General features: G+C 56.2%; 49 protein-coding genes (1 of these 49 running past the window's edge). 37 read left to right on the top strand and 12 right to left on the bottom strand.

What is annotated here, in order from left to right; translation table 11 throughout:
- Positions 1 to 626 precede the first annotated feature (626 nt).
- Both KJ970_18195 and KJ970_18200 read left to right on the top strand, forming a co-directional pair.
- Complete coding sequence (locus tag KJ970_18195; GenBank protein MBU2692854.1) at positions 627 to 4130, top strand: tetratricopeptide repeat protein; 3504 nt, start codon at positions 627 to 629, stop codon at positions 4128 to 4130.
- A gap of 252 nt (positions 4131 to 4382) precedes the next feature.
- Positions 4383 to 4763 (top strand): sulfite exporter TauE/SafE family protein, encoded by a 381-nt coding sequence (locus KJ970_18200; GenBank protein ID MBU2692855.1) that lies wholly within the window; start codon positions 4383 to 4385, stop codon positions 4761 to 4763.
- A 131-nt stretch (positions 4764 to 4894) separates the two neighbouring features.
- Here KJ970_18200 and KJ970_18205 read toward each other — a convergent pair whose 3' ends face one another.
- Complete coding sequence (locus KJ970_18205) at positions 4895 to 7483, bottom strand: carbohydrate binding family 9 domain-containing protein (protein ID MBU2692856.1); 2589 nt, start codon at positions 7481 to 7483, stop codon at positions 4895 to 4897.
- A gap of 248 nt (positions 7484 to 7731) precedes the next feature.
- Between KJ970_18205 and KJ970_18210 the strand changes: the two genes are divergently transcribed.
- Positions 7732 to 8067 (top strand): cupin domain-containing protein, encoded by a 336-nt coding sequence (locus tag KJ970_18210; protein ID MBU2692857.1) that lies wholly within the window; start codon positions 7732 to 7734, stop codon positions 8065 to 8067.
- Between the two features lie 81 nt (positions 8068 to 8148).
- On the opposite strand, the gene KJ970_18215 is transcribed toward KJ970_18210, so the two are convergent.
- From KJ970_18215 to KJ970_18225, 3 genes are read right to left on the bottom strand one after another with little or no spacing between them, the layout of a single operon-like run.
- Positions 8149 to 9843 (bottom strand): methylmalonyl-CoA mutase family protein, encoded by a 1695-nt coding sequence (locus KJ970_18215; protein ID MBU2692858.1) that lies wholly within the window; start codon positions 9841 to 9843, stop codon positions 8149 to 8151.
- 26 nt (positions 9844 to 9869) lie between these two features.
- Positions 9870 to 10334, bottom strand: coding sequence for an ACT domain-containing protein (locus KJ970_18220; GenBank protein ID MBU2692859.1), 465 nt, complete (start codon positions 10332 to 10334; stop codon positions 9870 to 9872).
- Positions 10335 to 10338: 4 nt separating this feature from the next.
- Complete coding sequence (locus KJ970_18225) at positions 10339 to 10692, bottom strand: peptide chain release factor-like protein (protein ID MBU2692860.1); 354 nt, start codon at positions 10690 to 10692, stop codon at positions 10339 to 10341.
- Between the two features lie 177 nt (positions 10693 to 10869).
- Here KJ970_18225 and KJ970_18230 point away from each other — a divergent pair, with 177 nt between their 5' ends.
- Genes KJ970_18230 through pdxT form a run of 3 tightly spaced genes read left to right on the top strand, consistent with a single transcriptional unit; the run spans position 10870 to position 13966 of the window.
- The gene (locus KJ970_18230; GenBank protein ID MBU2692861.1) at positions 10870 to 12405 is read left to right on the top strand and encodes a PLP-dependent aminotransferase family protein; all 1536 of its coding nucleotides are present in this window, start codon (positions 10870 to 10872) and stop codon (positions 12403 to 12405) included.
- 20 nt (positions 12406 to 12425) lie between these two features.
- Positions 12426 to 13307: a pyridoxal 5'-phosphate synthase lyase subunit PdxS gene (gene pdxS, locus KJ970_18235; protein MBU2692862.1), complete on the top strand. Its 882-nt coding sequence runs from the start codon at positions 12426 to 12428 to the stop codon at positions 13305 to 13307.
- Positions 13308 to 13330: 23 nt separating this feature from the next.
- On the top strand, positions 13331 to 13966 hold the full coding sequence (gene pdxT / locus KJ970_18240; GenBank protein ID MBU2692863.1) for a pyridoxal 5'-phosphate synthase glutaminase subunit PdxT: 636 nt from the start codon (positions 13331 to 13333) through the stop codon (positions 13964 to 13966).
- Here the strand turns inward: pdxT and mutY are convergent.
- Positions 13935 to 14939: an A/G-specific adenine glycosylase gene (gene mutY, locus KJ970_18245; GenBank protein MBU2692864.1), complete on the bottom strand. Its 1005-nt coding sequence runs from the start codon at positions 14937 to 14939 to the stop codon at positions 13935 to 13937. The two genes, pdxT and mutY, sit on opposite strands and share 32 nt — an antisense overlap.
- A gap of 76 nt (positions 14940 to 15015) precedes the next feature.
- Here mutY and KJ970_18250 point away from each other — a divergent pair, with 76 nt between their 5' ends.
- Together KJ970_18250 and KJ970_18255 are read left to right on the top strand one after the other, a co-directional pair.
- Positions 15016 to 15738: a hypothetical protein gene (locus KJ970_18250; GenBank protein ID MBU2692865.1), complete on the top strand. Its 723-nt coding sequence runs from the start codon at positions 15016 to 15018 to the stop codon at positions 15736 to 15738.
- Between the two features lie 143 nt (positions 15739 to 15881).
- Entirely contained in the window at positions 15882 to 16487 is a 606-nt protein-coding gene (locus KJ970_18255; protein ID MBU2692866.1) for a hypothetical protein, read from the top strand.
- 1 nt (position 16488) lies between these two features.
- Here KJ970_18255 and KJ970_18260 read toward each other — a convergent pair whose 3' ends face one another.
- From KJ970_18260 to KJ970_18270, 3 genes are read right to left on the bottom strand one after another with little or no spacing between them, the layout of a single operon-like run.
- Entirely contained in the window at positions 16489 to 18114 is a 1626-nt protein-coding gene (locus KJ970_18260) for an amidohydrolase (GenBank protein ID MBU2692867.1), read from the bottom strand.
- Positions 18115 to 18174: 60 nt separating this feature from the next.
- On the bottom strand, positions 18175 to 18375 hold the full coding sequence (locus tag KJ970_18265) for a hypothetical protein (protein ID MBU2692868.1): 201 nt from the start codon (positions 18373 to 18375) through the stop codon (positions 18175 to 18177).
- A 2-nt stretch (positions 18376 to 18377) separates the two neighbouring features.
- Positions 18378 to 19607: a 4-hydroxy-3-methylbut-2-enyl diphosphate reductase gene (locus tag KJ970_18270; protein MBU2692869.1), complete on the bottom strand. Its 1230-nt coding sequence runs from the start codon at positions 19605 to 19607 to the stop codon at positions 18378 to 18380.
- A gap of 112 nt (positions 19608 to 19719) precedes the next feature.
- Between KJ970_18270 and KJ970_18275 the strand changes: the two genes are divergently transcribed.
- From KJ970_18275 to KJ970_18285, 3 genes are read left to right on the top strand one after another with little or no spacing between them, the layout of a single operon-like run.
- Positions 19720 to 20370 (top strand): hypothetical protein, encoded by a 651-nt coding sequence (locus KJ970_18275; GenBank protein MBU2692870.1) that lies wholly within the window; start codon positions 19720 to 19722, stop codon positions 20368 to 20370.
- Positions 20371 to 20383: 13 nt separating this feature from the next.
- Positions 20384 to 21268, top strand: coding sequence for a GTPase Era (gene era / locus KJ970_18280; protein MBU2692871.1), 885 nt, complete (start codon positions 20384 to 20386; stop codon positions 21266 to 21268).
- Between the two features lie 26 nt (positions 21269 to 21294).
- Positions 21295 to 22272, top strand: coding sequence for a PD-(D/E)XK nuclease family protein (locus KJ970_18285; protein ID MBU2692872.1), 978 nt, complete (start codon positions 21295 to 21297; stop codon positions 22270 to 22272).
- Between the two features lie 14 nt (positions 22273 to 22286).
- Here the strand turns inward: KJ970_18285 and KJ970_18290 are convergent, their stop codons facing one another.
- Positions 22287 to 24008, bottom strand: a complete 1722-nt coding sequence (locus KJ970_18290) for a VCBS repeat-containing protein (GenBank protein MBU2692873.1) — start codon at positions 24006 to 24008, stop codon at positions 22287 to 22289.
- 60 nt (positions 24009 to 24068) lie between these two features.
- Positions 24069 to 25220: a Gfo/Idh/MocA family oxidoreductase gene (locus tag KJ970_18295; GenBank protein ID MBU2692874.1), complete on the bottom strand. Its 1152-nt coding sequence runs from the start codon at positions 25218 to 25220 to the stop codon at positions 24069 to 24071.
- 141 nt (positions 25221 to 25361) lie between these two features.
- Between KJ970_18295 and KJ970_18300 the strand changes: the two genes are divergently transcribed.
- Genes KJ970_18300 through ybgF form a run of 5 tightly spaced genes read left to right on the top strand, consistent with a single transcriptional unit; the run spans position 25362 to position 30527 of the window.
- Positions 25362 to 27092 (top strand): ABC-ATPase domain-containing protein, encoded by a 1731-nt coding sequence (locus tag KJ970_18300; protein ID MBU2692875.1) that lies wholly within the window; start codon positions 25362 to 25364, stop codon positions 27090 to 27092.
- A gap of 10 nt (positions 27093 to 27102) precedes the next feature.
- Positions 27103 to 27789: a TonB family protein gene (locus tag KJ970_18305; protein MBU2692876.1), complete on the top strand. Its 687-nt coding sequence runs from the start codon at positions 27103 to 27105 to the stop codon at positions 27787 to 27789.
- Complete coding sequence (locus KJ970_18310; GenBank protein ID MBU2692877.1) at positions 27782 to 29134, top strand: hypothetical protein; 1353 nt, start codon at positions 27782 to 27784, stop codon at positions 29132 to 29134. Before KJ970_18305 ends, KJ970_18310 begins: the two co-directional genes overlap by 8 nt.
- A 16-nt stretch (positions 29135 to 29150) precedes the next feature.
- A complete protein-coding gene (gene pal, locus KJ970_18315; protein MBU2692878.1) occupies positions 29151 to 29672 on the top strand; it encodes a peptidoglycan-associated lipoprotein Pal in 522 nt (173 codons plus the stop codon).
- 24 nt (positions 29673 to 29696) lie between these two features.
- The gene (gene ybgF / locus KJ970_18320; GenBank protein MBU2692879.1) at positions 29697 to 30527 is read left to right on the top strand and encodes a tol-pal system protein YbgF; all 831 of its coding nucleotides are present in this window, start codon (positions 29697 to 29699) and stop codon (positions 30525 to 30527) included.
- A gap of 44 nt (positions 30528 to 30571) precedes the next feature.
- On the opposite strand, the gene KJ970_18325 is transcribed toward ybgF, so the two are convergent.
- Positions 30572 to 31270, bottom strand: a complete 699-nt coding sequence (locus tag KJ970_18325) for a site-2 protease family protein (GenBank protein MBU2692880.1) — start codon at positions 31268 to 31270, stop codon at positions 30572 to 30574.
- Between the two features lie 248 nt (positions 31271 to 31518).
- Here KJ970_18325 and KJ970_18330 point away from each other — a divergent pair, with 248 nt between their 5' ends.
- The 21 genes from KJ970_18330 to KJ970_18430 all read left to right on the top strand — a co-directional run bounded on the left by KJ970_18330 (position 31519) and on the right by KJ970_18430 (position 55188).
- Positions 31519 to 32616, top strand: a complete 1098-nt coding sequence (locus KJ970_18330; GenBank protein ID MBU2692881.1) for a hypothetical protein — start codon at positions 31519 to 31521, stop codon at positions 32614 to 32616.
- A 113-nt stretch (positions 32617 to 32729) separates the two neighbouring features.
- A complete protein-coding gene (locus tag KJ970_18335) occupies positions 32730 to 34319 on the top strand; it encodes a hypothetical protein (protein MBU2692882.1) in 1590 nt (529 codons plus the stop codon).
- Positions 34320 to 34487: 168 nt separating this feature from the next.
- Positions 34488 to 34841, top strand: coding sequence for an NADH-quinone oxidoreductase subunit A (locus tag KJ970_18340; protein ID MBU2692883.1), 354 nt, complete (start codon positions 34488 to 34490; stop codon positions 34839 to 34841).
- Positions 34838 to 35404, top strand: a complete 567-nt coding sequence (locus KJ970_18345; GenBank protein MBU2692884.1) for an NADH-quinone oxidoreductase subunit B — start codon at positions 34838 to 34840, stop codon at positions 35402 to 35404. Before KJ970_18340 ends, KJ970_18345 begins: the two co-directional genes overlap by 4 nt.
- 51 nt (positions 35405 to 35455) lie before the next feature.
- On the top strand, positions 35456 to 37201 hold the full coding sequence (locus KJ970_18350) for an NADH-quinone oxidoreductase subunit D (protein MBU2692885.1): 1746 nt from the start codon (positions 35456 to 35458) through the stop codon (positions 37199 to 37201).
- A 15-nt stretch (positions 37202 to 37216) separates the two neighbouring features.
- On the top strand, positions 37217 to 37840 hold the full coding sequence (nuoE, locus tag KJ970_18355) for an NADH-quinone oxidoreductase subunit NuoE (protein MBU2692886.1): 624 nt from the start codon (positions 37217 to 37219) through the stop codon (positions 37838 to 37840).
- A 30-nt stretch (positions 37841 to 37870) separates the two neighbouring features.
- Complete coding sequence (gene nuoF / locus KJ970_18360) at positions 37871 to 39172, top strand: NADH-quinone oxidoreductase subunit NuoF (GenBank protein MBU2692887.1); 1302 nt, start codon at positions 37871 to 37873, stop codon at positions 39170 to 39172.
- Between the two features lie 8 nt (positions 39173 to 39180).
- Entirely contained in the window at positions 39181 to 40758 is a 1578-nt protein-coding gene (locus tag KJ970_18365; GenBank protein MBU2692888.1) for a (2Fe-2S)-binding protein, read from the top strand.
- 6 nt (positions 40759 to 40764) lie between these two features.
- The gene (locus KJ970_18370) at positions 40765 to 42039 is read left to right on the top strand and encodes an NADH-quinone oxidoreductase subunit H (protein MBU2692889.1); all 1275 of its coding nucleotides are present in this window, start codon (positions 40765 to 40767) and stop codon (positions 42037 to 42039) included.
- A gap of 42 nt (positions 42040 to 42081) precedes the next feature.
- Positions 42082 to 42627, top strand: a complete 546-nt coding sequence (locus tag KJ970_18375) for an NADH-quinone oxidoreductase subunit I (protein MBU2692890.1) — start codon at positions 42082 to 42084, stop codon at positions 42625 to 42627.
- 4 nt (positions 42628 to 42631) lie between these two features.
- Positions 42632 to 43129: an NADH-quinone oxidoreductase subunit J gene (locus tag KJ970_18380; protein ID MBU2692891.1), complete on the top strand. Its 498-nt coding sequence runs from the start codon at positions 42632 to 42634 to the stop codon at positions 43127 to 43129.
- Between the two features lie 9 nt (positions 43130 to 43138).
- Positions 43139 to 43438, top strand: a complete 300-nt coding sequence (gene nuoK, locus KJ970_18385) for an NADH-quinone oxidoreductase subunit NuoK (protein MBU2692892.1) — start codon at positions 43139 to 43141, stop codon at positions 43436 to 43438.
- 73 nt (positions 43439 to 43511) lie between these two features.
- A complete protein-coding gene (gene nuoL, locus KJ970_18390; GenBank protein ID MBU2692893.1) occupies positions 43512 to 45479 on the top strand; it encodes an NADH-quinone oxidoreductase subunit L in 1968 nt (655 codons plus the stop codon).
- Positions 45480 to 45490: 11 nt separating this feature from the next.
- On the top strand, positions 45491 to 47158 hold the full coding sequence (locus KJ970_18395; protein MBU2692894.1) for an NADH-quinone oxidoreductase subunit M: 1668 nt from the start codon (positions 45491 to 45493) through the stop codon (positions 47156 to 47158).
- The gene (locus KJ970_18400) at positions 47155 to 48636 is read left to right on the top strand and encodes an NADH-quinone oxidoreductase subunit N (protein ID MBU2692895.1); all 1482 of its coding nucleotides are present in this window, start codon (positions 47155 to 47157) and stop codon (positions 48634 to 48636) included. The genes KJ970_18395 and KJ970_18400 overlap by 4 nt, the downstream gene beginning before the upstream one ends.
- A gap of 78 nt (positions 48637 to 48714) precedes the next feature.
- A complete protein-coding gene (locus KJ970_18405; protein MBU2692896.1) occupies positions 48715 to 49479 on the top strand; it encodes an HAD family hydrolase in 765 nt (254 codons plus the stop codon).
- 91 nt (positions 49480 to 49570) lie between these two features.
- Entirely contained in the window at positions 49571 to 49987 is a 417-nt protein-coding gene (locus tag KJ970_18410) for a cupin domain-containing protein (GenBank protein ID MBU2692897.1), read from the top strand.
- 252 nt (positions 49988 to 50239) lie between these two features.
- Complete coding sequence (locus tag KJ970_18415; GenBank protein MBU2692898.1) at positions 50240 to 51367, top strand: fibronectin type III domain-containing protein; 1128 nt, start codon at positions 50240 to 50242, stop codon at positions 51365 to 51367.
- Positions 51368 to 51485: 118 nt separating this feature from the next.
- The gene (locus KJ970_18420; GenBank protein ID MBU2692899.1) at positions 51486 to 53285 is read left to right on the top strand and encodes a hypothetical protein; all 1800 of its coding nucleotides are present in this window, start codon (positions 51486 to 51488) and stop codon (positions 53283 to 53285) included.
- Positions 53286 to 53319: 34 nt separating this feature from the next.
- Complete coding sequence (locus KJ970_18425) at positions 53320 to 54441, top strand: hypothetical protein (GenBank protein MBU2692900.1); 1122 nt, start codon at positions 53320 to 53322, stop codon at positions 54439 to 54441.
- Between the two features lie 12 nt (positions 54442 to 54453).
- A complete protein-coding gene (locus KJ970_18430) occupies positions 54454 to 55188 on the top strand; it encodes a rhomboid family intramembrane serine protease (protein ID MBU2692901.1) in 735 nt (244 codons plus the stop codon).
- Between the two features lie 73 nt (positions 55189 to 55261).
- On the opposite strand, the gene KJ970_18435 is transcribed toward KJ970_18430, so the two are convergent.
- A protein-coding gene (locus KJ970_18435) for a M36 family metallopeptidase (protein MBU2692902.1) crosses the window boundary here: on the bottom strand, positions 55262 to 57671 show its 3' portion. It continues 140 nt past the right edge of the window; the window shows 2410 of its 2550 coding nt (coding positions 141-2550); the start codon falls outside the window, past its right edge; its stop codon occupies positions 55262 to 55264.

Here is a 57671-nt window from a genome sequence, read left to right on the forward strand (position 1 = left end):
ACCCCTGGTACCGACTCGCACGGGGTGGGATTCCATATTCTATTTTTCAGACTTCTGTGAGTGCCATGGAGATGGGCAGGTCGACTATAATTGGCCGAATGGTGTTGGGCTTCCAGCATGATCCTTCCACGACCCGATATGAGCGGCTGATTTTTATTCCCCACCTGCGACTCGCACGAATCTGCGTGTGGTTTGTAAGACAGGTATTCGTTTTCTTCCCAGATCGGTCAATTTTTATTCCCCACTTGCGACTCGCACGAGAGTCCGTGTAGTTTGTAAGTAGGGAATTCGGTTTATCAAAACAGTAGGTCACAGCCTTATGGATTATTATGAAGAGGCCGATCTCTTTTCTCTAATAAAATACAAGAAAAGTCTGGAAATATCGACTTAATTCGCCATCAGATCAATTGCGCAACAGAAACTTACTAATAGGAGGAACAACAGGCCGGATTTGGTCATGATGTGCATCGGTGGGACGGTGACGCGAGCCCGCTGTATCAATAATCGGTCGGGTTTTACATCTTTTATGGGTTACCAGCAATAGTAATCGGACTATTTGAAAGGAATTTGGAGTGGCATCCGACGCCCGAGTTATTAGGGTCTTCATCTCCTCAACCTTCCGCGACATGATGCAGGAACGCGATCTGTTAGTTAAACAGGTCTTCCCCGAACTACGCCGCATCTGCGAAAGACGCTTCGTCACATTCACCGAGGTGGACATGCGCTGGGGTATCACGGAGGAACAAGCCGCAGAAGGCAAGGTCCTACCACTGTGTCTCACTGAAATTCATCATTGCCGTCCCTATTTTATTGGGCTGCTGGGAGAGCGTTATGGTTGGATTCCCGACACCATCCCCGCTGATGTGATCAAGAGCGAACCCTGGCTGAAGGAGCATCTGAACGCCCGAACCTCAGTTACCGAGCTTGAGATCTTGCATGGGGTTTTAAACAATCCGGCAATGCAAACTCATGCATTCTTCTATTTCCGCGACCCGAAGTGGATCGAATCCCTGACCGATGCCGAACGTCGGGAAATGATCGAACGGGATATCCCGATCGATGTCGAATATTACGGGATAAAAGAGGCCTCGCGCCGGACTCAAGAGCGTAAAGATAAACTGGTAGCTCTAAAGGATCGCATTCATCAAAGTGGTCTGCCTGTGATCGAAGATTATGCCAGTCCCGAAGCCTTGGCCAAGATCATCCGTGAACAATTCAAAGAATTAATTGACCGGCTCTTCCCAGAGGAGGATGTGCCTGATGATCTGGATCGGGAGCGGCTGACTCACGAAGCACATGCGAAAAGTAAACTGTTTGCCTGTATTAAACGGCCCAGCCATCTTGCGGCGTTGCACAAATTCGCTGACTCCGAACATGGCGGCAAAGGTCTTGTGGTCACAGGTGATAGTGGCAGTGGCAAAACAGTGTTATTGGCGGATTGGGCGCGCGAGCGAGCCAATAGCCATCCGGATGGATTTCTTTTCCAACACTATTTTGGCTCCACCCCGGATAGTGCTTCAGTTCGTAATTTTCTGAGACGGCTCCTGGCTGAAATCAAACGCCGGTTTGATATTGAAGAAGACATTCCAACCGAACCGGAGAAGCTGAGGGAGGCACTCCCATTGTGGCTGGCCCAAACGACGGGAAGAGGACAGATCGTCCTTGTCATGGATGGACTGAACCAGGTTCAGGGAGATGAACCTGACCGTCGGCTATTTTGGCTACCGCGCTTCTTTCAACCGCATGTGATCGTCATTGCTTCGTCTCTGCCGGGCCTGGCGCTTGATGCCATTCACGAGCGCGACTGGCATGAACATGATCTTCCCCTTGCTGATGAGAACGAGATCGAGGACATAGTTGAAGCCTATCTGGATGAGTATCGAAAAACTTTGGATCCTGAATTAAGGCGAGATTTAGTCAAGGCGCCGGGCTCAATGAATCCCCTCTTTCTGCGCACGGTGCTTGATGAGCTTCGCCAATTTGGCAGTTTCGAAAAACTACCCGCTCGCGTCGCTCACTATTTGGAGGCTGATAATCCGGGTGATTTATTCCGACGCGTTATTTGCCGCTGGCAGGAGGACTTTGACAATGAACAGGATCTTGTCCGTTGCGCTCTAACCTATCTCTGGGGGGCGCGAATGGGCCTTTCCGAATCGGAATGGCTGGATCTACTTGGAGAAGATATGGGGTCCTTGCCTCGCGCCATTTGGACGCCCCTGTTCCTTGCCATGGAACCACACCTAACCCGGCGTACCGGTTTGCTAGCTTTCGGCCACGACTTCCTGCGCCAGGCCGTTGCCGCGGAGTTTTTGCAGGCAGACAGTGACCGACACTCTGCTCACCTGGAGTTGGCTGCCTACTTTGCCGCGCAGCCGGAGATGACACCCCGCAAATCAGATGAATGGCCCTGGCAACTCCAGGAGGCTGAGGAGTGGGATTGCCTGCAACAGGCCCTCACCGATCGAGAACTTTTTCTGGCGCTGTACAAACAGCAGACGGATGTGGAATTGGGACGATATTGGGTTCGTTTGCGGGAGAACAGGCCCGAAATCAGGATGGGGAAGCTTTATCATGAAGCTTTCGCATCGTGGGAAGTTGGGAATGAACCTTCTCAAAACGGAGTTTTGGCGGGACAACTTTGGATGTATCTTCATGACAATGCATGCTTCAAAGAATCTGAGCCTCTAGCGCACCGAGCGTTGGAGATAAACGAGAAAATCTGCGGACCGAACCATCCAAAGGTTGCCACGGACCTCAACAACCTCGCTCAAGTGCTTTGTTCCACTAACCGTCACTCGGAAGCCGAGCCATTGCTGCGTAGAGCATCGGAAATAGACGAGAAGTTCTACGGACAAGACCATCCTGATGTGGCTATCCGTCTCGGAAACCTGGCGGTGTTACTAAAGCGTACAAAACGTCTTTCCGAGGCTGAGCCCCTGCAGCGCCGTGCGCTGGAGATATTTGAAAAGGTCTTGGGGAAGAACCATCCGAAGTCGGCCATGATGCTAAATAACCTAGCGACGTTACTTCAGGATACGAACCGTCACTCGGAAGCCGAGATTGCGATGCGCCGTGCGCTGGAGATCTTTAAAAAAGCCTTGGGGGAAGACCATCCAAATGTGGCCTTGGTCCAAAATAATCTCGCTCAATTGCTTGGTGACACGAACCGTCACTCGGAAGCCGAACCGCTGCTGCGCCGATCCCTGAAGATTCTTGAGAAAGCCTTGGGCGAAAACCATCCATACGTGGCTGGGTCCTTAAACAATCTTGGGCTCTCTCTTGTGAACACTCATCGGTTTTCGGATGCCGAGCCACTATATCAACGAGCACTCAAGATCAATGAGCAGTCGTATGGTCCGAATGATCCTAGAGTGGCCATCTGTCTCAATAATCTTGCTCAATCGCTTCGGGCCACGAATCACCATTCGGAAGCCGAGCCGTTCATGCGCCGGGCGCTAAAGATCAAAGAGCAGTCGCATGGTCCGAACGATCCTGAGGTGGCCGTCTGCCTCAGCAATCTTGCTCAATCGCTTCAGGCCACGAATCGCCACTCGGAAGCTGAACCGCTCATACGGAAGGCCATCACGATCAACCAGCAATTGTACGGTCCGAACGATCCCAAAGTGGCCATCTGTCTCAATAATCTTGCTCAATTGCTCCAAGTCACGAATCGTTTATCCGAAGCTGAACCCTTGCTGCGCCGATCGCTGGAGATTCTTGAAAATGCTCTGGGGGCGGACCATCCTAATGTGGCTTCGGTCCTAAATAACCTTGCTCAATTGCTCTGTGGCACAAACCGTCGCACGGAGGCCGAACCGCTGCTGCGCCGATCGCTGGAGATTCTAGAAAAGGCCTTGGGGGAAAACGATCCAGAGATCGCAAGTCCTCTCAGCTACCTTGGTCTAATACTTCAAGCCAGGAATTGCCATTCCGAAGCTGAGCCGCTGCTGCGCCGGGCGCTGCAGATTCTCATCCAACACACCCGTGTCACCGGCTACCCACATCCGCATCTTAAGACGGCTGGGAATAACTATGCCCGCCTGCTGCAAGCGATGGGGAGGAGTTTGAAAGATATCCTTGCCGATCTGCAGGCTATAGCCCCTGAAATATTTGATTCAAATTCATCCTAATCCCAAGCGTTATCGGTTGTCCGAGTTCGAGAAATCGTGCGTTAAGTGAACATCATGGGCGGATTTAGTTTGACTTGATGCTGAATGCCACCCGACGGTTGCATTGACCCTGCGGTCCGGTCCGTCGCGGGTTATGAGAACGTTGAATCTGTTCGGTTCCTTTTTACAAACTCGTTGGGCGGAGCGCGGTGCAGTCCATCGGAGCGTGCGTAGTTCCCATGGACCAGGCGCCTTGCGAGGTGGAGGCCAGGAATGTCGTGGTTGATATTTGTCGTGATAGGGATCATTGGTGGTATCGCAGCGGGCCTATTCGGGGTGGGTGGAGGAATCGTCATCGTTCCGGCCCTCGTCTACTGGGCGGGTTTCTCACAGCACAGGGCAACCGGCACCAGCCTCGCGGTACTCCTTCCGCCAATCGGTTTAGCTGCCGTGCTGGAGTACTATCGCACCGGCAACATTGATGTGCGTGCCGCGGTTCTTCTGGCCGTCAGCATGTTCGGCGGGGCCTGGGGCGGGGCGGTTCTTGCCAACCATATGAAGGGGCCGCACCTGCGTCTCGCGTTCGGCGTGTTCGTCTGTGCGATGGGAGTCTACCTTATCCATGGCGCATGCAGGCGGCTTGGCTGGCTATAGGAGGAAGGAACCGATCTGGTAACCACTCTATTTCACGCAGAAAGGGGAGGCGGTGGGTGCGCCTCCCCTCCATAATGTCTACGAATGACGGTCCCTCATCATCCGCAGCCATCGCCCAACCCGGTCTTACTCTACATTGCGAACCAATATGTCAGCTTCGCCAGGAAGACATTTTCAGGTTCGTTGTTGAAAAGGTTTCCCGCGTCAAGATCGTTTGAGAAGGAATGGGGATTGGAGGATTCGCCTCTTTCAAAATAGCCGGATCGGCTGTGCGTCCATACGAGAAAGAGTGTGCTGCCGGGGCGGTACTCCCAGCGATAGACGGCATTCAGATTCACCGCTGTGTAACTGAAGTCGAAGTCGTTGACATCGTATCCCTCTTCCTCGTAGGGCGTGAGATCATAGGTGTCAGCCTTCGCTAACTCTCTAACACGGCGGTAATCGCCGACGGTGATATAGGGCTGAACATAGAGTTCCAGCGATTGATTTCGAGCGAAGAGGAGATTCGTCCGGAGGGTCAGGCTCAGGGTCTGCTGGAGAAGATCACCAAAGACATAGCTGCGACCACCAATACCGACACCGCCGGGCCGTTCGGATATATCGACCGTTTCGATATACTGGGTATCGTCGATGCGGTCATTATATCTGAGATCCAGGTGATGATTAATCGCGCTGGATTGATTCCAATTGAGGGCGCTGTTGAATGTGTAACTTCTGTTGCCGGCCGTATCGTCGAAATAGTTCAGCTCGGCGTAGCAATTCAGATCCTTGCGGGTGTCGGTTTGAACTCCGCCCCAGCCGCCCCAGGTGGTTGGTTCTGAAATTAGGGGGCCGCCGCGGGTCATGTAGCGCTGCGTGCCTTCGAAATTGTAGCTCAAGCCCCACCAGGCTTCGCGGTAATTCCGGAATTGCATCCAGCCGTTAATATTAGAAGTGGTGAATCCCGGATGCCCCTGGCCGTAGGTCCAAGCTATCTCATCGGTGCCGGCGCGATAGCCGGTACGGGACTCATAGAGCCAATTACTGTTAAGGTTAAAGTTGAAATTGGCGCGATTGAAGAGATTGCTTTCCCCATCGGGGTTGTAATTGTAGCCGAGCCACATTCCGCTGGAAATCTCATCGGGCGCACTCAAGAAACCCATATCATTCAGGTTCAGATCCCCTGTTTCCACGCGGCCGTAGGCCGAACCGCGGAGCTTGCCGCCGCCGCGGAAAACGCCAATGGTCGCACCCGATCCGTAATCCTGGCGGCTATTGATATCGGGATCATCGGCGATACCCTCATGATCGACAATGGATCCGACATAAGAGCCTGAGACATTCCAATCGCGATTGTGGAAGTTGAGATCGAAGTCAAACCCGGTGGTATAGGCTTCGCGTGTGGCATAGTCGTCGTCGCCGAGCGGTGCCGCCGTCTTGTTCACCGCGGTCTGCATCAGATTGAACCGGAAGTTACCATTGTTATACTCTTTGCCCAATCTTGCGACGGCATAATGGTTCGTCTCGCGGCCATTCTTGAAGATGTTGTGTGATTTTCCGGCGTCTGTGATATCGGTCGTCGCATAGAGCGCGGCGACGGAGATGTCCCCCGCGGTTTTCCCCGTCATCTTCCCGGCGAATCTGATTCTCGAATTTTCATTCCCTGTCCCGATACGGCGGGAGTAAAACATATTGAATTCAGGATGCGCAAAGAAACGGTTGCCCTCGATGAAGAAGGGCCGCTTTTCTTGGAAGTAAGTCTCATAGGGCGACAAGTTGAGCGTCGCCGGATCGGCTTCCACCTGGCCGAAGTCGGGATTGATGGCGGCGTTGAGTGTCATGTTGGCGGAGATGCCGTACTTGATGTCGGCGCCCATATTCTGGAATTCACCGAGTTTGTCATCGGGGCCGGCAATCGAGGGATCCGTCGTTCGCTGAACAAAATAGGGGATGACCTCCAGCTGTTTCGGCGCGGAGACATTGCTGATGCCTTGAAGCTCGCCGAACCGGCTGATGAATCCGCGGGTTTCCCGGTCCCAGATGACCCAGGCCGTATCCTCGCCGCGCCCATGCATATACCGATAGACCTGTAATCCCCAAGTCATTGATTCCTCAGGGCGAAAACGGATTGCTGAGAACGGAATTTTCATCTCGGCATACCAACCGCGCTCATCGGAATGAGTCTCCGCCTGCCAGACGGCATCCCAATCGTCATCGCGGTCGCCGTCATTGAACATATAGCTGTCCATGAGAACGCCGTCGGGATTCACCCGGAAATTGTAACCGGTGTTGCGGTCATGATAGGGATCCAAATAGACACTGACGATATCGGAGTTGGTGTAATTATCCCGCCGGGAAAGATGGGTTGAAATGTTTTGCGGATTTTCTTCCAGGCAGGCGACACCGAAATAGATGGCGTTTTCGTCATAAAGAACCTTGAAAATCGTCTGCTCCGTCGGCATCGCACCCCGATCGGGATCCCAGACGCGGAAATCGCCGGCCGCCTCAGCATCTTTCCAACAGAGATCGTCGAGCCGGCCGTCCAGCTCGATGGGATGTCCATTCATGCGGGCGGCATGAACGACCCGGAGGTTGGCGTCAACACCGTCTGAAGCTGCGGGAAAAGATTCCCTTAAGTCATCAGGTCCGAATCCCTCGAACCCCGCGGCCCAAAGCGGTGAAGTCAACAGAGACACGATAAGAAGACTGGACAGCAACGTAAAAGCAGTTCGATTCGACATTGTCAGCTTCCCCCCTCTGGGAATTAAGACGGTGGAGGATACGGAAACGTTCAAAAAAATAATGTAAGGACTTTCCGAGCCGTGACCCCCCGGTTTACGGCGCAATCTTTGGGGCTCTAGCAGCGGTGGTGAAAACACGGACTTTGAAAAGAACCGGCCGCGGTCTATGCTGGGGAATCTTTCCGGCGGAGGCGCCGCCTCTGATCCGGAACCACCGCCTCTGATCTGGTGCGAGAAGGAGGGAAGGAATGATTGCCAGGAAGTATCAGGATGTGCCGGCTCAGCCGGTCGAGGGAACTCCCGGGGCCGCGATCCGCTGGCTTATTGCCCAAAAAGATGGCGCCCCTAATTTCGCCATGAGGATTATTGAAATCCAAGAGGGAAGCGCCAGTCCGCATCATACCCATCCATCCGAACATGAGGTCTTTATCCTGGAGGGGAATGGGGTGGTGCGAAGCGAAGAGGGGGACAAGCCTATCGCACCCGGAATCTTCGTCTTTGTTCCCCCGGAGGAAAAGCATCAATTCGTCAATACGGGATCCGGCCTGCTTCGATTTATCTGTATCGTTCCTCTTGAAAAGTAGAGGCGGGGAGAGGGATATGAAAATCCCCTCGGGATAGAAACCGAGGGGATTTTTCTAAGGGACGGCTGACAGCCTACACGATTAAAGGTAACCGGGATCTCTATAGGCGCCGAAGACATCCCGAAAGACATCCGAAATCTCACCCAGGGTGATTCCGGCTTTCACGGCTTCCAGAATCGGCGGCACCAAATTGCCGGTTCCTTTGGCGGCCTTCCGGACGCTATCCAGCGCCGCATCGGCCGCTGAAGCGTTCCTCGTTTTACGGAGCTTCTGGATCCTCTCGCTTTGTGTCCGTTCCACTTCGGGATCGATCTTCAGAACCGGGATCGGTGGATCCTCGCCCTCCTGGTAGGTGTTGATCCCGACGATCGATCGGGTCTTCTCCTCGACCATCCTCTGGAATTCGACGGCGGAGCGGTGGATCTCTTTTTGAGGGAAACCCTGTTCCACGGCGGCCAGCATGCCGCCCATATCATCGATCTTCTGAATGATATCCCAGGCGCTCTCTTCCATTTCCTTCGTCAGCCGCTCGATGAAATAGGATCCGCCCAGGGGATCCACAACCTTGGTGACGTTTGATTCCTCTGCAATCACCTGCTGTGTGCGCAGGGCCAGCTTGGCGGCCTCCTCAGTGGGCAGGGCGTACGTTTCATCCATCGAGTTTGTATGAAGGGATTGTGTGCCGCCCAAGACGGCGGCGAGAGCCTGGAGGGCGACTCGGACCACATTATTATAGGGCTGCTGCGCCGTCAGACTGACACCGGCCGTTTGCGCGTGCGTCCGCAGCCACAACGAACGCGGATTCTTTGCGCCGAAGCGCTCTTTCATGATCCGAGCCCACATGCGGCGCCCCGCACGGAATTTCGCGATCTCCTCAAAGAAATCATTGTGGACATCCCAAAAGAAGGAGAGACGCGGCGCAAATTCATCAACCTCCAAGCCCGCCTCGATACCGGCCTGCACATAGGCGATCCCATCGGCGATGGTGAACGCTAATTCCTGCACGGCCGTCGAACCGGCCTCACGAATGTGATAGCCGCTGATTGAAATCGTATTCCAGAGGGGCATATGCCGTGTGCCGTAGACCAGCATATCCTGGATGATCCGCATGCTCGGCCGGGGTGGAGAGATCCACTCCTTTTGTGCAATAAATTCCTTGAGGATGTCGTTCTGCAGTGTGCCGCGGAGTTTCTCGGGTCCAATACCCTGTTTTTCCGCCGCTGCGATGTAGAAAGCGAGAAGAACAATGGCGGGCCCGTTGATGGTCATTGAGGTGCTGACCTTGTCGAGGGGGATACCCTTAAAAAGGAGTTCCATATCCCGGAGCGTCGGGATGGAAACCCCCTCCCGGCCGACCTCGCCCAGAGACATTTTATGATCCGGGTCGTAACCCATCAACGTCGGCATATCGAAAGCCGTGGAAAGGCCGGTCTGGCCATTCTCCAAGAGATAATGGAAACGGCGGTTTGTGTCTTCGGGACTCCCGAATCCGGCAAACATCCGCATCGTCCACGTTCGCCCGCGGTACATATCTTTGTGAATGCCGCGGGTAAAGGGATATTCCCCGGGCAGGTCATCACTCTTTCCGTGGGGCTCCGAAAGATCGCCGGAGACATAGACCTCTTTCAACGGCAAACCGGAATAGGTCGCCCACCTTTTCGAGTTCTCCGTTTCCGTCGATTTTGGCCTGGAGCGTACGGCAGGGTCCTTGCTTCCCGCGGGTCTCTTATCTTTCTCAACTGTGGACTTGTTGGTTGGCTTGGATGTTCGACTCATTCATTCCACCCCGTTCATCAGACGTTCTAGAGATCGAATTCTTCCCTCAATGCTTTTTCAGCACCCGGCAAACTCGCTTCATCGATCATGCAGGTAACCGATGACATCGATGTGGAAATGACCTCGATATTGATGCCATTGTTGGACAGGGAACCGAACATCCTCCCCGCCAACCCGACTTCCTGTGACAGACCCTGGCCTACAAGAGAGATGAGGGCGACCTCGGAATTGATCTTCACCGATTTGCCGCCCACTTCGGCGCGGATTTTCTCCATGACCTCATTCACCTGCGCCTCTTGGCTTCTGGAAATCGCCAGCGAAATATCGGCCCGGCCCTCCCGGCCGCCGGTTGAGACCACAAGTTCCACATTAAAACCCTGGGCGCCGAGTGTTCCAAAAATTTCCGCGGCCCTGCCGGGACGATCTTCTACATCGGTAATCGTGACCTTGCTGATATTGCGATTCGTAACTATTTGAATACCACTTGTCATGGCGTCATCTCCCTTCACCTTCGTTTTCCCTAATGACCCGGTTTCTCATTTCTTTGAGTCGGGATCGCTGCTTCTTTCCCGTCAAGCGCTCTTCCCTGGCAGCAGCCGTCGGCTGGGTCGGATGTCTCGCGGGTGGCTTTTTCTCGAGTGCGAGTACCTTTTCAACCAAACGGTCTTCCGCTTCTTTCCGATTCCGATGCAACTCGCGATGACAACGTCCGATCGCAACAACGCCGGTCGGGATATGCTGTATACGAACGGCCGAGGCAACCTTATTCCGTTTCTGCCCTCCCGGCCCGCCCGAGCGGAATACCGTGATCCGGCATTCCTTAAGAATGTTATCTCTTGTGGTTGCCACATCGCAGAGAGTAAGCCTGCCGGGCGCCCTGTTTCAAGTGAGTTCGGCGGTCATGAATCGGAGAACCATCGTGAGGCGCCCTAACTTGCAAATGGTATGTGTCAAACAGTCCAATTTATCTCATTGACAGGGTAAAATTAGCCGATATATGCTCTAAATGAAAGGAATGGTCTGCTAATGAATCGGTCCGATCAGCTCATTCAGAGAATCATAACCTCGGTGGAGGATCTTCCCGGGGAGCGCCCCCTCAATGAGCGGCTGGTCCAGGGGATTAAGGATCTCATCTTTCGGGGTGAGCTGATCCCATCGACCCGTCTTCCCTCATCCCGGGATTTGGCGCTGGGGCTTGGCTGGCACCGGTCGACCGTTGTACAGGCCTACCGTAAACTGGTCGCCGCCGGATGGGCTGATTCGGGGGTCGGCAGGGGGACTTTTGTGAAACAGCAGCAGGAGTCCGCCACGCCCCTTAGAGAGCCCTTTACCTGGGCGGAGGTCATTCGGCAGGATGAAGGGCTGTATGAAATGGAGCGCGTCCTCTCCCGAAATGTCGCCCTCCCGGACGGGGCCTCGCCCATCCGCCTCTCCGGAGCGATACCTGATCTCAGGCTTTTCCCGATGGAGGATCTTGCCGAGGTCCTGAATGAAACCCTCCGGCTCCGGGGCCCTCAGGCTTTGGGATACGGACCGACGGAAGGTCTCACGATGCTTCGTGAGGAAATCGCCGGGCGTCTCAGCCGGCAGGGAACGCCGGCGAGGGCCGATCAAATACTGATTGTTCAAGGTTCCCAGCAAGGTCTTGATCTTGTCGTGCGACGGATTGTGCGCCCCGGCGAGTGTGTCGCGGTCGAGAGCCCGACCTATTCACAGGCTCTGGCGCTCTTTCGGAATCTCGGTGTCCGGTTGGCGCCGATTCCACTCGATGAAGAGGGTCTTCGCGTCGACATCCTCGAGACGGTGGCCGCCCGTGAGAAAATCCGGCTGATTTATACAATGCCGACCTTCCAGAATCCGACGGGATTGACGCAATCGGTTGAACGGCGGCGGGCGCTGCTTGATCTCGCGGCCAGGAAAGGCATCCCCATTCTCGAGGATCATTTCGACGCCGAATTGCGATACGAGGGCGAGCCGGTTCCCACCCTGAAGGCGCTGGATACGAGAAACCAGGTGATCCTTCTGGGAACCTTTTCGAAGATTCTATTTCCCGGCCTGCGGGTCGGATGGGTTGCGGCGCCTGAACCGGTTTATGATTCCCTTTCGAGATTGATGCGGGCCGTCGCCATCTCAACGAGTCTTCTGTCGCAAATTGTCATGGCGGAGTTTTGCGCACAGGGTCTGTTGGACCGCCATCTCGATCGTGTTATTTCCATCTATGCCCAGCGGCGCAAAGCCCTGCTGGATGGGATGAACGAGTATTTTCCCCCGGAAGCCGGATGGACGAATCCTCAAGGCGGGATGACGCTGTGGGTCACCCTGCCGCCGGGGCTCAATTCTGTTGCGGTGACGATGGAAGCGCGCCGTCGCGGTGTTTCTGTCGCACCGGGTCCGCTCTTTTTTGTTGAAGGCGGACACCGGAATCTTTCCCTCTCATCGACGGCGGAACCGAGTGACCGGCTGAAGCAGGGGATCCGGATACTCGGGGACATTCTGTACGAAGGCGCTGCGGGGGAAAAGGGTTGGTCTGGAAAGAAGAGTGAAGCGGGACCGCTGCTTTAACTTTAGCACAGGAGGGTGTCATGGAGAAGGGAACATTAAGAATCAAGACAGGTTTAGCCGAAATGTTAAAGGGCGGTGTGATAATGGATGTCACCAACGCCGAACAAGCCAAAATCGCGGAAGATGCCGGAGCGGTGGCGGTGATGGCATTGGAGCGCGTACCGGCGGACATCCGGCGCGACGGCGGTATCGCCCGCATGGCCAGCCCCCGGATCATTAAAGAGATCATGAAAACTGTTTCCATCCCGGTTATGGCGAAATGCCGGATCGGCCACTTTGCGGAAGCTCAGATCCTCGAAGCCCTCGGGGTTGATTTTGTTGATGAGAGCGAGGTCCTCACGCCGGCTGATGAGGCGCACCATGTCGACAAGTTTCAATTCAAGGTGCCCTTTGTCTGTGGATGCCGCGATCTGGGAGAGGCCCTGCGCCGCATCGCGGAAGGGGCGGCGATGATCCGCACAAAAGGTGAAGCGGGCACAGGCGATGTCGTCGAAGCGGTTCGCCATATGCGAGCGCTTCAACGGGGCATGCGCGAATTGTTCTACCTGCGTGAGGAAGAACTCATGGCGAAGGCGAAGGAATTGGGCGCTCCCTTCGATCTGGTCCGGCTTGTCGCCAAAGAGGGGAAGCTTCCCGTCCCCAATTTCTCCGCGGGCGGCATCGCCACCCCCGCCGATGCTTCGCTCATGATGCAGCTCGGCGCGGAATCGGTTTTCGTCGGTTCGGGCATTTTCAAATCATCAGATCCGGCCGCTCGCGCGAAAGCCATCGTCCGTTCGGTGACACATTATAAAGATCCCATGGTTCTGGCGGAAGTGAGTGAAGAGTTGGGAGAGGCGATGCCGGGCTTGGATGTGTCCAAGATGGATGAAAAGGACCTGCTCCAGACACGCGGCTGGTAAAAAGGGATGCTGGTGAAAAGGCAATGACAAGATCCGAACTGAAAATAGGAGTGCTGGCCCTCCAGGGGGATTTCGAAGCCCATCTTCAGGCCTTGAAAGAGATCGGGATCCCGTCGATTGAGATTCGCGATCCGGCCCGTCTCGGTGAATTGGACGGCTTGATCATTCCCGGGGGTGAAAGCACGACCCTCCTCAAACTGCTTGGTTGTGAGGGGATGGAGGCGATCCGGCGATTCGGGCGCCGGGGCGGCGTGGTCCTGGGGACCTGTGCCGGGCTGATTCTGTTGGCCCACGATGTTCGGGATCCGGCGCAGGAATCTCTCGGACTGCTTGATGCGACGGTCACGCGGAATGCTTATGGGCGGCAGGTCGAATCGTTTCATGCCGTTGGACAATGGGAAGGGGAGGAGAACCGTCCGCTGGAGATGACCTTCATCCGCGCCCCGCGGATTCAGGATTTCGGTGGCGGCGTGACGGTCCTTGCGCGGTTCAAGGGCGAGCCGGTCATGATCCGCCAGAACAGAATCCTCGGCGCGACCTTCCACCCTGAACTCACCGCCGACCGGAGTGTGCACGCGCTGTTTGTTCAACTGGCGCATGAGGCGGCGCGTGCGCCCTCGGAGAAAGTCAAAGAAGCCGCAGAACCTTGTCAACAATAGAAGATCGCGGCAGACCGCTGATCTCCTCTCTGGTTACATAACGGCCCCGGGCGCGGCTTCCCCCCGGGGCTTTTGCGCCTTTAACAATGTTGAGGATCATCCTGCGATTCATGATCGAATGACGGATGGTTCCCAGGCCGTCTTTTCGTGTGGACCGGGCCTCTTCGGAGCCGGCCCGCATGGGGAAGCACCACAGGCCCTGGAGCGCCCCGCCATCCGTCTTGCGTTCCAGCAGGTACCGGCCCCGCTTGTCCCGGATGATCAGAACATCCTGATATTCTTCGACGACCGGCGCTCGTTTCGCCGGAGGCGGAAAATCACTTATACAATTTTCCTTAAAAGCTCCGCATCCGTCGCGCAGGGGGCATCGGGCGCAGGCGGGTTGCTGCGGGTGACAGATCGTCGCCCCTAATTCCATCATCGCCTGATTCAAATCGCCGGGATGGCGAGGATTCAAAAATCCCCGGGCGGTATCCAGCAATTGCCGGCGGACCGCGACCCGGCGGGCATCGCCCGGGATCAAAGCCCAGCGCGAGAGGAGCCGGGCGACATTGCCGTCGAGAACCGGGACCATTTCACCGAAGGCGATGCTCGCCACCGCGGCGGCGGTGTAGCATCCCACGCCGGGGAGTTTCTGCAGCTCGGCGGCCGTGACCGGCCATCCCTCCGGGCGGCGGTGGATCTCTTGCGCCGCCTGGTGCAGCATCCGAGCCCGCCGGTAGTAACCCAATCCGGCCCAAGCGGCCAAGACCTCATCCTCATCGGCCCCGGCCAGGGTCTCCAAAGTGGGGAAGAGCTGAAGGAATTTTTCATAAACGGGAATGACAGTCTGCACGGTCGTTTGCTGTAACATGATTTCCGACAATAGGATACAGTAGGGATTCCCGGCTTCGCTCCGCCAGGGCATCTCTCGCCGCTGTCGCCGGTACCAGGTCAGAAGCTTTTGCCGGTGCCTTCCCGCCGTCATTTTCATGAATTTCCCTTCTTCGGTGCGGCTTCATCCTTAAGGGTGCCTGATTTTATGACGATGAGTCCAGTGGGAGCGAAAGATGAATCAAATGTATCATATTCTCGTATCGACAAAGCGTTCTCCGGGCATCGTCATGGATGCCTTGGGGATCAATGTCCAAATCCACTTCGCGCAGGATACCGAGGGAAGTCTTGATATGGCGGCGAGTTTGCGCCCGCATGCCGCTATCATTGATATCACCGATCTTCAGTTCTCGAATCCTGATTATATCCGCCTGATGCGCCGGAACCTCAAGCCCTCGGTCCCGCTGATTGGATGGGCTGATGAGAAGACATCCAACTTGAAGCTGGGCAAACTTCTCAGGGCGGGCTTGTGGGATATCTGGATGTGGTCCGACTCCCAGGATTTAAATCAAAAACGACTCACCAGGCTGTTGGAACTCTGTCGAAAGCGCCGCAAGCTCAAGAGCGCCCGAAGAGAGAGAAGGATGGCCCAAAAGGCCCTCGTTCGGTTCCTATCCCGCTTTGAAGAGACGTTGGTGCATCCGCTGGATAGCCTTGAAGCCCATCTGCTGCTGCTGTACGCCGATACCCGGCGGGATTCGGCGCCAGCGGTCCGTACGCTGGACCAAATCGCGATCCAGCATCAGGAAATCCGCCAAACTCTGCTCCGTATCCGAAAATTGACACGGACTCTCTCACTTTCCGACGCCACTGAAGAAGTCTTCCCCGAGAATCTCGAAGAGACGCCGGCGGAAGCCCCCTTTGCCAGAAACCAGGTTCGGATAGATCCCCAGGGCTGATCTCCGTATTCTCCCCTCACCCTGTCACCTTGACAGCCGGCCGGACTCTTTCTAGACTCCCGGCTGTGGCCAGATATTTTCCTCCTAAGCGAATTTTTCGGGGATGGGCCGGTGGAGTGGTCTGGGGAAAGGATGTTGAAACGATGCAAAGATTCCGGATTCGGGACAAGAGGCTTTGGATGTTGGGTCTTTTGGTCATCCTCCTGGTATCCTCCGGCTGCTCGAAGGAAGGCACCGTCAATGTGGTCAATATGACCGATTACACTATTTCGGTTCAAATCATGCAGGAAGACGCCCAGAAGATCCTTGCCGGTGCGACCTTGACCGAAACGGTGAAAATCTCAAAGGGTTTTGTTCCCCCGTCGGAGCGGGAGATTGAAGTGAGCGGCATGGGTATCGTCAAAAACGAATTTTCCGAACGGATGATCGTTAAGGACGGCGGGGAAGTGAGCTTCATCATCGAGCCTGACGCCGCCGGGTTGATTGTCATTAACGACCTGGAATGTTCAACCCGAGAGACCTATATCAAGAAATGCGATGTCGGGCAGTGGGGCGATAATCAGCTGGACTACAATCTTCGCCCCGAGGGCACGCGGTCTTTTCGCCTTGAGCCGGGGTGTTACGATGTGCGGATCAAATCGGGACCCTGTCCGGAGAATGTCTTCGCGCGCGATTATCTGGCGCAGAATTTTCAACTCGGAGTGGTTGATACGATCCACTTCCGCTTGACCGGTAAAGCAGACGACTAATCTAGCCCCGTCGATACACACATTTCCCGCCGACCCAGGTCTCTTCGACCTGGGTTTTGCGTATGCTGGAAGCCGGTTCAGTCAATGGATCGGTATCACAGAGGACGAAATCGGCCCAGCAGCCTTCTTGGAGACGGCCCAAGCGATCTTCGAGAAAGGCCGCCTGCGCCGCGCCGGTCGTTGCGGCCCCCAAAGCCTCTGCTGGAGTTAAACATTCATGGGGCAGCCACCCCCCCTTTGGATTTCCATCAGCATCCTGCCGCGAGATTCCGGCCGCGAGGCCCGGGAAGGGGTTGGGGGATTCAATCGGCGCGTCGCTTCCCTGCGCCAGCCGGGCCCCCGCTCGGGAGATGGATCTCCAGGCATAGGCGCCGGGGAGACGTCCGCGGCCGATGCGGTTCGCGACCCAGGTCCAATCCGATGTGGCATGTGTAAATTGCATCGACGCGACGACACCCAATGCAGCAAACCGGCCGATATCACCGGGCGCGATGATCTGTGCATGCTCGATCCGGTGCCGGGGATCGCGGCCGGGCTTGCCGCCGAGGATTTCTGCGCCCAAGATCTTTTCATAAAGATCGAGCAGGAGATGGTTGGCCCGATCGCCGATGGCGTGAACGGCGCATTGAAAGCCGGCTCGATGAATCCGGCGGAGAAGGGTTTCCAAAGAATCGGCCTCCATCATCAAGAGGCCCCGCGTTCCGGGTTCGTCGGCGTAGGGCTCTAATAGGGCCGCGCCGCGTGAGCCGAGGGCGCCGTCGGCGTACAGCTTTACGGCGCGAATGATCAGCCTATCGGCGGAATCCAGAAGCGGTCCGCGAAGGAGCCACTCATCCAGCAATCCCGCCTCGGATCCCTCGATCATCACATAGGCTCGGATCGGGAGGCGGTTCGTGGTGCGGAGCGATTGATAAATTTCCAAACCAAGGTGATCGGCGCCGGCATCATGCACCATTGTTAAACCGTACCGGGCGCACTCAGCCAGCCCCTTCTCCACACGGCGCCGTCGGACGGCGGCGGCCGGCGCGGGGATGTGGAAATTGACGAGGGACATCGCCTCATCGATTAAGACACCCAAAACTTCGCCCGCGGAGGTTTTAAGAATCCGCCCTCCCGCGGGTTCGGCTGTCGTCTTTGTGATACTTCCGATATCCAGCGCTTTTTGATTTACGAGAGCCGCATGCCCGTCGATGCGCCGCAGGTAGACCGGGTGGGCGGGTGATACCGCTGAAAGAGCCCGATGATCCGGCATGCGGGATTCCGGCCAATTGTTCTGATCCCAACCCCGGCCGTGTATCCAATTCCCAGGAGGTGCGGCGGCCGCGGCGGCCGCGACCATTTGTATAAGTTCCTCGTAGGAAGTCGATCCGACAAAGTTCAATTCCTCAAGTGACCGGCCTAATCCTTCGACGTGCAAATGGGCGTCGATCAGTCCGGGAAGGACCGTGCATCCCTTGAGGTCACGGACGACGGCTCCGGTTTTGTAAATCGCGGGGAGCTCTTCCCGCCGCCCGATCCACCGGATCTTTTCATGCCCCACCACCATCGCTTCAGCCCGTGGAATGTCATGGTTATTTGTAATAATGCGGCCGTTGGTGAAGATCCAAACGGGCGGCTCGGCGGCCATGATCTGTCCTCCATGCGGAAGGATGAGGTACTCCCAATCAAGGTTGTGATAAGTCGGGTCTTAATCTTCCGGTTTGGATTTTCTCGCTCGCAAGAGGAGCAAGATCCAGATAACAGCGCCGACCGTAAAAATGCCGGCCGAGATAAAATCAGTGGGCCGGTGGACTCCATTAATAATGGACAACCATTTGGCTATAGCGGCAAGAAAAAGGGCGACGGCGGTGAAAGCCGTGAGTAGTGGATGAGTTTTAATATGGCGCATGCTCAACCTCCTGACGGTTTTAAATAATCTTCACAACTCAATCCTTTGAATTTCAGTATCAGTTCGATGACGCGGCCGACCTGCCGATCGGGTGTCGAGGCGCCGGCGGTCAAGCCGACCCGCAGATCCCGGCCGGGCAGCCAATTCTTCGTAATGACCGTCTCGGCGGCGCCGACGGGGAGATGGCGGATGGCGTCGGCTCCCAGAAGATCCCGCGCACCCTCGACATGATATGTAGGCACGGTCCGATGTGAAATCTCCGCGAGGTGGCCGGTATTGCTGCTGTTATGTCCGCCGATGACGATCAACAAATCGAGTTTTTGTTTGAGGAGCTCTTCCACGGCATCCTGCCGGTCCTGTGTCGCGCTGCAAATTGTCTCAAAACTGCGATAGTGCTCGCCGAGTTTATCCATTCCATAGCGATCCGCCATGGCTTCCCGGAGGATTCCGCCCACGGCCAATGATTCACTGCTCAGCATGGTGGTTTGATTGGCCAGGCCGATCTTCTCCATATCGCGCAGGGGATCAAACCCGGGGCTGATCTGTTGATGGAATGTGCCGAGAAATTCCCGCGGATTCAGCCGGTCGCGGATCATCTCCGCCGCGATCCGGGCCTCATTGAGATCCAGCAGGACGAGATAGCGGCCGCCCGGAATTTTAAGTATCTGGCTGCAGGCCGCCCGTGTTTCCGCATGGTAGTGTTTCCCGTGGATAACGGCGGTGTACCCATCCCGCGCATACTTCTCAACACTCTTCCAGACGAGGAGCACCGACCCGCAGGTTGTATCTACAATTGTACAACCCAGTTCCTCCAGACGATCCACATCTTCCCGTTCCGCGCCGAAAGCGGGAAGGAGAACGACATCACCGGGACCGATTCCCTCCAGCCGGTCGGGGTCTTCGTCTTTTTGCGGGAGGTATTTGACCCCCAGGCTTCGAAGGCGTTCGTTCACCCGGGGATTGTGAATGACATCCCCGGTGATGAAGATCCGGCGGTCGGGAAAACGCCGGCAGGTCTCATAGGCATATCCCAGCGCCCGATCGACGCCGTAACAGAATCCGAATTCACGCGCCAGGAGCAGGGTGAGACCCGGGGCTTCCAGGCTGTAACCGCGGGTTTTCAACGCCTCGACGAGTCCGCTGTGGAAATCGTCGGCCAGCACGCCGGCCACCTGATCCTTATGGCCGAGGCCCTTGTTATAGATGCGGCCCTTAATCGGAGTTTCTCCCATGCTTCATCCTCCTTTTCGGGTCCAACTGGGAAGTCTATCATAGGTTCATCGGCTCTTGACAAGGAACCGGTTACGGGATGCTCTAAAGATCGTATGGAGGATGGATTCCGAGATGAAAATCAGAATAGCCGGCATGGCCCTTTTTTTATGTATTCCGTTGGTCCTCTATCTCTATCTCGCGCAGCCTCTCGGCGTGCTTCCGAGCCTCGGTCTCGGTGTGCTGATCATGATCGGCCACCGCTTTCTGGCGTCCCCTTTCTCCGCGCGCCACCGGCCGCGCCGATGTTTATGGTGCGGGCGTTCTATCCCGATCGCCCAGGTGAGCCTCGCCCTTCCGGTTCAGGGCGGGAAGGAGATTTCCTATAAATTTTGTCCCCCCTCGTCCGCTGACTGCCGGGTGCGCTGGATTGGACTGCACCGTCTCGTCCTGCGCCATAAGCATCTCATTCAATTTGGGATCTTTATTCCGGTGCTGGCTTATCTGGTTCTCGAGACCGCCCGGGGGGCCGGCCACCCGCAGATTCCCCATGAAGTGTCGCTCGCCCTTTTCAAGGGGATCATCGCCGCGACCGTCGTGTCGGTTTCTTTTGGCTACCTTTCGCATCGGCCGGAAGAAGACAATTCGATCCCCCCGCCGGCGCCCTTTCCTTTTCCGCTTCACAATTTGAGCCTGCTCGGTGCAGGATGGACACTGTGGATCTTCCGTATCGTTGGAATGGGATGGATCCTTCAATTGATCAATAGGATGATCAGGATTTTTTAAATAGGGGGAAAGATTGAATCAGACCGCCCATCGTTCCGGTTATGTCGCCATCGCCGGTATTCCGAATGCCGGGAAAAGCACCTTGCTCAACGCGCTTGTCAAGACAAGATTGGCCGCCGTGACGCCAAAGCCGCAGACAACCCGCCGCCGCACCTTGGGGATCCTTTCCGCCGACGATTATCAAATGATTTTTGTGGACACACCGGGTGTCCTGCGGCCGCGGGATGCAATGGAAGTGGCGATGGAAAGGGTGATTCATCAAGCTTTGGATGACGCCGATGTCGTGCTCTATCTCGTCGACGCCACCCATCCCCGGCCCGTTCCGATTGTCGAGGAGAAGTCCCACAAAAAAACCACCGTGGTTGCATTGAACAAAGTTGATGAATTAAAAAAACGGGAGGATCTGCTGCCGGTTATTGACCGGATGAAGGAAAAAGGATCGTACAAAGAGTTTATCCCGATCTCGGCGCTCAAGGGCACCAATCTTGATCTCTTGGTCAAGACGCTGGTCGATCTTCTTCCGGAAGGACCCGCCTTCTACCCGGCCGATCATCTGACGGAACAGCCGGAAAAGTTCTTTGTCGCCGAGTTGATCCGCGAACAGATATTTCTTCAGTACCGGCAGGAGATCCCCTACGGCGCCGAAGTGATCATCGAAGAGTTTCACGAGCATCAGGGAAGGAAGGATGTCATTAAGGCGATGATCATTGTGGAGAGCGATTCGCAGAAAGGAATCCTTATCGGCAAGGGCGGGCGCGAAATTAAAAAACTCGGCATCGCCTCCCGCGAAACGGTGGAGTCTTTTCTGGAACGTCCGGTTTTTCTGGAGCTTCGCGTAAAAACCATGGCAAAATGGCGGAAAGATCCGAAGACATTGAAACGCCTTGGATATTCTTGACGGGACATCATTGAGAGGAGCAGAGCGTGTCCACAAAAACCAGCGCCTTAAAAAACACTTTCAGCTGGTCGCATTCCAGAAAGCGTCTTTTTGATGATTGTCCGAGGGCTTATTACTTCCGTTATTACGGATCCTGGGAAGGGTGGTTGCATGACGCCCCGCCTCTGGCGCGGGCGTTATACATTTTAAAGCAATTGAAGTCGCGGCAGATGTGGGCGGGGAGTGTTGTTCACGAGGCCGTGGAGGATCATCTTCGCAAGGTTCGCAGCGGGATCACCGGCATGATAGAACCCGATCTTCTCGCCGAAAGGGTTATCAAGGATCGTTTGAGGCCGCAATTCCGCGAAAGCAAGGATGGTCTTTACCTGCAAGACGCAAAAAATCGAACGGGTTTGCTGGAACATCACTATGCCCAGCCGGTATCGAATGAAATGTGGAAGGCTTTGGCCGAGGATGTAAAGAAAGCGTTGCGGAATTTTGTTGAAAACTATCTCGGGCTGGCCCTGGATCTCGCCGAAGAGGACTGGCTGCTGCTTGAAGATTTACATTCTTTCGAACTGGAAGACGTTCCTGTCTGGGTGAAGTGCGATTTTGCGTTCCGGGACAAGCAGGGCCGCGTGGTCATTGTCGATTGGAAAACGGGGAAAAAGGTGCCCGAGCCGGGCAGCTTTCAGCTCGGTTGCTACGGCCTCTATGCGGTGGACCGCTGGGGGCTCGATCCGTCGGATGTCCGTGTTCTGGAAATCAACTTGACCATCGGAAAAGAGGCTTCGGCTGTTATACAAAAAGAAGACTTGGAAAAGACGGCAGAAGAGATTACGGCCAGCATTCGCCATCTGAAAGGCCTTCTCCGGGATCCCGAGATAAATGGTGCGGATAGTGACGATTTTAAAGCGCGGCCGAGCAAAAGAATGTGCCATTGGTGCTCGTTTCTGGAGGCCTGCGAAGAAGGCCGGGCATGCGTTCCGCTGGCCGGGGGCCGCCGCTTGGAGATGTTGAGCTAGGGACGTCTGCGCCGCTATTCCATGACCAGGATTTTGGCCGTTCGGCTGTGGCCGGATGCGGTCATCCGCATGAAGTAAAGACCGCTGGGGAGCCTTCGGCCCGTATCATTATCGCCGTGCCATTCCCAGGTGAGGAGGCCGCCTGAGAGGGGGCCTTGATGGATTGTCTTGACCCTTTGCCCCGCAACGTTAAACACCTCGAGTCTTGCTTCATCCGCTCCCGCACCGTTGTAGCGGATCTGCGTCCAGCTTTGCATGGGATTCGGTGCGATCCTGATCGTCGAAAGGGCGGAGGTGATGTCGGGAGCGCTCGAAGCGCCGGTATTCAAATACAGGAAATTTCCGGCGCCTGATTCCCAATTTGTGATGGCGAGATCCAGATTCCGGGAGTAGGTATAGAGAATTTCGACCAAGGCGCCGTCCGGCGGCGGGGAAGCCATGGATATCCACCCATTCCCCGCATGAAATGTATAATGCGTGACGGGTGATCCGTTAATCAGGACTTGATCGATGGAACGAACGGGCGCATGGCCGAGCTTGAAGAATGTGCGGACGCCGGTCCCGTATAACATCGAGTGCCCGTTGGTCCTCAATCCGTCGTTGTTGACATCGCCCCAGAACATATTCTCAACGACGCAACTTTCCATTGTTTCCCATACCGGGACGGATGTGAGCATCCCTCCGGTATTTTCATAGATGACGCCGGCCCCCCACCATCGCCCGGCGGCGAGATCGAGATCACCGTCGAGATCGAGATCAATCCATGAAACATGGGATCCATAGCCGCTTGTCGCCGAATGCCAGGCAGGCGTCGGACCGGGAACACCCGCGCTGTTCTGGTAAACCTTGAAGAAACCCGGGCCGCCGAGTTGATCATTGTCGGCCACGGCGATCTCCGGATATCCGTCGTTGTCCCAATCGCCGAAGGCCGTCGTGTTGCCGTCCTGCGGCATGTCGGTGTTTTCCCAGGATGCCGTCGTCTCAATGCCGCCGCCGGTTGTCTGGTTGTTTAGATAAATCCGCATCGGCGAGGAGGTGCCGCAAAAAAGCACATCCATATCGCCGTCGAGATCGACATCATCCCAGGTGACATCAAGGGCGTAATCGATCTCATCCGACACCCAAGACGGGCTCGTTTCCAGAATGCCGTCGTTATTATAAAATATCCGCTGGTGTTCGTTGTGATCGTAATAGTCATCCCCGCAGGCGCAGGCGAGATCGAGATCCCCATCGCCGTCCGCATCGCCGAGGGCCAGAGAGAAGCAGTAAAATGATTCCGCGGGGATCCAATCGGCATAGGGGCTGAATTCACCGAGGCCGTTGTTCAAATAGACTTTCGCCGTGCCCGGCGTGCTGAATCCATTGACGCCGATATAGACCGCCACCGCCACATCGACATGGCCGTCGCCGTTGATATCCCCCACATCGATATGGCCGTGGTAGGCGATTCCCGCCGAGCTCCAGGTCGGGTCCTGCGGCAGGGTGCCGTCGCCGTTGTTGTGGTAGATGATGACACCTTGTTGCTCGATATCATTGCCGTTGGCGACGATCATATCGAGCCATCCATCTTCATCCACATCCGCCCAGGCGCCGCCGGTCGCCACATGCCCATTGGCGTCGGAAATCCAAGCCGGAATAGGGTTAAGGGGGACCGCCGCCCGCACGGGTTCTGCGGCGATGAGGAGGTGTGCGGAAGCAAGGATCAGCAGCAGATAAGGCCGGCGCAGGCGGAGCATTTTCGACTCCTTCCAGATGGTGATGAGCAGCTCAGGGGACGGCCAGACGTTTCACCTATTTTAGCAGAGGTCTTGACCCGCTGGAAGATGCGGGAGCTCTTCTTCCGGGGGCAAGTCAATCCAGGTCCCGGCCTCTGATGAGAGGCGGATCGCGTCCAATACCGTCTGATTCCGCCAGCCGTCCTCAAATGTTGAAAGGCCGGCGATCTTTGTTTCACTTCTCTTCATACCCTCTTGAATCAATCGAGCCGACCGGAGGAAAGCACGGGCCCACACCGTGTCGGGTATGACATTGAGGTCCTCCGCCGGTAGATCCTCTTTCGTTTCAATTTTTTCCCAGCCGTCCGCCGCCTTGCGCGTGCCCCAGAGCATACCCCTGTCGTCCAGAAGCAGGCGGCCCGATGTGCCGATGACCTCAATCCGCATCATCCAAGGTCCGGGCGAAGCGCTATTCATGTCAAAGCGGGCCGTGGCGTCCCGCACGTTTTCATCCGATCCCTCCGCCATTTTCAATACCGCCGTGAAGGCGTCATCTGAGTCGACCGGGCGTGGGAGATTGGTTGACGGATCGTGCCGTTGGCGGGTTTGTGTTTGAAGCATTCCCCAGACCGATGAAAATTCGCCGGCCCAATGCCGGAAGAGATCAACGGCATGGGAGCCGAGAGCGCCCAGCAGGCCCCCGCCCGCCTCCCGTGAATTCCACCAGGACCAGGGCCGGTCGGGAGAGGCCATCCCCTCACTGCGCTGGGTCCAGGAGAGCTGCCGCAGGGAACCCAGCCACCCTTCCTGAATCCGCCGTTTGATCTCCTGATGTGAAGGATCCAAACGCAATTCATGGTCGATGAGATGGATCCGGCCGGGAGCGTTCCGGGCGGCTTCCCACATCTCACGGGCTTCCTGGGCATTCATTGCGGTCGGCTTTTCGCAGAGCACATGACAACCCTGCTCCAAAGCGAACAAGGAGATCTCGCGGTGCAAACGGGGAGGCGTTGTGATCATAACGAGATCAGGCTTCGTTCCGCTGATCATTAGACGGTAGTCGGTGAAGATCTCCGGAATGTTAAACTCTTCCGCCGTCTGCTGCGCGCGCATCGGATGACGAGCGCAGAGAGCGACGACGGCGAGACCGTCGATCCGGCTCAAACAGGGGAGGACGGTCTGGCGGGCGAATCCATTGCCGATGATGGCCCATCGGATCTTTTTCTTCCCCATTGTTGGACTCCTTCAGATGCTCTATTGTCAACCGCACGGAGGCCGCACGCACAGAGGCCATAGGCACTATGGCCACACTTCTGTCCGGAAGCATAGGCGAAAATAGCCGGCACATCACTCACAGGGAAGGATTGAAAAAGCGTGGCGCCGCAGAGTGTAGAGGATCTGGCCGGAATCCTTTCCCGAATTGACGGACGGGGGTACAAAGCCTACAAAGATCTCACGGGTGCATATCATTATCAGCGCTTCACCCTCCATATCGATCATGTTCAGGCCGACCCCTTCGCCCCTCCCTCCAGAATCAGGCTGACGCTGAATCATGACCACTCCGGTTTTCTGGAGGAGGCCCGCCAAACCAAGTCGCGCTGTCTGGGGGTTGAGGATTTTCTGGGGCGGCTCCTCGAACGCAACGCCGACCGGGGAGAGCGATTCGGATTCCGCGTTGACCGCCACGGCCAGCAGATAATGAAACGCACGGTCATCCAGCTGAGTCCCGCTCTCTTGGAGGCGCGGCTGGGTGTTGATTTGCCCGCGGCGGGGCGCCGTATCATGGGCGCGGAGGCCCGGCGGCTTCTTCTGGAAGTTCTTCCCCAAGTGGTGACGCGTTCCCTCCTCAAGAGTTCTGTTGATGCGGAGGCCCTCCGGCGGCATCAGGATGTGGTGGAGGATCATGCCACCCTCTCCTCACTTTTGGCGGAGCATCACTGGGTCTCTTTTGTTGCCGATGAGACCTCTCTCGCCCGCCGGGCGGGCCACGATGATAGGCCTCTACCGGCGGATGGTGATGCTCCCGTCGTTCCCTTTCAATCTCCAGCACCGCTCTCCGCGGAGGTCACCTTGCCCCATGCCGGTCTTGTCCGGGGGATGGCCATCCCCGAGGGGGTGACCCTGCTTGTGGGCGGGGGATTCCATGGCAAAAGCACCCTGCTATCGGCCCTCTCTCTGGGCATCTATGCGCACATCCCGGGTGATGGGCGCGAGCAGATCGCGACCGTGCCGGAGGCGGTCCGGATCCGGTCCGAAGAGGGGCGGGCGGTGACCGGCACCGATATATCCCCCTTTATTGATGGGCTCCCCTTCGGGATCTCGACCCGTGACTTCACGACACAGAACGCGTCGGGTTCGACATCGCAAGCGGCCAATATCATTGAGATGATGGAGGCGGGCGCCCGTCTCCTCCTCATTGATGAGGATAGCTCGGCTACCAATTTTATGATCCGCGATGAGATGATGCGCCGATTATTGCGACCCGGGCAGGAGCCGATAACGCCCTTTCTCGAAAGAGTCCGCGATTTGTATGATGCGCGAGGGGTCTCAACGGTTTTGGTGATGGGCGGCTCGGGTGAGTATTTCCGCGTCGCCGATCATATTATCCTGATGGATCAGTACCGGCCCCGCGTCGTGACCGATGAGTGCCGGGAGATCGCATCGACGCTCGATCAATCGACCGGCGGAAAGCCGGGAAAGGATGCAGCGGGCGCTGAAAAAGCTTTCACAAAGGAGAAACCTCGCCGATTATCCCTTTCCGGATATGGAAAGGGCTCCAGAATAAAGATCAAAGCGGTTGGAACGAGACGTCTCGTCGTGGATCATGAGGAGGTCGAACTCGATTCCTGCGAGCAGCTGATGAGTCCGGCCCAGGTGAGGACACTCGCGGAGACATTAACCTGGTGGCTCGAGGGAAAAGAAGGGGACCTTCCATCCCCCTCCCGGTGTTTCGAGATACCGGAAGCCCTTAAAATGTGGAGCGGCGTCGTTCATCAGAGGGGCCTGGACGGCCTTTGCCGGTTCCGGCGATCGGATCTGGCGATGATCCGCCCCCTGGATCTGGCGGTGATGCTGAATCGACTGCGACAGCTCGAATTGTGTTGAGGCCAAGGGAATGGGGAATCTCCGAACTCACGGGACGATGCGGGACCGGATCAAGGATGCCAGGGCTTGGCTCGGCGCGAGCCTTTGGCGCCGGACCCTGGTCGCCTCCACGGCGCTCCATTTTATCGGGATCATCTTTCTTTCCGTGACCTGGCCCACAAAAACGCGGCCGATGGTTCCGCCGATTTACTTCGTGACCCTGGAACCCGCCGCCGTTCCAGAAGAAACACCGCAACCGCCGGTCAAGGCGCCCGTTGAGAAGGCGCCCAGCCCTGTTAAAATGGAAACAAAGAAAAAGGAAACACCGAAGCAAGATCCTCCCAAAAAGAAGACGGTGGAAGCGCCGAAACCGAAGCAGGCGCCGGCGGCGTCGCAGGACGAGGCCCTTGATATCAGGACCGATCAGCCCTCTTTCGTCTTCAACTACTATCTCGATTCCATCCGCCGGAAGATCAGCAGCCGGTGGCAGCCCCCGGCCGGGGTCACCGCCGGGAAAGAAAAGGTCGTCATGCTCCACTTTCGTATTCTTCGCGACGGATCGGTGATCGGCCCGACCGTTGAGGAGGGTTCAGGGATCGATCTGCTCGATCAAAGCACCATTCGCGCCGTGCTCGAGGCGGTGCCACTGCCCCCGCTTCCGCCGGCCTACGATGGCCCGTGGCTCGGCGTCCACCTGAGGTTTGTCCGACATGATTAAACGTCGCGTGACCCACCGGAAAGAACTGGGACTCATCTTTTCAATCGCCATGGGGATCTCTTTTTTGGCCGGATCGGCGGCGGGCCAGAGCGAGATTCAAATGGAGATCCGCTCGGGGGAATCGTTCCGTATCCCGATCCTGCTCGAACCCATTCAAGGGGACGAGTCCTCGATCTCGCCGGAGATGATGCAGGATTTGGAGCATACCCTCATCAACGATCTGCTTTTCACGGACCTGTTCCGTGTTCTTATCGGCACACGCGAAACCTCCTGGTCTGATCCGAATGCCGCCGATGAAGAGGAAGGACTTCCGCCACAACCGCAGGCCATTGTCTCAACCTTTTTGGAAATAAAAGAGGGTAACCTCATTCTCAACGGGAAGTTGGAAGACTACGCCACGGCCCGCGAGATTTTTGCATCGAGATATCGGGTCGAGAAGAAAATGGAAAGGTGGGCGGCCCATAATCTCAGCGATGATATAACCCGGTATCTCACAGGGGAGCCTGGAGTCGGGCAAACCCGCATCGCCTTTGTCGGCAAGCGTGGTGAGGATTCCGATCTCATGCTGATTGATTGGGATGGTCAGCGGATCAGCCCGGTGACCGAATTGAGTTCCATCATTGTCTCTTCGACCTGGTCCCCTGATGGACGAAAGATCGCTTTCACCACCTACCATACCGGCGCGCCGTCGCTCGCCGGCGTCGACCTCGAAGACTCCAGCCTCTTCTTCATTTCCCAGGAGAGCGGCCTCAATTCCTCTCCGGCCTGGTCGCCGCGTGGCGATCGGATCGCCTTCACCCTCAGCCGGGACGGCAATGCCGAGATCTATACGGCGCGGCCGAACGGGAGCGACAAACGTCGCGTGACCCATAGCCCCAAGATCGATACGGCCCCGGTCTGGTCCCCTTCCGGCCGGCAATTGGCCTTCACATCCGACCGGTCCGGCCGCCCCCAAATCTATACGATGGATGGCGATGGGGCCAATCTGCAGAGGATCACCTTCTGGGGTAGCTGGAATGACAGCCCCGACTGGGCGCCGAACGGTGATCGAATCGTTTTCGCCGGATATATCGATGGAAGTTTTGACCTCTTTATCATCCGGCCTGATGGATCCGGCCTGAGGAGGCTGACGCAGCACCCGGGGGATTGTGAGAATCCCCGGTGGGCGCCGGATAGCCGCCACGTCGTCTACTCAAGGAGAGAAGGGCAGGACCGGCGGCTATGGATACTCGATGTTGAAAGTTTGCGGGAGCGATCGTTGACTCCCTCTGGTTTGACTGCTTACAATCCAGCTTGGTCTCCACTGATGAAAGCCACATCCCGTGGCGCACGGTGGAATCCATGACCATGGAGGTTTGAAAATGTCAAAGGGCGTTCGCATATTACTAATCTGTCTGGCGGTATCATTCCTAGTCGCCGCTTTGGGCGCATGCTCAAAGAAACCCGGACCCTCCGTTGATGTGACGGAAGGGGCCACGGAAGGGACCGAGGAAGATACAGGACAAACGATCCGACCGGACTCAAAACCAACTTCACCTGATACCGACTCCGCACTCAAGATGGATGATATCTTCTTTGACTACGATCGGTATAACCTTCGATCCGACGCGATGACCGCCTTGGAGCGGAATGCGAAGCTTTTAAGTGAGAATCCTGAATCGCGGATGATCCTCGAGGGTCATTGCGACGAGAGGGGAACCACCGAGTACAATCTCGCCTTGGGAGAGAAGCGGGGACAGGCGGCGCTGAATTTCCTGACGCGCTATGGCATCGATCCGTCGCGCCTCACCGTCATCAGCTACGGCGAGGAACGGCCTTTCGATCCAGGTCATAATGAAAGCGCTTATTCCAAGAACCGCCGGGTTCACTTTGTCATTCAGTAGCTCTGGCAAAAAAGGAGGCGTTTCGTGGTGATCGGTCGCGTTCTTCGCATTGGTTCCCTTCTGGCCCTCATGCTCCTGGCATCCGGGTGTTATGTCACGAAGATGTTCCGCCAGCCGGTGACCATCCATGAAACGGCGACCGAAATCGAAACCCTACGGGCCGAGGTAGATCAGCTCGGTCAAAAATCCGATGCGCTCCAACAGGTTCTGGAACGGCAGGATGCCGATCAGAGAGCCCTGCGGGCCTCTCTCCAGATTCAGATTGATGAGATGCTGGAGCAGCTGCGCTCCCTCACGATCCAAAATCAGGAAATGATGAATCTCCTCTCCATGCGGGGAGGAGGTTCATCAGCCGGAGCCGCCTCGGGTTTCGGTGCTTCAGAACCGGCGGAGGCCTATGGATCAACTCCATCCAAGCCGAGCACGGAAAGTCCAAACTCGATCACACCCGGTTCGACGCCCGAATCGGACAAAGTCCCTGCCGAGGCGCGACAGTTATACAATACAGCTTACCGTGATTTGACGCAGGGCAACTACCAGCTGGCCCTCATGGAAATGAGGGATTATCTCGATCGATATCCCCAAACCGATCTCTCGGACAACGCCCAATACTGGATCGGTGAGATCTACTACGCCCAGAGCCAGTATGCCCAGGCGATCGAGGAATTTCTGAATGTTGTGAATAATTTCCCGGATGCCGACAAGGTTCCCGCGGCCTATCTCAAGACGGCCTATAGTTTCCGAGGGATGGGAGATATCCCCACGACGCGGCGCTATCTAAGATTTCTGATGGACCGTTATCCCGATTCCAATGAGGCCGGCCTGGCCCGGCAGGCGATGACCGACTTGCAGTAACCCCGCTGCCCTCCCGCAGTAAATTATCCACCGGCGTTCGGCGCTCACCCGTAATGCGCGCCCGGATAGAGCAGGTTTATCGCGAAGAGATGTATGGGGCGGAAAACCGGATTGAAGAGCTGCCAGGCGATTAGAAATCCCAAAAAAGATAATCCAGGCTGTCTTGTAATGTGCAAATACTTTGACGCCGACTCGTCGCTGAGGAAGAGCGGGGGGACGCCGCTTCCATCGAGGGGTGGGACAGGGATGAGATTGAAAACGAAAAGGATAAGGTTTAACGAAAAGAGGATGCTCAAGAGTGTTGCGGCGCCCTGCCATCCTCCCGTCGATACCGCGGTCGTAACTTGTGTGAAGATGATCCGGTCGGGTGCTTCAAAAAGACCGCCGCCGACGCCCATGCGGATGGCCAGCGCCGCGATGAGAACCAGAAAGAGGTTCGCCGCGGGTCCCGCCAAGGACATAAGGGCCGCGCGGCGCGGGTATCTCTGCGCCCAGTATGGATCATAGGGTGTGCTGGCCCATCCGATCATCCACCCGGCGGCGGCATAGGAGATGATGGGAATCAGAATCGTTCCGATGGGAGCGCGACGGATGTGTGGGATCGGATCCAGTGTGACCTGGCCGCCGTGATATGCGGTGAGATCGCCGCCCTGTTTGGCGGCAAGGGCATGAGCCGCCTCATGAAAGGTGAGGGAGAGGATCAAAATAACGTACCATGCGACGCCAAGACCGATCGATTCCATCGCCGTCTCCTTTTCGCTCCCGCTCCTCCATCAGCGCAAGATGAGTTGATCGATATCATGGAATTCGGGGAGGGTACAACCGGGGAAACCGGAGCGGCCGGCAGGGGCGCCGCCGGGTAACCGGGGGACAGGAAGGGAAACAGGATCGCCTCATCCTCGACAGGATTGAAAATTGATATGGAACCCCTATATTCGAGACAAGTTTAATGTTTATCGATCAGCGATCAAAGGCGTCCTGGGAAGATATAATGACGTTGCGATCAGACCCAAAATCCGGCCGCCCCGGCCTTCTGCGGATTCTCATCATCGGCGGCCTTTGTCTATGCGGCTGCGGCCCATCCCATGAGACGGCGCCGGCGGGTTGGATCCGATTCACCTTGGAGATGGGGACATCACAAGAATCGAGCGCCGGTGAAAATAACCATGCGGAGAATATCGCCGCGATTCTCAGGATCCGGCTGGTTGAGGCGGGAATGACCGATGCGATCGTGCGCGCAGAGGGGGATCGTCAGATTGCTGTAGAAGCCGCCGTGAGCGAAGAGGTTCCGCAAGAGAGGATCGCCGGATTGCTGACGCGGCCGGCGCGGCTGGAGTTCCATTTTGTAAAACCGGAGAAGGAGTGCCGCGAGGTCATCGAGCGGCTCGACCGGCTTCTCGCGGAAGAAGGGAGCGTCATGGAGATCCCCGCGGGCAGCGATCCCGAGGAGGCCCGCTCCCGCCCCCTCCTGAGCCTTATCTATGACTATCCCCAATGGAATCATCTCGGAGGTTTCCCCGTTCTGCGATCCAAGGCGCCCGTGTTGTTGAAAGCGCTGGAACAGGCCGAAACCAACCACTTCGTGCCGGAAGATGTTGAATGCGCCTTATCCAGCACCGAGTATATGGTGGCGCAAGGGTTGGTCGGGAGCCTTCTTCATGTTTTAGAGCGAACGGCCTTGATCTCCGGGGATCACATAGCGAATGCGGAAGTACGATTCGGTCTGGATCCCTTCGATCCTGAAGATCCCGGTGTGCTGGTTACTCTGAACCCGGAAGGAAGCGAGATTTTCCGTATCGCCACACGAGGCCATGTCGAATCGATGCTCGCCATCGTGATGGACGGACGGGTCATGTCAGCCCCGGCCATAAAAGAGGAAATCCCGAATGGGATGGCGCAGATCACGGGGCGATTCACTCTCGAAGAGGCAAGAGATTTGTCGGCGACGCTCCGCTCCGGTGCGCTTCCCGCTCCACTGCGGATTGTAAATGTACAGTCAATCAAGGAACCGCCTCATCTTTCCGGCCGCGGCGTTTCCTTGGAAGAATTTCGAGGGGGGTCGATCGGGAAGCGGAGCCTGCACGGTTGATTCCAAGTAGTGAAAGGATTGATGTTGTGGGAAGACGGAACGATGTCCATCGGCGATTTTTGAAAGGTTTGATCTCGCTTCTCTTTATCATGCTCATCCCTTGTGCCATGGGTATGTCGACTCCAGGCGGGGATGAAGGGGCCTCCCCATCGCTGAGTGATGCGGCGGATGATGCGGCGAGTGATGCGGCGGATGAAACACTGATCCGCAGCCCCGTCTGGGCGCAGGAGCTTCAGGGCCTTTGGACCGATCTTGATGATTTGGTCCAACATTGGGTTCTGCGGCAGGGCCCGCATGGCCGCTTTCTTCCTTCCGCGTTGGATCGATCCGATTCAACCTCAACCACGGCCGAATCCCTCGCCGTCGAGGTGTCGCCGGAAGATTGGGAGAGTGCTTTTGAGGTCGTCGAAACCTGGCCGTGTTATCTAAGCATCACCGGTGATCAGCCGGCCTTCGCCGCGCTCATGGCTCTCTGCTTCGCTTTTGCTGATGACGTCCTTGGTCTGGCCCCCGAGGATTCAGCCGAAGCCGCGCCGCCCCAAGTGATGATTCCCGCCGCCTATAGGGGGGCGACGGCGACCCTCATCAGTTATTCATATGCTCTGGTGCCGCACAGCCCGGCGGAAACGTGGCTGCGCGCTATTGAGGATCGCTGGTCTTTTCCGCGTCATGATCCATTACAGGTACGGCTTGAACTGGCTCTTTTACGTCTGACACGCGATTCGGGCAGAGCGGACAGGATCCGCGCCGCCGCCGCCGATTATCTTTCCCGCCCGATCTCCGATCGATTGGATGAAAACCTGGAGGCGGCCGATCTCATGATCGATCTCGCTTCGATCCTTCCATCGCAGGGGATGCCGGGCCATGGGCCGGGCAAAACGGAGTTATTGGAAAAGGTTGCGGAACGCCTGACAAAGGCGATTGATGCGATCCAAGAGATGGGGAAGGAGGAGGCGGCCTCCCGTTCGGGACTTCTGACGGAGATCGCTCTGCGCTACAGGGCGCTGTCACAGGATCAGCGGATCGACACGCTCCTGATCGATTGGATCTACAGCGGAGAGCAGGGTCTGCATTTGTCTCATGAACCGCTTCCCGCCGGTTTCATCTGGAAAGTTGAAGGCGGGGATGACGCCCTGGCGACAGCCCTTAAGACGGCGCGGATTGAATTGGACCGGCATCGGCAACGGCTGCGCGGCGAAGCTTCGGGACTATGGGACGGGGAACGCATAAAATGCCGCGATGCCGCGGCGCTTCTCGCCCTTCTTACGCAGGCCGGACTCAGCACGCGCAACGGACGCGTGCCGGACATCCTGGTTCGATACAGGGATGCCCATGGAGTCCTGGGTCTTCGTCATCCTGTTTCAGCCTTCTGTGAGACCAATAGCCGGAATGAAGTGGTGGTTTCATTTTGGCACGACTATATCGATCCCGTTACAGTTTGGGTGGAACCGGCGCTGGAGGGCGCCAGGCTGGGGCGTTCCTGGTGGGAGATCAATAAAAAGAACGAGGATGGAGAGGGTGAGAAAAGATGGAGCCCTCTTCCGTATCTGAAGATTGGAAGGGTCGGCCCTCTGGTGCTGGGCCGGAAAAAAAGCCTTCATCTTCGCATGGAATGGCTGCCGGGAGAGAGTCTGATCGGGCAGTGGTGCGAGCCGGCGAAGAAACCAATGGTGTTAGGGCCGGGAGGGCCGGCGTTGCGCTAGAACTTCTTCCGTTTTTTCGCCGCCTCCGATGCTCTGCGGCGACAACTGATCCGCGGGCTGAAATCACTTGTTGCTAAGGAATTCGAGGTATGGAAACATGCCAGGGAACCAATATGGCGGCTGGTTTGACCGCCTTCAATCGGTTGGCATACTGCGGGAGAGGGATGGATGACATCCTATGGCGGCCTGATCTTCGTTCTTGGTCTTGCACTCCTTCTACCTATTCTTTTCATGGTTGCCTCGTCTTTTCTCGGTCCAAGGCGATCCACCTCGGAAAAAATGGTTCCTTACGAATCAGGAATCCTGCCACAGGGATTGGTGAGCAGCCGAATCCCCGTTAAATATTATCTCGTGGCCGTGCTTTTTCTCGTTTTCGACGTCGAGGTTGTTTTCCTCTTCCCCTGGGGGGTGCTTTTCAAAAAACTCGGCGTTCCTGGACTTTGGGAGATGATTCTATTCCTGGCCGTTCTCGTTGTGGGATTGATCTATGTCTGGAGAAAGGGAGCATTGGAATGGGAATGAGGTTCCTTCATCCCACCCCCGGCCTATCGGGAATCCCTCAAGAGGATGCAGAGGCGAGGTCGCGAGAGATCCTTCAGCGGGCCCGGATCTATGGCGAGGACCGGACCCTCACCGACCAAATGATGCTGACGCGGCTTGACAGTGTCGTGAATTGGGGCCGGAAAAATTCACTCTGGCCCTTCATTTTTGGAACGGCCTGCTGCGCCATCGAATTCATGGCCGTCGCTGCTTCACATTTTGATATCTCCCGCTTCGGAGCCGAGCTGATCCGGTGGTCTCCCCGCCAGGCCGACATGATGATTGTGGGGGGGACGGTTTCCTATAAGCAGGCTCCGATCCTCAGGCGGATTTATCAGCAGATGGCCGATCCGAAGTGGGTTATCGCCATGGGCGCCTGCGCCGCTTCGGGCGGATTTTATGACGATTACTGCACGGTCCAGGGGGTGGATAAGATCATTCCAGTGGATCTTTATATCGCCGGCTGCCCGCCGCGTCCCGAGGCGATACTGGGGGCGATTCGCGAGCTGCAGATCCGCCTGGAGCGCCAGCCGGTTCGCGTTTGATATTTGTCTTTTGTTGAGATTGCTGGGAATGAAGCAAGGGATGAAGCCATCATGGAAGAGAAGACTGCGGCAGGGATCACCGGGAAGACCTGGCCGGATGTATCCCTTGAGCCTTCAACAAAAGAATTCGGTGAAAGAATCCGTCTAGATCCGCCGGTTTGCGGTCTTCCGGCATTCCGCGTGCAGCCGGAGCTGCTCTACAATGCCATAAGGTTTTTAAAAGAAAATAAAGCCTATCGTTTTAACCAGCTCACCGATGTGACCTGCGTCGATCATCTGCAAAACGGGCAAGCTCCGGCCCGCTTTGAGATAATTTACAATTTCCATAGTCTCCCAACCTCCGCCAGATTGATTCTTAAATCCTGGATCGCCGAAGACGACGCGACCGTCGATTCGATTCATTCCCTCTATAAAAACGCCAATTGGCTTGAGCGCGAAATTTTCGATCAGTATGGCCTCCGTTTCAAGGGCCACCCCAATATGAAGCGAATTCTCAATCACAAAGAATTTGTGGGCCACCCGCTGCGAAAAGATTATCCCATCTCAAAGGGGCAATGGTTATCGGAAGCCGATGATCTCCTCGATGAATTGGAAATCCGGCATCGCCTCGACCCAAAGGATGATGACGGCGACCGGGAGCGGATGACATTGAATCTTGGTCCCAGCCACCCGGCGGCGCACGGCACTCTGAGAAATATGGTAGAGCTCTCCGGTGAGACCATTCTGTATTGTATTCCTGAAATCGGGTATTTGCATCGCGGTTTTGAAAAGAATGCCGAGACGCACTGTTATAATATGGTGATTCCCTATACAGACAGGCTCAATTACTGCTCGGCGATCATGAACAATGTCGGTTATGTAAAAGCCGTCGAGAGGCTGCTTAATATTGAAGTTCCCGAGCGATGCCGGTACATCCGGGTGATAATGTGTGAGCTTTCCCGGATCATGGATCATCTTGTGGCCAACGGCGCCAACCTCGTTGATTTGGGGGCGCTGACGAATTATTGGTATCTCTTTAGTCTGCGAGAAAAAATTTATAACGTACTGGAAGAACAGACCGGCGCCCGCTTGACGAATTCATATACCCGGGTCGGTGGTGTTTGGGCCGATGTGAATGAGAACTTCGAGCCTTCGGTCCGGCAAATCCTTAAGGATGTGCCTCGGCATGTCAATGATTCGCTGAAACTGGTTGCGCGCAACCGGATATTTCTCGACCGGACCGTCGGCGTCGGCGCGATCTCCGCGGAAGACGCCGTTTCCTTCGGCTATACAGGCCCCTGCCTCAGGGCTGCCGGAGTTGATTGGGATCTAAGAAAGGTTCAACCCTATTACCACTATGACGAGTTTGATTTCGACATTCCCGTCGGTGAGAGGGGCGACACCTACGATCGCATTATGGTCCGGTTTGAAGAAATGTTCCAAAGCTGCCGCATTATCGCGCAGGCTTTGGACCGCATGCCCGACGGGCCGGTCAACATCGCCGACCGGCGTTATATCCTTCCTCCAAAAGAAGAGGTTTACTCGAGCATTGAAGGGATGGTCTCGCACTTCAATCTCGTCATGCGAGGCGTGCGTCCGCCGGCGGGGGATGTCTATGACGCCACCGAAGCGGCCAATGGCGAACTTGGATTTTATATTGTCAGCGATGGATCACAGAATCCATATAAATGTCATGTGCGTCCGCCATGCTTTCACATTTATTCTTCATTCCCAACTTTGGCCGAAGGGGGAATGATCGCAGACGCCATCGCCATTCTGGGGAGTTTGAATATTATTGCCGGTGAATTGGACCGGTAGGGAGACGTGTCGGGGATGGACAAAGCAAAGCCGGCGATCGGACCCAGATTGAATCCGGAATTGGGCGGAACCATCCGTCCCGGCGGCGCCAACCGGCCCGGAAGCGAGGGGTGTGAGACGCCGTTTCCGATGGCCGCGGCAGGCGCCAAGATAGAATTCAGTCCCGAGACGCTGGCCGAGTTGGAATCCATCATCGCCAAATACCCCGATCGAACGGCGGCCCTTCTGCCCGCGCTCTGGATCGCTCAAAGGGAATTTGGTTATATCAGCCACGAAACCATTCCCTATCTAGCCGATCTCATCGGGATTCCGCCTTCCCAGGTCTATGGGGTGACATCATTTTACACGATGTTTCAGCCCAAACCAGAGGGCCGTTTTGTGATCAGTATCTGTACGAATATCTCTTGCGCATTATTGGGCGCTGATTCCCTCGTGGAACACCTGATGACGCGGCTTCATATCGGATTGGGTGAAACGACACCCGACGGCCTCTTCACATTGAAAGCGGTGGAGTGCCTGGCCTGTTGCGATGGCGCGCCGGCCATGCAGGTGAATGAAGAGACCTACATGAATTTGACCAAGGAATCCTTGGATAAGTTGTTGGAGAGCTTGAAAGACAAGGGTGGCGGCCGGACCTGAAATTGAGGACCAGGCGGGGAGAGAGGATCTGTGGAGCGGAAGATTATTTCCAAAAACTTCGGGGTTGAAGATTCCTGGACCTTGCCGGTTTATGAAGCCAACGGCGGCTATGCGGCGATGCGGAAGGCCTTCGGGATGGATCCGCAGGCCGTGCTGGAAGAGGTTAAAGCCTCCAAAATCCGCGGTAGAGGCGGAGCCGGCTTCCCCATGGGGCTCAAGTGGAGTTTCGTGCCGAGAGATATTGATAAACCAAAATATCTTTGTGTCAATGCCGATGAAGGCGAGCCCGGCACATTTAAGGACCGTCATATTCTTGAGAATGATCCCCATATGATGATTGAGGGGATTATCATATGTTGCTGGGCCGTCGGCATCCGCAAAGCCTTCATTTATATCCGCGGCGAATTCCATAAGCAGTGCGACCGTTTAGATTCGGCGGTGCGGGAGGCCTACGAAAAAGGTTATCTCGGCCGGAATATTAATAGTGATGGATTCGATCTCGATATCGTGGTTCACCGCGGCGCCGGAGCCTACATTTGCGGCGAAGAAACCGGCCTCATCGAAAGTGTCGAGGGGAAACGGGGACAACCCCGGATGAAGCCGCCTTTCCCCGCGCTGATCGGGGTTTTTGACTGCCCTACCGTTGTCAACAATGTTGAAACCCTGGCGGCGCTTCCCTGGATTCTGCAAAACGGCGCCGCGGCGTATGCCGCCATCGGGACGGAGAAGAGCAGCGGTACAAAACTTTGGTCCATCAGCGGGCATGTCGAGAGGCCGGGGGTTTATGAATTGGATATGGGGGTCCCCCTCAGGGTTCTCCTGGAAGAACATGCCGGCGGTGTCAGGAATGGGAAAAAACTAAAAGCCGTCATCCCCGGAGGATCCTCTACCCCCGTGCTGACCGCTGAAGAAGCTTACACGGTGAATCTGGATTACGAAAGCCTTGAGAAGGCCGGTTCGATGCTGGGTTCCGGCGCCATGATCATCATTGATGAAGAGACCTGCATGGTATGGGTTTTGACAATTCTCGAGAAATTCTACGCTCACGAGTCCTGCGGCCAGTGCCCGCCTTGCCGGGAGGGAACCGCCTGGATGCACAGGCTGCTATGCAAGATTGAGCGCGGTGAGGGGACACTTGAGGATTTGGATAAGCTCGAGGATATCGCCAATAACATCGGGGGGAAAACGATCTGCGTTTTGTCCGATGCGGCCGCCATGCCGGCGCAAAGTTTTATTAAAAAATTCCGGCATGAGTTTGAGGAGCATATCAAGACGGGGCATTGCCGATTCCGCGATAACAAGTGGACGGCGGCGCTGGAAGGCGTTCACTGAGGAAGATTATGGGTTCTGTAACAATTGAAATCGACGGCCGCCAAGTCACCGTCGAGGAAGGCCTGAACGTCATTCAGGCCGCCCAATTCCTTGACATCCAGATTCCCCATTTCTGCTACCATGAGGGCCTCGGCGTCGACGGCAATTGCCGCATGTGCCTAGTGGAAGTCGAAGGCATGCCCAAACTACAGCCCGCGTGCAATTTATTTGTTAAAGAAGGCCTGAAGGTCCGCACGCGAACGCCCCAGGTGATGGAACACCGCCGTCTGGTTTTAGAATGCCTCTTTCTGAATCATCCCATCGACTGCTCTATTTGCGATCAATCGGGCGAATGCTATCTTCAAGATTACTACCTCGACCACGGAAACTATCGGAGCCGATACGATTTACCAAAACGACTCAAGAGAAAACGGGTGGATGCCGGGCCCCACGTCATTCTTGACGCAGAGCGCTGCGTCCTCTGCGCGCGTTGCGTCCGGTTTTGCGACAATATTACAAAAACCGGCGAACTGCGGATTGTCAACCGGGGGGATCGTTCGGAAATAACACTCTTTCCGGGAAAGAAGCTGGATAATCCTTATAGTCTCAATACGGTGCAGATCTGTCCAGTCGGCGCGCTGACCTCAAAAGATTTTCGGTTCAGCTGGCGTGTTTGGTTTTTGAAATCGGCCCATTCGATATGCACCGGCTGCAGCCGGGGATGCAATATCATTATTGATCACGCCGATAATCACGCCTATCGGTACCAGGCGCGATGCAATCCCCAAGTTAACGGCTACTGGCTCTGTGATGACGGCCGCCTCTCTTATAAAATGATCAATGATCACCGGCTTCATGTTCTGACCGAGCCTTCAGGGAATTCCCGGGATACATTCCCGCGGTTTGAGGAGGCTCTTTCCGGAATCGGCCGGCAGATTGAGGGGGCGTCATCGGTCACCGCACTCATGAGCCCGGATCTCTCGAACGAAGATCTCTATGCGGCAAGCCGGTTTGCCAAAGAAATCGCCGGATCACAAAGGATGGCCGCTGGGAGCCTGAAACCTGACGGGGTAGAAGATGAACTCCTCCGAAAGGCGGATGCGCACCCCAACACCAGCGGATGCAAAACATTAAATCTGTGGGGTGATCTAAAACCAGCGATCGATGCGGGGGGTGATCTGCTCCTCGTTTTTGGGAGCGATCTCCTCCAATATGACAACGCCCTGCTGAAAAAAATCCGGAGCAGCTTCAAGAGCATTATCATTTTCGCGTCGCATGAGATGAAGGGTTTTGAAACTGGAGCATGGCTCATTCCTATCGCCTGTCATGCGGAGATGGACGGATCTTTCACCAACTTCGAGGGGAGGGTGCAGAAATTCGATGCGGCGATTCGACGGCGCGGCGACACACTTCCGCTCTGGCGGATTTTAGGGAAGATCGGCCGGGCGATGCAGCGGGAATGGGGGTGGAGTGATCTTGCCGGTTTGAGGCGGGATCTGACAGATGAGTTTCCGCAATGGAAGGAAGCTCTCATAGAGGCAACGCCGTCAAACAAGACCGGGGTTCCCTTGAAAATGACCGGAACAAAGGAAGCGGGGGAGGAGTAAGGAACGGTGCCTGACGGACTCGTCACCTTGATCAAGGCCTGTTGCGTTCTGGCATTCCAGATGATCTTGGTCGTGGTGCTCATTTGGTTTGAGCGCAAGGGAGCGGCTTATATCCAGGATCGCACCGGGCCGAACCGCGCGGAGATATTCGGAATCCGCCTCGCCGGCCTGGTTCATCCGGTGGCGGATGTTCTCAAGCTCGTTTTTAAGGAGGAGATCACACCGCCCCATGTCAGAAAGTTCTATTTCCGGCTGGCTCCCATTGTCAGCCTCATGGTCGCTCTTCTGCCCCTGGCGGTCATTCCATTCGCCGATATTCTTCCGGGTGACGGCGGGGGTTTTTCATTTCAAACCCTTAATCTCAATGTTGGAATTTTGTACATCTTGGCTGTCAGCTCTTTTGGGGTTTTCGGGATCATATTCGCTGGATGGGGTTCCAATAATAAGTACAGCATGCTCGGCGGCATGCGGGCGTCGGCCCAGATGATCTCCTACGAGCTGGCCATGGGATTATCGATCGTTGGGGTGCTCATGGTCTACGGGACTTTGGAACTCAATGAGATGGTGCGCTATCAAGGGGGTCTTCTCTGGGGATTCCTTCCCCGCTGGGGCATTTTTGTACAACCTATTGCCGCGATCCTTTTTATGACAGCGGCTTTTGCCGAAAGTAACCGTAATCCGTTTGATCTGCCCGAGGGGGAATCCGAAATCGTTGGATTCCATGTAGAGTATTCCAGTATGAAATTCGCCTGCTTTTTTGTCGGTGAATATGGACACATCGTTGTGGTGTCTTCGATCTTCACGGCGCTCTTCCTCGGTGGCTGGCAGATCCCCTGGCTGCCCACCCCGGTTTTGAGGGAAAACGCCGGTTTTGCCACGGCGGCGCTCCTGCTGTTCGGTGTCGTCGGAGGAGTAGTTTTTGCCGGGCTCTTCGGTAAATGGCGCGGACGCTTGCATGAGTTGTATACCGACAGGAGAAAAAATGAGGGGCAGGTCTGGATGATTTGCGCCGCTGCGATCGCGGTCATCTGCGCTGTCATCCTTCTCGCCGGCTTCTGGCGGGGACTCTCCCCACAGGGAAGTCTCATAACGGCGGCGGTTGTTCAGATCATCTGTTTTATGGCCAAAGTGGTGCTCGTTTCATTCTTCTTTATCTGGGTGAGGTGGACGCTGCCCCGATTCCGCTACGACCAGCTCATGAGTCTGGGCTGGAAGAATCTTGTCCCATTGGCCATTTTTAATATCCTCATCACCGGTTTTATCCTTCTGGGTGTGGGATGATAATCCGGTGGGGGAGAGGTCGCGGATAGGAGTGGGAAGGAAATGATCAAAGTTCCAACACCGAAAATGAGGTGGTGGGAAAAGATCTATCTCTTTGAGATCGTGCGCGGTCTTTGTGTCACCATGGGGCACTTGATCCGCAATATCTTTGTACAAAAGAACATTTATACGCATCAATGGCCGGAGGAACCCAAGCCGCTTTTCCCCAGGCTCAAGGCCCGGCATCGGTTAACCCGGCGCGATGACGGCACGCCGAAATGCACGGCATGCTATTGCTGTCAAACAGTCTGCCCCGCCTATTGCATTCACATTGTTGCTGAAGAGAGTCCCGATGGGTTCGTTGAGAAGCGGCCCAAACAATTCGAAATTGATATTCTTCGCTGTGTCTTTTGCGGCTACTGCGTTGAAGCCTGTCCGGAGGATGCGATCAGAATGGATACCGGTGACGCTGTAATCGTCAGCAATCATCGGGAGGATTTTATCCTCGATTTGAAGTTCCTGCTGAACGGGAAGGGAACAGAATGGCGCCGGAGCCGCAGATTTGAGGATCACACGATCGCGAGGCCGCCGGCGACCTTCGGGGAATGATGATATGACCGGTCTTCCATTTTACATTTTTGCCCTGATATCGGCGATCGGCGCCGTTCTCACGGTGACGCGCAAGAATCCTTTGACCGGGGCGTTGTGTCTCGCTCTGACCATGATCGGACTTGCCGGACTGTTTCTTTTGTTGCACGGCTATCTCGTTTTTGTGCTGCAGATCTTGGTTTACGCCGGTGCGGTTGTCGTACTGATCATTTTCGTGATCATGATGCTGAATATCCGGGAACCGGTGGTTCGGCTGCAGCGCCTGTATTGGAAACGGGCCCTGCCCGGGGGGGTGTTGAGTTTGGTGCTTCTCTATCTTCTGTGGCGCCCGCTTCAAAACATTCCGGATTTCCCCCCCTCGATTTCCGATTCTTTCGGCACGGTGGAGAGGGTGGGAGTAGAGATTTTCACGCGATACGCTTTTCCGTTCGAGGTGCTCTCATTGGTTCTTCTCATCGCTATCGTCGGCGCTGTCGTTCTGGCGAAGAAAAGTGAGGATTAGGGGATGGACGTGCAGCTATCACACTATATCGCTCTGTCCGCTTTCCTATTCATGGTGGGGATTTTCGGATTTGTTTGGCGGCGGAATTTTCTTATTGTCTTGATGTCGGTCGAGCTGATGTTGAATGCCGTGAACCTCGCGCTCGTCGCTTTCGCCCGGTACTGGGACAACCCGGAAGGGCACGTGTTCACCTTTTTTGTTATCGCTCTGGCGGCGGCGGAGGCGGCGGTGGGGTTGTCTATCCTCATTGTCATTTACCGTCAGCGGGAGAGTGTGGATGTCGGGGATTTCAGGCGATTGAGGGAATAGTACGGAGCTGTTGAACTTGGCGGCGCCCGGCGGGGCGTGGTTCATTTAGGGGAGTTCATTCAGGGGGAAGGATATGGAAACCAGGCTGTGGCTCATACCCGCGTTGCCCTTCATGGGGAGCGCCTTGGTGGGTCTGCTGGCCCTGGCTTCAACTCGACGGAAGGAAGGGCTTCCTGAGCCGATCCTCGGTCTCCTGGGATGCGCCGGCCCGGTCATCTCCTTCTTTCTGGTCGCGAAGATATATATCCACTTTGTCGCTCTCCCCGCCGGTGAGAGACTGATTCATCAAGTTTTATATGAATGGATCAGCGCCGGGGAATTCCATCTTCCCGTCGCATTCCAGATGGATACCCTCAGCCTCACCATGCTGCTCTTCGTGACGGCGGTCGGCTCTCTCATACACATTTACTCGATCGGTTATATGCGTGGAGACAGGGGATTCGCGCGCTATTTCTCTTATCTGAACCTCTTCATGTTCTCCATGATCCTGCTGGTTCTCGGTGATTCGATGCTGACCCTCTTCGTCGGATGGGAGGGTGTCGGGCTCTGCAGTTATCTCTTGATCGGGTTTTGGTTTGAGGATCCGGAGAAGGCGGCCGCCGGCAAAAAGGCGTTTATTGTCAACCGTATCGGCGACCTCGGATTTTTGCTCGGGATCTTTTTGATCTATTGGACGCTGGCGCGCCATGGTGAGCCCGGGCTTCAATTCCATCTGATAGAATCACAGGCCCATCTCCTCCACGGCGGCGTGGCCACGGCGGCGGCGCTGTTACTCTTTACCGGGGCCGTCGGCAAATCAGCGCAGATACCTCTCTATGTTTGGCTACCCGACGCCATGGCCGGTCCCACGCCGGTCAGCGCCTTGATTCATGCGGCTACAATGGTCACCGCCGGTGTCTATATGGTGGCCCGGATGAATTTCCTTTACGTTCTCAGCCCTACGGCGATGATCGTCGTCGCAACGGTCGGCGCCGTGACGGCCCTCTACGCCGCCACAATTGCGGTGACCCAAAACGATATTAAAAAGGTTCTCGCCTACTCCACCGTCAGCCAGCTCGGGTATATGTTTATCGGGGTCGGATTGGGGGCTTTCTCGGCCGGGATCTTTCATGTTTTGACGCATGCCTTTTTCAAGGCGGTGCTATTCCTCGGCGCCGGCAGCGTCATTCATGCCATGGGCGGGGAACAGGATATGCGGAAAATGGGAGGCTTGGCGAAACGCCTGCCCATTACAACATTAACATTCGGCGCCGGCTTTCTTGCCCTTGCCGGTCTCCCGCCCTTCGCAGGATTCTTCAGCAAAGACGAGATTTTGTGGGCGGCCTTCTCGGCCGACAACCCGGCGTGGGGATCGTGGCCGAAGGTCCTGTGGATCATGGGACTGCTTGGCGCCGCACTGACCGCCTTTTATATGATGAGGGCTTTTGCGCTGACCTTTTTGGGCAGCCCCCGTTTTAGCGAGAAGGATCATCATGTGCACGAGTCGCCGCTTTCGATGGCGATGCCCCTGCTGGTGCTCGCGGCGGGATCTATAAGCATCGGTTTTCTGGGCGTGCCCGAAGTCCTCAAATCGGGCTCGAATCATTTTCATCATTGGCTGGCGCCCATCTTTTTCCATGGGGCGCACGGGGAATCCGCCGGTCCCGCGTCGCATGCCGCGTCCCAGGAGATACTGCTGATGTGTGTTTCCGTCCTGGCCGCCCTTAGCGGTCTGGCCCTGGGATTCTGGATTTACCGGCGCCGTCCGGAGATCGCGGAACGCGGCCGTCATGCATTGGGCGGCTTATACAAACTTGTGCTGAATAAATATTATGTCGATGAGCTCTATAACGCCGCTATCATCCGGCCGGTCGGAACCATTTCCAGGAACATTCTTTGGAAGATCGTGGACGTGTGGATCATCGACGGGATCGTCAATCTTGTCGGGATTCTCAGCCGTGTTGGATCTTATATCATTCGCTTCATGCAGGTGGGCAGCGTGCAGATCTATGCTTTGGTCATTCTGGCCGGCGTGATCGTCTTATTGTTGGGCGCATTCTAGGGAGAAGCCTGATGAGTGAAAGCCATATCCTTGCTTGGATCATCTTTCTCCCCCTCGCGGGGGCCGGGCTCCTCATGTTTTATCCGAAGGATCAGGAGGAAGCCATCCGCCGCACGGCGCTGCTCGTCGCGCTTGTCGTGGCCGGTTTCTGCGTTCCCCTTCTGACAGGGTTTCAATCCGTCGCCAACCTCCAATATGTTGAGAAACTATCTTGGATCCCAGCCTGGGGCGTGGAATATCATGTGGGTCTTGATGGGATCTCCCTATTCCTCGTGCTGCTCACCGCTTTCCTGATACCCCTCGCGATCCTCGCCTCCTGGGGCGATATTCGCGAGCGTGTCAAAGAGTTCCATATCTTCTTTCTCATCCTGGAAACCGGCATCATGGGCGCCCTGCTGTCGATGGATCTTTTCCTTTTCTATATTTTCTGGGAACTCATGCTCATTCCGATGTATTTCATTATCGGCGTGTGGGGCGGCGGCCGCAGGGTTTATGCGGCGCTGAAATTTGTTCTTTACACAATCATCGGTTCTCTGCTCATGTTGGTGGCCATTCTCTGGGTTGTTCTCTCGCATCAGGCCGAAACAGGGCGGATGACATTCAATCTCTTGATCCTCTATGAGCATCAGCTGCCTCACGCGGCGCAGTGGTGGTGTTTCCTGGCGTTCGGGCTTGCTTTCGCCATCAAGGTTCCAATCTTTCCTTTTCATACCTGGCTGCCGGACGCTCACACCGAAGCGCCGACGGCGGGAAGTGTTATCCTGGCCGGGGTGCTTCTGAAAATGGGAACCTACGGGTTCCTCCGTTTCGCCATGCCGCTTTTCCCACAGGCCGCCTTGGCCGCACAGCCCTATATTCTGGTGCTGGCCGTGGTTGGGATTATCTACGGCGCCCTTGTCGCCATGATGCAGGATGATGTCAAGAGGCTGGTGGCCTATTCCTCTGTCAGCCATCTTGGATTTGTAATGCTGGGGCTCTTTTCCTTGAATATAGAGGCCTTCCAGGGGAGTCTTTACCAAATGTTAAACCACGGTCTCTCCACGGGGGCGCTCTTCCTTCTCGTGGGGATGATCTATGGCCGGCGCCATACCCGGCTCATCGCGGATTACGGCGGTCTGGCGCGGACGGTGCCGTTATTCGCAGCGTCATTTCTCTTTATTACACTGTCCAGTATCGGATTGCCGGGGCTCAACGGTTTTGTGGGCGAGTTCCTCATTCTTCTGGGCGCCTTCGGATCAAAGATGTGGACGGCGATTCTCGGTGGATTGGGGGTGGTGCTGGGCGCCTTCTATATGTTGTGGCTTTGTCAGAGATTTCTCTTCGGCCCTGTCACTCATGCGGAAAACAAGGGGTTGCGTGATCTCAATCTCAGAGAAGGATTGACCCTGATCCCGATCTTTTTCCTCGTTATCTATATGGGGGTGTCACCCAAGCCCCTGCTGGACCGGATGGAGCCCAGCCTTATCAAAGCCTTGGATCGGATGACAGCTCATATGGAGCCCCTCCCGGTTGAACATTCCCCGCAGATGCATTCATGGATGGAGCCCGCATCGGAGGCCTCTCCGCCGGAGACCATGGGGCCGCCGGCGCCCGCCGCAGCGCAGCCGGAGTCCAGTGAGATGGCTGCAGCCCCGAAATCCGAAATCGTCCACAAAATTGAAGACAGGGTGGATCTATGAACTCCGGATCCCTATTACAATCCAGTCTGGTTTCCCTGCTGCCGTTTCTCATTCTGGGATTGGGCGGTGTCGTCCTGCTGGTGCTTGATGCCATCTGGCCGAAGTCAAAGCGGTTCGATACGACGATTCTCGGCATTCCGCTCGTGCTGCTGGCTATTACGGCCCTCATCCACCAGTGGAGGCATCCCATCGCCGTCACCCCTCTGAAGGGAATGTATCTGGCGGATACCTTCGGCGCCTTTCTGGGAATTGTGATTTGCCTGAGTCTGCTTTTAACCATCCTTCTATCGACACACTATCTGAAACTGATGGGGCGATTGCGTGGAGAGTATTTCGCACTGCTCTTTCTATCCGCCGCGGGGATGATCCTGCTGGCGAGTTCGACCGAACTCTTGACCCTTTTCCTCGGCCTCGAGCTTCTATCTTTCCCGGTTTATATTCTCACCGCCTTTCTGAGGAAGGATGCCAAAAGCAACGAAGCCGGCATGAAGTATTTTTTGCTGGGAGCTTTCTCGTCAGCCATCTTTCTCTACGGCGCGGCGATGATCTACGGCGCCACCGGGCAGACGGATCTTATGCTGGCCCTTTCCTCCGCGGCGATGCCGAAGCTGCTTGTCGTGGGGATTGTCCTGTTGCTGTCCGGCCTGCTCTTCAAGGTCGCCTCGGTGCCCTTTCATATGTGGGCGCCGGATGTTTATGAGGGCGCCCCGACGGCGGTGACGGCCTTTATGGCCACCGCCGTGAAAGCCGCCGCCTTCGGCGCGCTGATCCGGATCCTCATTGTCACCTTCCCGGCGCTCGCCATGGTGCCGTTGGAAAGGATTTTCTGGTGGCTCGCCGTCTTGTCAATGACGGTCGGCAATTTCGCCGCTCTGACACAATCCAACATCAAGCGGATGCTGGCCTATTCCTCGATCGCGCACGCCGGATATATCCTTGTGGGCGTGACCGCATTGATCGCGTCCGGTTCTTCTGAAGCTGTTGCGGGGATTCTCTATTACCTGCTGGCCTATACCTTCATGAACATCTGCGCCTTTGGCGTTGTGATCGCTTTGACAGAGAAGGGCAGGGAGCGTCTTGAGATTCATGAACTAGGGGGTGTGGGTTGGCGGAGACCCGGCCTGGGCTTGGCTATGATTGTGGCCATGGTAGCCCTCTCGGGAATTCCCCCGACAGCGGGTTTCTTCGGTAAGTATTATATTTTCCAGAGTGCCGTGAAATCAGGATTGCTGAGCTTGGTTATCATCGGAGTTCTGAACAGCGCCCTCTCAGTCTATTATTATTTTAGAGTCCTCGTCGCCTTCTATATGAAACCCTCGGAGGGAGAGCTCCTATCCCAACGGAACGCCGGCGTCGGATTGGCGCTGGCCTTTTCCGTCATAGCGATCCTTTGGCTCGCGGTAGGACCCGATGGGGTCATTCCGGGCGCACCCCAGCTGCTGAACTGGGTAAGGGATTCGTTTGTCGCTTTGCCGTAGAGATCTCTGCACCATGGGCCTTCACATGTCGCGTCGGAGCGATTCGGCTATTCGATCCATCTTCCCGGGATGAGGACCATGATTCGCTGGATATTCTTTGATGTCGGCAATGTATTGATGAATGACGATCAGGTCATGTCGTATTTGTATCAGGAATTGTACAAGAGGATCCTCGAAACGAAACCAAGTTTCTCATATGCCGAATTGCTGCGCCGGCGCGAGCACGCCATTCGTCGCGATGGCGCCGGGCACTGGGCCGATTTGGCGGAAAAGTATCTTGGGACCGCGGGGAAAGATGATCTGATCCAGCGGACGACCGAGAGGATGAGAGACCATTATCTCGAAATGCATAATGTCCTGCCCGGTATGAACGATGCGGTACTCGTGCTTTCCAAAAAATATCAACTGGGCCTCATTGCCAATCAACTTAAGGAAGTCCTCCCCGCGCTGGACCGCGCCGGGTGGGACGGCCTCTTCCGCGTTCGAGCCATCAGTGAACTCGTCGGATCGAAAAAGCCCGACCTCGCCATCTTCCGATGGGCCCTTGATCGGGCCGGCTGTCGGCCGGAAGAGGCCGTGATGATAGGGGATCGTGTGGACAATGACATTGCACCCGCCAAAAGAATCGGAATGCGGACGATCTGGCTCCACTTCCCCCATGCTGAAAAGGGAACCTCATTGCAAAACAAGAAGGATAGGATGTATTTGGAGAGCCAAAGGAGAATTTCTATCGTTTCGATCCCCCCAAAATCCGAAGAAGATGCGCCGGACGCGGAAGCCGACTCAGCCAAGGGGGTGCTGGAAGCGATTCAAACCTTCGACCGGCCTGACGAACCTGTTTAGCGAACCGGCCCAACCAGCCGGCAGGACACCGTTTGGGGCAAAAGTTAGGCGTCCACCGGCCGATAAATGAAAGAGATTTATCATGGATTCTATGAATCGTGAGACGAATGAAAAGGAGAAGGAGATGGCGAGGGTAGGAAATCGGATTCGTCCGGGGCGTTTTACACTGGGTTCTTGGTCTACGCTCAAAGCGGAGGACGCGCAGAATGAGCTGTCCCAAAGGGTGATTGCCACGCAGCGTCTGGTCGTGACCCGCTGCCACTACCGGCCCCACGCCCATTTCCCCCAGCACTCGCATCTCCAGGAACAGATTACAATTGTTGAGCGCGGACGTTTGGAATTCGTCATCGATGATCGGACGATCCCGGTGAATCAGGGTGAGATGATATCCGTTTGCCCGCGTGTTCCCCATGAAACGCATGTCCCCGCCGGAGAGGAAGTCGTGGCTCTTAATATTTTCCTTAATCTCTCGGCGCCATGCCACGCCCCCTTTCCCGGGCAATCCTGATCCCCGGGATGGGGATGGTGAACCCTTGCCCGCAAGTGCATCCCGCTCGACATCTTGCGGCCATGCCTCGCCGGCCCCGCGTGGCTGCGCCCCGCTTGACACCTTCCGCTAGAACTGGTTAGTTTCTCATCAGTGGGATCGTTTGAGAGCTTTCGATCCCGCAATCGGGCAAGGAATTCTGGAAGTCCCCCCATGGGAATTAATGACTCGATCAATCTCCTGACGACGGGGTTGGGTTGAAAGAGAAGGTCCATGCGATCCTCATTCATACGGGTTCTGGGATTCCTCCTCATTCTTTCCGGAGGGTGCAGTCTAAATCCGGAAAGGAATCCCCAGCCTGAACCGGAGAACAATCCCCCGGTGATCAGTTCCATTACCATTACCCCTTCCCGCATTCATCGAGGCGAGCAGGGCAATCTTGTGGGGGTGGCGAGTGATGAGGATTTCGATTTTCTTCTTTACCGCTGGTCGGCCAGCTACGGAATATTCCCCTTTAGACGGGATATCCCGATTGTGACCTATCGGGCTCCCGATAATGTGTCAGCCGATACCGTCTCGTTTTTTGTGTCCGATATCAGAGACTCGACTGTGAGGGTGCAGGTCATCCGTCTGGTCAATATCGCCCCACCCCAAAATCTCAAGGCGAGCGCCGGCACTCGTTTTGTTGAAGTGACGTGGGATCCCAGTATCGACAATCGTCTCTATGATTTTCTGGGGTATGAGATCTATGTTTCGGAAAGATCTTTTAACTCCATGCCCCAGGAGGACTGGGAGGCGTTCAAGATCCCGACCGATCCAATAACCGACAACAAGTATGTGGTGAGAAATCTAGAGCAGGGAACGATCTATTACTTCCAGGTGCGGTCCCTTCGCGCAACGGGAGAACGCTCTTATTTCAACGGGGAGAAGGATACATCCCCGCTTCCTCAGGGGTTGGGAAGTATCCTTCGTGAAATCAACTACCCGCAACCATATGCCCAGGGATTCGATTTTTCCGAGGGTGTGATGCGGACCTTTCGGCCGGATGATCCATCCATAAGAGACGGGATCGATCTTTATATCGGCACCGCCGATCCGGAGGATGGGCCGGGACCGCTCATGTTCAAAAGCCCCGAACGTCTCGCCTACCGCCACCCCGATTGGGCCGGCCGGCGGGTCCAATTGAAACCGATAGGAGACAATTGGTTTGTTTCGGAAACCGATTCCAGCGACTTTGTGACCGCCGTTCCTCTTACAAGCAGGAGCGTCGTCGCGATCCTTCTGCCCGAAGGTCATTTCGCGAAATTCCAGGTCACCGATTCTCTGGATACGGCCTACCCCTACCGCCAAATTCAGTACCGGTGGGCCTTCCAAACGATCACCGGCTATCCGAGATTTTGATCGCCTCGGGAGTCCGGCGCGATCGATCTCCCCGCCCTTGCCCCCGTCTCCTTCGCCGGGGTATAGTTAAAGGGCAACGAATTGAGTTTGCTCATCATCAAAGCAGGGGAGGATTGCCATGTCATCTCGCGCTGTGTCCCTGAGAACCGGGGCGGATTCCCTGTCCGCCTTTACAACAATCATTTTCATCCTTGGGTTGATCACCCTGTTTCTAGCGCCGGTTTATGCACAGACACCGATGCTTCCGATAGAAGAGATACCGATGGATGAACCCTTCCCCACGGGGCCGGATGGAGATCGATCCCGCGTGGTTTGGCCCGATGAACGGATCAATTTCCTGTACGAACTGGATGCCATCGCCTCTTTCCTGGCGATATGGCAGGAGCAAACACCCGGTTCCAATTTCGGCGGAATGATTGAGGCGGAGGCCGGCCCGTTGGGTGGTGTCATACAAACGGATAATACACTCGAGGCGATTAATGTCTGGTCTTATTACACGGAGTTGACCGGGCGGACCGACTATTTAACAAATATCGCCGACGCCTGGACCTATTGTTTGAACTTTCCTCCTTGGCTGGAGGAAGGCGGCGATGGATATTACCGGGTTCATAATTGTGGATGGGCTCTGACGGCTGAAAGCGCCTACCGGAGCGCGACCGGTGATAATACCTACCTCTCTTATGCCGCGACCTGCGCCGACTATATCGTCAATACCCCCCTTATCCTGGGCCAGTACGCCCTTATCAACGCATTTCCTCAGGCTTGGGCCGCGGGAAACCTTTATCTCTATGGCGAGGAAATGGCGGATGACGGGTGGAAAGCAGCCGCGGTCCAATATGGAGACAACTTATTGAACTGGGTTGAATATAACCCTCCCAGACAGCTCTCATCTGAGTATTGGGCGATGTCATCAGGAACCCTTGTTTGGGGATTGTGCAATTCAACATTTAGAGATGATCCAGTCAGTGGACAACTCTGGATTGATCAATATGGCGCCCTGGTTGATACATTTCAGGTTTGGTACGATGTCCCGTCCGATTCTTACGATTGGGATAACTCTTGGAATGTCGCCTATGTCAACGCTCATTTCGCCATGGGAGATCTCTCGGGCGATCCTGCCTACACCACGTTGGGTGAGAAACTCACGCGCCAGCTTCTGTCTTATGACACTGATGATGACGGGGGTATTCAAGCGACAACGCAGGACCCGGTGACGGAAGATATGACCTGGATTACCAGCTACCTTTCTAAATTCGGGGTCGCCCGGCTGCTCGGCGTGCCGGCGCAGCAGGATGCGGGGATCCTCTCCTTCCAAATGCCGCATGACGGCGATGTTCTTCCCTATCCCGGCGAGAGTCCGCTTCCCATACAGGTTGTCGCCTCCAACTATGGCCTCCAGGATCTCACCAATGTCGACATCACGCTTGAAGGCCCTGTGTCGGGTTTGATCACCATCGATCTCGACTTTGTCGAGAAGGAAGCGGTCGAACTGCATCCCGGCTGGCTGCCGGAAGCGCCCGGCGACTATGAATTCACCGTTTATACTTCCGCCGCTGGAGACACTGATCCTTCCAATGATACGCTGCGGATCGTCGTGCATGTGATCCCCGCGGCTGAAACACCTGATCCGCCGGTCCTCACGGATCCGATCTGTTCTGTGAAACCGAATCCATCAACCGCCGATTCGTATATCACCTTGCGGATCCCAAGCGGCGCTCCGGTCAACGCCCGGATTATCTCGGTTGATGGACGAAGTGTCCGAACCTGGGATCTGCCCGCTGGAGCCTCCCGGCAAAAGACCATCTCCTGGGACGGCACGGATGCGGCCGGGTCCGTTGTGGCGCCCGGACTTTACTTTCTAAAAACGCGGATCGGCGGGGTAACATCCACGGATAGGATTCTGCGATTGGAAGGCTGATGGGAAGGTTGCATAGAAGGTTGAGTGGGAGTTGATGAGATCTTTAAGAGAACCGGTTTTTCGTAAGGGTCAAAACGCCGCGGCTACCGGGAGGTCCCTATCACAAGGGATCATTCGTTTGATGATCAGCTCGATCCTCCTTCTGGGGTTCTCCGCCGCCGCTGAAATCCCGGCTCCGGGGGCGGAGATTCCCATCTGGCAAGCGGATCCGACGGCATCCCACACCCTCCTTGTCCTTGTCCCAGGGATGGATCCCGATTGGTGGGGGCGCCACGCTGACATCTCCAGGGATCATTTTCTTCGCGGGCTTCTGGCGGCGGCGCCACCCGGCATGACACCCGGCGTGACACCCGGCATGACACCCGGCATGACACCCGGCACGCCACCCGGCGGCGCTGCCGGAACAGCTCCCGGCGCAACGGCCCCGCCATTGATCGCCAGAATTGAGAGTCTCGCCGAAGCGCTACCCCTTCCGCCCGATTCCCTCTGGTCATCATGGCGGAAAGAATTCCTCCCATCAGGAGAGGGGCTGATCCTCTGTGGGCTGCTTGAGGATCCCCCCAAAACCGGGGGAGAGCTCTGTCTCTGGGTCTCGAGCCGGTTGCGTGAGATAGCCGACCTCAGTGAGGGTCTGCCCGAGGGAGATCTCATCCGGCCTGAGCGGATCAGAGATGAGATCCGGCAGACCGGGGGCATTCTGAGAATCATGCGGGCTGAAGAGGCGCGGGAGATACTGGCCCTGCCCCGCGCCGGTTTGGAGGCTTTTCAAAACCTCCCCGCTTCACTGGAAGATCATCCAATGGCCCGTCTCAAGAGGGTCTTTCTTGGAGATAAATTATTTGTTAATGCGGGGCTTTATACGATGTCGGTGTGCCCATGGAAGCGGGGCGCCCTTCACTTCGGTCTGGTTCAGGCGTATCGGGATGCGATCTTGGAATTCCAGGATGTCATCAATGGGGAAGACCTGGAATCAGGGGAATTTCTCAAAATGATGAATGAATCCGGAACGCTCATCGCGGATCGGATGGATCGCATGCTTTTCAGCTTATGGAATGAAATCCCCTCAGGCGGATCTCTTCAGCTGCTGTGCGGGAACGACACAAGCACGTGGATGATACGTCGAGAGAAGGATTGGCCGGTGGGAGCAAAGAGGTAAGCGCCGGAATCGATGATACCCTTGCGCGACAATATTCCAAGCCGGACGCGTCCGGGCGCCGGGATTGTCCTGATTGCGGTGACGATGATGGTCTTTCTCTATGAATTGAACCTTTCCCCCCGCGACCTGGAATCTTTTTTTATGACCTATGGGCTTGTGCCCGGCCGGCTGACCGGTCTTCTCCATCCCTCATATTATCCATTCGAGGGTTCCCGATACTTGGGTCTTTTCAGCTCGATGTTCCTTCATGCCGGTTGGTTTCACTTTTTGGGAAATATGTGGTTTTTATGGATCTTCGGAGACAATGTCGAGGATCATCTCGGCCATCGCCGTTTTGTCATCTTCTATCTGATCTGCGGAGTCGCCGCCGGTTTGGCGCAGATCATCGCGGACCCCGGATCCCATCTGCCGATGGTCGGCGCCAGCGGCGCCATTGCAGGGGTGATGGGGGCTTATTTTGTCCTCTTTCCGCGCGCCAAGATACTGACCCTGATACCGATTTTTATTATCTTTACCTGGCTGGAAATCCCGGCCGTCATCTTTCTCGGCATATGGTTTCTCATGCAATTCGTCAATGGAGCGGTGATGTCCGCCGCCAATGTCCAGGGGGGCGTCGCATTTTGGGCGCATGCCGGCGGGTTTATCGCGGGGATGCTTTTTCTCGGCCTCCTGGGCGGCTGGCGCAAGCCTGATCCGCCGGTGGCGAAGTGGAGCCGGCAATTCTCCGGCGGCATGCGCGGGTTATGATAGGTCTTTTATCCCGCCCGTGGCCGCCTGAGGTCATGCGAGCCGGCCTGAAACCGCGGGAGGCCGCACAGGGTCAGCGAAGAATGAGAATCTTTTGCGACGCCACCGTCGTGGAATGATTCATCATGCGGATCCAATAGACGCCGCTGGAGAGATCGCTCGATGAAAGCGTCCAAGTATAGGATCCGGGCGACCGATGTCCGAGGTCAAGACTCTCCACACGGCGCCCTCCAACATCCACGAGATCCAATCTGAAATCCCCGGCTTGCGTTAATTGGTATTGTACATTAAGCGGCGCGCGGGCCGGGGTTTTTGAAAAAATGAAGCGGCGGTTCTCCGGCAAGGGCTGTTCCGGATGGGTTTCCCATTCCGCCGTCCAAAGTCCTGAGGAATCCGGCTCCGAGTCCGGGGGCGAAGAGGGGGTGGGCACCGGTTTGAGTCTTAGATATCCATTTCCGAGAGAAGAGGGACCCCGCATTTGATAGTAGATTCCCGCAACCGCCATCGGAAGTTCGGTCATGAGGTCCAGGGTATCCGGAGGGGCGTTTATGGAGCGGATCTGAACGAAGCCCGGCGCGCCGAGCCCCTGCCCTTCTCCTCCCCAAGAGAGAAGAATTTCCCCCGTTTGGGATAGCTGAGCCCGCGATCTCTGCGTGATGAGACCATCCGACAGCCCCTTCAGCTCGATCGAGACAGACTCCGGCCTGATATCGTAAGAAATCTCCCACCGTTGCGGTGGATGATCCGGTTTAACATAGGTGGAAATCTCGAGAGTGGTATCCCCTGATGAAGACTCATAGCTTTGCGGATGATCCCGCAAGATGATTTTACCGTCCCCCAGGACCTCCAGACCCCAAGAGAGCTTGTCTCCCACGGGGAAGGGAAAAAGCAGGGGCAATGCCAGGCGATCCGCCACGGCCAGTTCTACACTCGCCCGGCGGATCAGGAGCCCTCTTTCCTCTAGAATCCCCCTGACGATGAGAGGCGTCGATCGGGGCGCCGACAGCGGGGGATTTGAGGCCAGCGAGGCCAGGATCTCGGCGGTTTCTACGAAAGAGGACCAGCGGCTGGTTCGGGCCATGGCGCGCAGAGCTAGATCAAGGGCCGCTTCCTCCCCCAGATGCTGGCGGATATCCCATAGTGCGCCCGCCCATATCAATCCGTCGCTATGGGGGCGATCCGTCCAATCATCGGGATAGATCCGGAACTCATCGATCTTGCGGAGGCAGGGCGGAGAATAATAGGTGGCGTCCCACTCGCCGAGGCAGGGATCGCCGGTATAGGAACAGGCGAGGTAATCGGAGAATCCTTCGCTCAGAGCGATGGTCTGACCCTCGCCAAAACCGGGAACAAGACGGTCATGAACAGCATGCCCGAACTCATGAAGAATGATATCGGCATCCTGGGCGTCGGGGACCCCTCCATCCCCAAACTCTATCATTCCTGTTGAGGGGCGGTACCATGAATTGTCGAGATTAGAGGCGTGGACGCGCACTGGGAAGGGATCCCCGCCCGGCAGCAGGCCCCTTGTCTTAAGATCGTCCGCCGTTTCGGTAATGTGAAAGTAGGCCATGACCTCTTCGAAACCGGGATGGTAACTTTCAACGATAAACTGAAGATTGGGCCGGAAGGTCCTCGGAGGAAGACCGGTCGTGATGGCGGCATAGCGGCCGCGCAGCCAGCCCGATCCGTCCAGATGGGTTAAGCGGCGGGTCACGACCCATTCTTCGACAGGATCTCCCCAGCGGATATCGTCATCTCCCGACATAACGATTGGATTCGGAGCGAAGACCGAACCGGTGCCCTCATGATCATAGGAGGTGTCGAAAAGGAGGCGGTCTTCCGCCTGGATGACGTCACCGGTTTCCTCATCGATCCCCAGGAGCCAGTCGGCGGGGGGATCTGAGATTTGTATAAGAACATCCCTGATGCCGATCCATTTCTCCGTGGAGATGTTCCAAAAAGCGCCGCCCGCCCAGAGTGTGTCGCCCCGAACCGCGTCAAAAGTGATCTTGTTTCGTTCCAACCAGGCCCATGCGGCGCCCAGGATCTTCTCCTCAGAGATCTGAGCTGTTCCATTGAGGGGCGGGGAGGGCCAGGACTCGATATAGGGTCCCCGGAGGATTTGCAGCCGTCCCGATGCGTCAAAGTCAGCCGAAATCTCCATCCCCTTCAAGGCCCTCTCCTTCCAATGGAGAGGATAGAGGGCGCGGCCGCCGGTGAGAGAGGTGTGGATCTTCGGCCTCCCAAGGGTCAGCTCGGGGGGGGCCGGTCCGACATATTCATTAAGAGTGACATCGAGATCGATATCGGCGAAAGCGGTCGATCCGGGTTCCATGAAGAGGCCGGCCGGGAAAGGTCCGGATGTGGTGGAGGAGGGGGGCAGGAGAAGAGCCCATTCAATGAGACCTTCCTGGTTGTCATGAATGAAGAGAGAGGCTGTTGGCGGATCATTCTGCGACTCGGAGCCGGTGAAGAACCGA

The organism is Candidatus Eisenbacteria bacterium (genome assembly GCA_018831195.1).
Taxonomy (GTDB): domain Bacteria; phylum Eisenbacteria; class RBG-16-71-46; order CAIMUX01; family JAHJDP01; genus JAHJDP01.

Excerpts from the sequence above, each read along its gene's own strand:
- KJ970_18195 (MBU2692854.1), top strand. The coding sequence starts at position 627 with ATGATGCAGGAACGCGATCTGTTAGTTAAACAGGTCTTCCCCGAACTA.
- KJ970_18200 (MBU2692855.1), top strand. The coding sequence starts at position 4,383 with ATGTCGTGGTTGATATTTGTCGTGATAGGGATCATTGGTGGTATCGCA.
- KJ970_18205 (MBU2692856.1), bottom strand. The coding sequence starts at position 7,483 with ATGTCGAATCGAACTGCTTTTACGTTGCTGTCCAGTCTTCTTATCGTG.
- KJ970_18210 (MBU2692857.1), top strand. The coding sequence starts at position 7,732 with ATGATTGCCAGGAAGTATCAGGATGTGCCGGCTCAGCCGGTCGAGGGA.
- KJ970_18215 (MBU2692858.1), bottom strand. The coding sequence starts at position 9,843 with ATGAGTCGAACATCCAAGCCAACCAACAAGTCCACAGTTGAGAAAGAT.
- KJ970_18220 (MBU2692859.1), bottom strand. The coding sequence starts at position 10,334 with ATGACAAGTGGTATTCAAATAGTTACGAATCGCAATATCAGCAAGGTC.
- KJ970_18230 (MBU2692861.1), top strand. The coding sequence starts at position 10,870 with ATGAATCGGTCCGATCAGCTCATTCAGAGAATCATAACCTCGGTGGAG.
- pdxS (MBU2692862.1), top strand. The coding sequence starts at position 12,426 with ATGGAGAAGGGAACATTAAGAATCAAGACAGGTTTAGCCGAAATGTTA.
- pdxT (MBU2692863.1), top strand. The coding sequence starts at position 13,331 with ATGACAAGATCCGAACTGAAAATAGGAGTGCTGGCCCTCCAGGGGGAT.
- mutY (MBU2692864.1), bottom strand. The coding sequence starts at position 14,939 with ATGAAAATGACGGCGGGAAGGCACCGGCAAAAGCTTCTGACCTGGTAC.
- KJ970_18250 (MBU2692865.1), top strand. The coding sequence starts at position 15,016 with ATGAATCAAATGTATCATATTCTCGTATCGACAAAGCGTTCTCCGGGC.
- KJ970_18255 (MBU2692866.1), top strand. The coding sequence starts at position 15,882 with ATGCAAAGATTCCGGATTCGGGACAAGAGGCTTTGGATGTTGGGTCTT.
- KJ970_18260 (MBU2692867.1), bottom strand. The coding sequence starts at position 18,114 with ATGGCCGCCGAGCCGCCCGTTTGGATCTTCACCAACGGCCGCATTATT.
- KJ970_18265 (MBU2692868.1), bottom strand. The coding sequence starts at position 18,375 with ATGCGCCATATTAAAACTCATCCACTACTCACGGCTTTCACCGCCGTC.
- KJ970_18270 (MBU2692869.1), bottom strand. The coding sequence starts at position 19,607 with ATGGGAGAAACTCCGATTAAGGGCCGCATCTATAACAAGGGCCTCGGC.
- KJ970_18275 (MBU2692870.1), top strand. The coding sequence starts at position 19,720 with ATGAAAATCAGAATAGCCGGCATGGCCCTTTTTTTATGTATTCCGTTG.
- KJ970_18290 (MBU2692873.1), bottom strand. The coding sequence starts at position 24,008 with ATGCTCCGCCTGCGCCGGCCTTATCTGCTGCTGATCCTTGCTTCCGCA.
- KJ970_18295 (MBU2692874.1), bottom strand. The coding sequence starts at position 25,220 with ATGGGGAAGAAAAAGATCCGATGGGCCATCATCGGCAATGGATTCGCC.
- KJ970_18305 (MBU2692876.1), top strand. The coding sequence starts at position 27,103 with ATGGGGAATCTCCGAACTCACGGGACGATGCGGGACCGGATCAAGGAT.
- KJ970_18310 (MBU2692877.1), top strand. The coding sequence starts at position 27,782 with ATGATTAAACGTCGCGTGACCCACCGGAAAGAACTGGGACTCATCTTT.
- pal (MBU2692878.1), top strand. The coding sequence starts at position 29,151 with ATGTCAAAGGGCGTTCGCATATTACTAATCTGTCTGGCGGTATCATTC.
- KJ970_18325 (MBU2692880.1), bottom strand. The coding sequence starts at position 31,270 with ATGGAATCGATCGGTCTTGGCGTCGCATGGTACGTTATTTTGATCCTC.
- KJ970_18330 (MBU2692881.1), top strand. The coding sequence starts at position 31,519 with ATGACGTTGCGATCAGACCCAAAATCCGGCCGCCCCGGCCTTCTGCGG.
- KJ970_18335 (MBU2692882.1), top strand. The coding sequence starts at position 32,730 with ATGTCGACTCCAGGCGGGGATGAAGGGGCCTCCCCATCGCTGAGTGAT.
- KJ970_18340 (MBU2692883.1), top strand. The coding sequence starts at position 34,488 with ATGACATCCTATGGCGGCCTGATCTTCGTTCTTGGTCTTGCACTCCTT.
- KJ970_18345 (MBU2692884.1), top strand. The coding sequence starts at position 34,838 with ATGAGGTTCCTTCATCCCACCCCCGGCCTATCGGGAATCCCTCAAGAG.
- KJ970_18350 (MBU2692885.1), top strand. The coding sequence starts at position 35,456 with ATGGAAGAGAAGACTGCGGCAGGGATCACCGGGAAGACCTGGCCGGAT.
- nuoE (MBU2692886.1), top strand. The coding sequence starts at position 37,217 with ATGGACAAAGCAAAGCCGGCGATCGGACCCAGATTGAATCCGGAATTG.
- KJ970_18365 (MBU2692888.1), top strand. The coding sequence starts at position 39,181 with ATGGGTTCTGTAACAATTGAAATCGACGGCCGCCAAGTCACCGTCGAG.
- KJ970_18375 (MBU2692890.1), top strand. The coding sequence starts at position 42,082 with ATGATCAAAGTTCCAACACCGAAAATGAGGTGGTGGGAAAAGATCTAT.
- KJ970_18380 (MBU2692891.1), top strand. The coding sequence starts at position 42,632 with ATGACCGGTCTTCCATTTTACATTTTTGCCCTGATATCGGCGATCGGC.
- nuoL (MBU2692893.1), top strand. The coding sequence starts at position 43,512 with ATGGAAACCAGGCTGTGGCTCATACCCGCGTTGCCCTTCATGGGGAGC.
- KJ970_18395 (MBU2692894.1), top strand. The coding sequence starts at position 45,491 with ATGAGTGAAAGCCATATCCTTGCTTGGATCATCTTTCTCCCCCTCGCG.
- KJ970_18400 (MBU2692895.1), top strand. The coding sequence starts at position 47,155 with ATGAACTCCGGATCCCTATTACAATCCAGTCTGGTTTCCCTGCTGCCG.
- KJ970_18405 (MBU2692896.1), top strand. The coding sequence starts at position 48,715 with ATGATTCGCTGGATATTCTTTGATGTCGGCAATGTATTGATGAATGAC.
- KJ970_18410 (MBU2692897.1), top strand. The coding sequence starts at position 49,571 with ATGAATCGTGAGACGAATGAAAAGGAGAAGGAGATGGCGAGGGTAGGA.
- KJ970_18415 (MBU2692898.1), top strand. The coding sequence starts at position 50,240 with ATGCGATCCTCATTCATACGGGTTCTGGGATTCCTCCTCATTCTTTCC.
- KJ970_18420 (MBU2692899.1), top strand. The coding sequence starts at position 51,486 with ATGTCATCTCGCGCTGTGTCCCTGAGAACCGGGGCGGATTCCCTGTCC.
- KJ970_18425 (MBU2692900.1), top strand. The coding sequence starts at position 53,320 with ATGAGATCTTTAAGAGAACCGGTTTTTCGTAAGGGTCAAAACGCCGCG.
- KJ970_18430 (MBU2692901.1), top strand. The coding sequence starts at position 54,454 with ATGATACCCTTGCGCGACAATATTCCAAGCCGGACGCGTCCGGGCGCC.